This window comes from Rhizobium sp. CC1099 (genome assembly GCF_029714385.1).
Classification (GTDB): Bacteria; Pseudomonadota; Alphaproteobacteria; order Rhizobiales; family Rhizobiaceae; genus Rhizobium.
On the sequence record NZ_CP121642.1, the window covers coordinates 2,403,222 to 2,458,930 of the forward strand.

54 protein-coding genes and 6 pseudogenes (2 of these 60 cut by a window edge) are annotated in these 55,709 nt (G+C 59.2%); 26 read left to right on the forward strand and 34 right to left on the reverse strand.

Annotation, left to right across the window (positions count from 1 at the left end; genetic code table 11):
- Together QA644_RS32815 and QA644_RS32820 are read right to left on the reverse strand one after the other, a co-directional pair.
- Positions 1–531: the 5' portion of a GNAT family N-acetyltransferase gene (locus tag QA644_RS32815; RefSeq protein ID WP_283073165.1), read on the reverse strand. It extends 27 nt beyond the left edge of the window; the window shows 531 of its 558 coding nt (coding positions 1–531); it begins with the start codon at positions 529–531; its stop codon lies off the left edge, out of view.
- 71 nt (positions 532–602) lie between these two features.
- Positions 603–899, reverse strand: coding sequence for a DUF982 domain-containing protein (locus QA644_RS32820; protein WP_283073166.1), 297 nt, complete (start codon positions 897–899; stop codon positions 603–605).
- Between the two features lie 300 nt (positions 900–1,199).
- Between QA644_RS32820 and QA644_RS32825 the strand changes: the two genes are divergently transcribed.
- Positions 1,200–1,880, forward strand: a complete 681-nt coding sequence (locus QA644_RS32825) for a class I SAM-dependent methyltransferase (protein WP_283073167.1) — start codon at positions 1,200–1,202, stop codon at positions 1,878–1,880.
- A 60-nt stretch (positions 1,881–1,940) separates the two neighbouring features.
- Here the strand turns inward: QA644_RS32825 and QA644_RS32830 are convergent, their stop codons facing one another.
- Positions 1,941–2,720 carry a DUF1194 domain-containing protein gene (locus QA644_RS32830; protein WP_283074077.1) on the reverse strand — a complete coding sequence of 260 codons (780 nt, stop codon included), beginning with the start codon at positions 2,718–2,720 and terminating at the stop codon, positions 1,941–1,943.
- Between the two features lie 294 nt (positions 2,721–3,014).
- Between QA644_RS32830 and QA644_RS32835 the strand changes: the two are divergent.
- The 3 pseudogenes from QA644_RS32835 to QA644_RS32845 form a co-directional block, all read left to right on the forward strand.
- Positions 3,015–3,371, forward strand: a pseudogene (locus tag QA644_RS32835) (GGDEF domain-containing protein); the annotation flags it as partial.
- A 23-nt stretch (positions 3,372–3,394) separates the two neighbouring features.
- Positions 3,395–3,454: pseudogene (locus QA644_RS35300) on the forward strand (hypothetical protein); the annotation flags it as partial.
- Positions 3,455–3,695: 241 nt separating this feature from the next.
- Positions 3,696–3,842, forward strand: a pseudogene (locus QA644_RS32845) (alpha/beta hydrolase); the annotation flags it as partial.
- A gap of 225 nt (positions 3,843–4,067) precedes the next feature.
- Here the strand turns inward: QA644_RS32845 and QA644_RS32850 are convergent.
- The 5 genes and pseudogenes from QA644_RS32850 to QA644_RS32870 form a co-directional block, all read right to left on the reverse strand.
- A pseudogene (locus QA644_RS32850) lies at positions 4,068–4,397 on the reverse strand (alpha/beta hydrolase); the annotation flags it as partial.
- A 150-nt stretch (positions 4,398–4,547) separates the two neighbouring features.
- Positions 4,548–5,342, reverse strand: a complete 795-nt coding sequence (locus QA644_RS32855) for an SDR family oxidoreductase (protein WP_283073168.1) — start codon at positions 5,340–5,342, stop codon at positions 4,548–4,550.
- A gap of 32 nt (positions 5,343–5,374) precedes the next feature.
- Positions 5,375–5,878, reverse strand: coding sequence for an SRPBCC domain-containing protein (locus QA644_RS32860; RefSeq protein WP_283073169.1), 504 nt, complete (start codon positions 5,876–5,878; stop codon positions 5,375–5,377).
- 3 nt (positions 5,879–5,881) lie between these two features.
- On the reverse strand, positions 5,882–6,484 hold the full coding sequence (locus tag QA644_RS32865; protein WP_283073170.1) for an NADPH-dependent F420 reductase: 603 nt from the start codon (positions 6,482–6,484) through the stop codon (positions 5,882–5,884).
- A gap of 48 nt (positions 6,485–6,532) precedes the next feature.
- Positions 6,533–7,030 (reverse strand): SRPBCC domain-containing protein, encoded by a 498-nt coding sequence (locus tag QA644_RS32870; RefSeq protein WP_283073171.1) that lies wholly within the window; start codon positions 7,028–7,030, stop codon positions 6,533–6,535.
- 837 nt (positions 7,031–7,867) lie between these two features.
- Here QA644_RS32870 and QA644_RS32875 point away from each other — a divergent pair.
- The 3 genes from QA644_RS32875 (at position 7,868) to QA644_RS32885 (ending at position 12,851) form a co-directional block, all read left to right on the forward strand.
- Positions 7,868–10,135: an ATP-dependent endonuclease gene (locus QA644_RS32875; RefSeq protein WP_283073172.1), complete on the forward strand. Its 2,268-nt coding sequence runs from the start codon at positions 7,868–7,870 to the stop codon at positions 10,133–10,135.
- Positions 10,136–10,221: 86 nt separating this feature from the next.
- On the forward strand, positions 10,222–12,078 hold the full coding sequence (locus QA644_RS32880; RefSeq protein ID WP_283073173.1) for a UvrD-helicase domain-containing protein: 1,857 nt from the start codon (positions 10,222–10,224) through the stop codon (positions 12,076–12,078).
- A gap of 227 nt (positions 12,079–12,305) precedes the next feature.
- Positions 12,306–12,851, forward strand: coding sequence for a hypothetical protein (locus tag QA644_RS32885; protein WP_283073174.1), 546 nt, complete (start codon positions 12,306–12,308; stop codon positions 12,849–12,851).
- A 220-nt stretch (positions 12,852–13,071) separates the two neighbouring features.
- On the opposite strand, the gene QA644_RS32890 is transcribed toward QA644_RS32885, so the two are convergent.
- Complete coding sequence (locus QA644_RS32890; protein ID WP_283073175.1) at positions 13,072–13,446, reverse strand: tautomerase family protein; 375 nt, start codon at positions 13,444–13,446, stop codon at positions 13,072–13,074.
- 214 nt (positions 13,447–13,660) lie between these two features.
- On the opposite strand from QA644_RS32890, the gene QA644_RS32895 reads away from it, so the two are divergent.
- Positions 13,661–14,224 (forward strand): TetR/AcrR family transcriptional regulator, encoded by a 564-nt coding sequence (locus QA644_RS32895; RefSeq protein WP_203280679.1) that lies wholly within the window; start codon positions 13,661–13,663, stop codon positions 14,222–14,224.
- Positions 14,225–14,326: 102 nt separating this feature from the next.
- Here QA644_RS32895 and QA644_RS32900 read toward each other — a convergent pair whose 3' ends face one another.
- Positions 14,327–14,506 (reverse strand): hypothetical protein, encoded by a 180-nt coding sequence (locus QA644_RS32900; protein ID WP_283073176.1) that lies wholly within the window; start codon positions 14,504–14,506, stop codon positions 14,327–14,329.
- Positions 14,507–14,681: 175 nt separating this feature from the next.
- Entirely contained in the window at positions 14,682–15,869 is a 1,188-nt protein-coding gene (locus tag QA644_RS32905; protein ID WP_283073177.1) for a magnesium transporter, read from the reverse strand.
- A gap of 673 nt (positions 15,870–16,542) precedes the next feature.
- Here QA644_RS32905 and QA644_RS32910 point away from each other — a divergent pair.
- Both QA644_RS32910 and QA644_RS32915 read left to right on the forward strand, forming a co-directional pair.
- Complete coding sequence (locus QA644_RS32910; protein WP_283073178.1) at positions 16,543–17,424, forward strand: hypothetical protein; 882 nt, start codon at positions 16,543–16,545, stop codon at positions 17,422–17,424.
- Positions 17,376–17,702, forward strand: a complete 327-nt coding sequence (locus QA644_RS32915; RefSeq protein WP_283073179.1) for a hypothetical protein — start codon at positions 17,376–17,378, stop codon at positions 17,700–17,702. The genes QA644_RS32910 and QA644_RS32915 overlap by 49 nt, the downstream gene beginning before the upstream one ends.
- Before the next feature lie 287 nt (positions 17,703–17,989).
- On the opposite strand, the gene QA644_RS32920 is transcribed toward QA644_RS32915, so the two are convergent.
- The gene (locus QA644_RS32920; protein WP_283073180.1) at positions 17,990–18,913 is read right to left on the reverse strand and encodes a LysR family transcriptional regulator; all 924 of its coding nucleotides are present in this window, start codon (positions 18,911–18,913) and stop codon (positions 17,990–17,992) included.
- A gap of 178 nt (positions 18,914–19,091) precedes the next feature.
- Between QA644_RS32920 and QA644_RS32925 the strand changes: the two genes are divergently transcribed.
- Positions 19,092–19,910, forward strand: coding sequence for an alpha/beta hydrolase (locus QA644_RS32925; RefSeq protein WP_283073181.1), 819 nt, complete (start codon positions 19,092–19,094; stop codon positions 19,908–19,910).
- A 252-nt stretch (positions 19,911–20,162) separates the two neighbouring features.
- Entirely contained in the window at positions 20,163–20,354 is a 192-nt protein-coding gene (locus tag QA644_RS32930) for a hypothetical protein (protein WP_283073182.1), read from the forward strand.
- Between the two features lie 149 nt (positions 20,355–20,503).
- Here QA644_RS32930 and QA644_RS32935 read toward each other — a convergent pair whose 3' ends face one another.
- The 9 genes from QA644_RS32935 to QA644_RS32975 all read right to left on the reverse strand — a co-directional run bounded on the left by QA644_RS32935 (position 20,504) and on the right by QA644_RS32975 (position 28,250).
- Complete coding sequence (locus QA644_RS32935; protein ID WP_283073183.1) at positions 20,504–21,421, reverse strand: NADP-dependent oxidoreductase; 918 nt, start codon at positions 21,419–21,421, stop codon at positions 20,504–20,506.
- 161 nt (positions 21,422–21,582) lie between these two features.
- A complete protein-coding gene (locus tag QA644_RS32940) occupies positions 21,583–22,050 on the reverse strand; it encodes a DUF3788 domain-containing protein (RefSeq protein ID WP_283073184.1) in 468 nt (155 codons plus the stop codon).
- A gap of 74 nt (positions 22,051–22,124) precedes the next feature.
- Positions 22,125–22,832, reverse strand: coding sequence for an NAD(P)H-dependent oxidoreductase (locus tag QA644_RS32945; RefSeq protein WP_283073185.1), 708 nt, complete (start codon positions 22,830–22,832; stop codon positions 22,125–22,127).
- Positions 22,833–22,876: 44 nt separating this feature from the next.
- The gene (locus tag QA644_RS32950) at positions 22,877–23,422 is read right to left on the reverse strand and encodes a peroxidase-related enzyme (protein WP_283073186.1); all 546 of its coding nucleotides are present in this window, start codon (positions 23,420–23,422) and stop codon (positions 22,877–22,879) included.
- A gap of 34 nt (positions 23,423–23,456) precedes the next feature.
- Positions 23,457–24,110 (reverse strand): nitroreductase family protein, encoded by a 654-nt coding sequence (locus QA644_RS32955; RefSeq protein ID WP_283073187.1) that lies wholly within the window; start codon positions 24,108–24,110, stop codon positions 23,457–23,459.
- Positions 24,111–24,224: 114 nt separating this feature from the next.
- Positions 24,225–25,190 carry an AraC family transcriptional regulator gene (locus tag QA644_RS32960; protein ID WP_283073188.1) on the reverse strand — a complete coding sequence of 322 codons (966 nt, stop codon included), beginning with the start codon at positions 25,188–25,190 and terminating at the stop codon, positions 24,225–24,227.
- 376 nt (positions 25,191–25,566) lie between these two features.
- Complete coding sequence (locus tag QA644_RS32965) at positions 25,567–26,199, reverse strand: tyrosine-type recombinase/integrase (protein ID WP_283073189.1); 633 nt, start codon at positions 26,197–26,199, stop codon at positions 25,567–25,569.
- 264 nt (positions 26,200–26,463) lie between these two features.
- Positions 26,464–27,375, reverse strand: a complete 912-nt coding sequence (locus QA644_RS32970) for an alpha/beta hydrolase (RefSeq protein ID WP_283073190.1) — start codon at positions 27,373–27,375, stop codon at positions 26,464–26,466.
- 110 nt (positions 27,376–27,485) lie between these two features.
- On the reverse strand, positions 27,486–28,250 hold the full coding sequence (locus QA644_RS32975) for an SDR family oxidoreductase (protein ID WP_283074078.1): 765 nt from the start codon (positions 28,248–28,250) through the stop codon (positions 27,486–27,488).
- A 122-nt stretch (positions 28,251–28,372) separates the two neighbouring features.
- On the opposite strand from QA644_RS32975, the gene QA644_RS32980 reads away from it, so the two are divergent.
- Positions 28,373–29,290, forward strand: a complete 918-nt coding sequence (locus tag QA644_RS32980) for a LysR family transcriptional regulator (protein ID WP_283073191.1) — start codon at positions 28,373–28,375, stop codon at positions 29,288–29,290.
- Between the two features lie 86 nt (positions 29,291–29,376).
- Here the strand turns inward: QA644_RS32980 and QA644_RS32985 are convergent, their stop codons facing one another.
- The 3 genes from QA644_RS32985 to QA644_RS32995 all read right to left on the reverse strand — a co-directional run bounded on the left by QA644_RS32985 (position 29,377) and on the right by QA644_RS32995 (position 31,600).
- Positions 29,377–29,997, reverse strand: a complete 621-nt coding sequence (locus QA644_RS32985) for a tyrosine-type recombinase/integrase (protein ID WP_283073192.1) — start codon at positions 29,995–29,997, stop codon at positions 29,377–29,379.
- Between the two features lie 223 nt (positions 29,998–30,220).
- Positions 30,221–30,694 (reverse strand): AtaL-like protein, encoded by a 474-nt coding sequence (locus tag QA644_RS32990; protein WP_283073193.1) that lies wholly within the window; start codon positions 30,692–30,694, stop codon positions 30,221–30,223.
- 36 nt (positions 30,695–30,730) lie between these two features.
- Entirely contained in the window at positions 30,731–31,600 is an 870-nt protein-coding gene (locus QA644_RS32995; RefSeq protein WP_283073194.1) for an NmrA/HSCARG family protein, read from the reverse strand.
- 104 nt (positions 31,601–31,704) lie between these two features.
- On the opposite strand from QA644_RS32995, the gene QA644_RS33000 reads away from it, so the two are divergent.
- The gene (locus QA644_RS33000; protein ID WP_283073195.1) at positions 31,705–32,598 is read left to right on the forward strand and encodes a LysR substrate-binding domain-containing protein; all 894 of its coding nucleotides are present in this window, start codon (positions 31,705–31,707) and stop codon (positions 32,596–32,598) included.
- Positions 32,599–32,677: 79 nt separating this feature from the next.
- Here QA644_RS33000 and QA644_RS33005 read toward each other — a convergent pair whose 3' ends face one another.
- Complete coding sequence (locus QA644_RS33005; protein WP_283073196.1) at positions 32,678–33,577, reverse strand: AraC family transcriptional regulator; 900 nt, start codon at positions 33,575–33,577, stop codon at positions 32,678–32,680.
- Between the two features lie 100 nt (positions 33,578–33,677).
- On the opposite strand from QA644_RS33005, the gene QA644_RS33010 reads away from it, so the two are divergent.
- Positions 33,678–34,436 carry an SDR family oxidoreductase gene (locus QA644_RS33010; RefSeq protein WP_283074079.1) on the forward strand — a complete coding sequence of 253 codons (759 nt, stop codon included), beginning with the start codon at positions 33,678–33,680 and terminating at the stop codon, positions 34,434–34,436.
- Between the two features lie 36 nt (positions 34,437–34,472).
- The gene (locus QA644_RS33015; protein ID WP_283073197.1) at positions 34,473–35,441 is read left to right on the forward strand and encodes a dienelactone hydrolase; all 969 of its coding nucleotides are present in this window, start codon (positions 34,473–34,475) and stop codon (positions 35,439–35,441) included.
- 620 nt (positions 35,442–36,061) lie between these two features.
- Here the strand turns inward: QA644_RS33015 and QA644_RS33020 are convergent.
- A complete protein-coding gene (locus QA644_RS33020) occupies positions 36,062–37,291 on the reverse strand; it encodes an MFS transporter (protein ID WP_283073198.1) in 1,230 nt (409 codons plus the stop codon).
- 221 nt (positions 37,292–37,512) lie between these two features.
- Between QA644_RS33020 and QA644_RS33025 the strand changes: the two genes are divergently transcribed.
- Entirely contained in the window at positions 37,513–38,448 is a 936-nt protein-coding gene (locus tag QA644_RS33025) for a LysR family transcriptional regulator (RefSeq protein WP_283073199.1), read from the forward strand.
- Positions 38,449–38,477: 29 nt separating this feature from the next.
- Here QA644_RS33025 and QA644_RS33030 read toward each other — a convergent pair whose 3' ends face one another.
- Complete coding sequence (locus tag QA644_RS33030) at positions 38,478–39,491, reverse strand: aldo/keto reductase (protein ID WP_283073200.1); 1,014 nt, start codon at positions 39,489–39,491, stop codon at positions 38,478–38,480.
- Between the two features lie 180 nt (positions 39,492–39,671).
- Positions 39,672–40,415 carry an alpha/beta hydrolase gene (locus tag QA644_RS33035; protein WP_283073201.1) on the reverse strand — a complete coding sequence of 248 codons (744 nt, stop codon included), beginning with the start codon at positions 40,413–40,415 and terminating at the stop codon, positions 39,672–39,674.
- 153 nt (positions 40,416–40,568) lie between these two features.
- Between QA644_RS33035 and QA644_RS33040 the strand changes: the two genes are divergently transcribed.
- A complete protein-coding gene (locus tag QA644_RS33040) occupies positions 40,569–41,555 on the forward strand; it encodes an AraC family transcriptional regulator (protein WP_283073202.1) in 987 nt (328 codons plus the stop codon).
- 303 nt (positions 41,556–41,858) lie between these two features.
- Positions 41,859–42,968, forward strand: coding sequence for a sulfite oxidase (locus QA644_RS33045; protein WP_283073203.1), 1,110 nt, complete (start codon positions 41,859–41,861; stop codon positions 42,966–42,968).
- A 183-nt stretch (positions 42,969–43,151) separates the two neighbouring features.
- Here QA644_RS33045 and QA644_RS33050 read toward each other — a convergent pair whose 3' ends face one another.
- On the reverse strand, positions 43,152–43,424 hold the full coding sequence (locus QA644_RS33050; RefSeq protein WP_127856949.1) for a hypothetical protein: 273 nt from the start codon (positions 43,422–43,424) through the stop codon (positions 43,152–43,154).
- Between the two features lie 623 nt (positions 43,425–44,047).
- Here QA644_RS33050 and QA644_RS33055 point away from each other — a divergent pair.
- From QA644_RS33055 to QA644_RS33070, 4 genes are all read left to right on the forward strand, one after another.
- Positions 44,048–44,698, forward strand: coding sequence for an MSMEG_1061 family FMN-dependent PPOX-type flavoprotein (locus QA644_RS33055; protein ID WP_283073204.1), 651 nt, complete (start codon positions 44,048–44,050; stop codon positions 44,696–44,698).
- Positions 44,699–44,764: 66 nt separating this feature from the next.
- On the forward strand, positions 44,765–45,154 hold the full coding sequence (locus tag QA644_RS33060; RefSeq protein ID WP_283073205.1) for a cupin domain-containing protein: 390 nt from the start codon (positions 44,765–44,767) through the stop codon (positions 45,152–45,154).
- A gap of 118 nt (positions 45,155–45,272) precedes the next feature.
- Complete coding sequence (locus tag QA644_RS33065; RefSeq protein ID WP_283073206.1) at positions 45,273–46,262, forward strand: DUF2332 domain-containing protein; 990 nt, start codon at positions 45,273–45,275, stop codon at positions 46,260–46,262.
- A gap of 457 nt (positions 46,263–46,719) precedes the next feature.
- Entirely contained in the window at positions 46,720–47,526 is an 807-nt protein-coding gene (locus QA644_RS33070; RefSeq protein ID WP_283073207.1) for a class I SAM-dependent methyltransferase, read from the forward strand.
- 97 nt (positions 47,527–47,623) lie between these two features.
- Here the strand turns inward: QA644_RS33070 and QA644_RS33075 are convergent.
- Positions 47,624–48,266: pseudogene (locus tag QA644_RS33075) on the reverse strand (tyrosine-type recombinase/integrase).
- 233 nt (positions 48,267–48,499) lie between these two features.
- Positions 48,500–49,000, reverse strand: a complete 501-nt coding sequence (locus tag QA644_RS33080) for a GFA family protein (RefSeq protein WP_283073208.1) — start codon at positions 48,998–49,000, stop codon at positions 48,500–48,502.
- Between the two features lie 335 nt (positions 49,001–49,335).
- Here QA644_RS33080 and istA point away from each other — a divergent pair.
- The 3 genes and pseudogenes from istA to QA644_RS33095 all read left to right on the forward strand — a co-directional run bounded on the left by istA (position 49,336) and on the right by QA644_RS33095 (position 52,557).
- A pseudogene (gene istA, locus QA644_RS33085) lies at positions 49,336–50,888 on the forward strand (IS21 family transposase).
- A gap of 18 nt (positions 50,889–50,906) precedes the next feature.
- Positions 50,907–51,683 carry an IS21-like element helper ATPase IstB gene (istB, locus tag QA644_RS33090; protein WP_283073209.1) on the forward strand — a complete coding sequence of 259 codons (777 nt, stop codon included), beginning with the start codon at positions 50,907–50,909 and terminating at the stop codon, positions 51,681–51,683.
- Positions 51,684–52,047: 364 nt separating this feature from the next.
- Positions 52,048–52,557, forward strand: a complete 510-nt coding sequence (locus QA644_RS33095) for a nucleoside kinase (RefSeq protein ID WP_283073210.1) — start codon at positions 52,048–52,050, stop codon at positions 52,555–52,557.
- 399 nt (positions 52,558–52,956) lie between these two features.
- Here QA644_RS33095 and QA644_RS33100 read toward each other — a convergent pair whose 3' ends face one another.
- The 3 genes in view from QA644_RS33100 to QA644_RS33110 are tightly spaced (at most 12 nt apart) and all read right to left on the reverse strand, a layout consistent with a single transcriptional unit that may run on beyond the window.
- Complete coding sequence (locus QA644_RS33100; RefSeq protein ID WP_194730436.1) at positions 52,957–54,027, reverse strand: adenylate/guanylate cyclase domain-containing protein; 1,071 nt, start codon at positions 54,025–54,027, stop codon at positions 52,957–52,959.
- 3 nt (positions 54,028–54,030) lie between these two features.
- On the reverse strand, positions 54,031–54,525 hold the full coding sequence (locus QA644_RS33105; RefSeq protein ID WP_194731870.1) for a Rab family GTPase: 495 nt from the start codon (positions 54,523–54,525) through the stop codon (positions 54,031–54,033).
- A 12-nt stretch (positions 54,526–54,537) separates the two neighbouring features.
- Positions 54,538–55,709: the 3' portion of an OmpA family protein gene (locus QA644_RS33110; protein ID WP_283073211.1), read on the reverse strand. Its footprint extends 958 nt past the window's final position; only the last 1,172 of its 2,130 coding nucleotides appear in the window; its start codon lies beyond the right edge, outside the window; it ends in the stop codon at positions 54,538–54,540.

Sequence of the window (55,709 nt, forward strand, 5' to 3'; positions counted from 1 at the left end):
AACGCGATCCGTTTCGGCAAAACCCCAGTTCTCATGGGCTTGATGCGATCGTGTATTTCTGATTCCGGCATCTGAGCAGAGCTCGTGAAATCCCTGAGCGATCAAATCGCTGGCAATTCTTTCAACCAGCGCGCGGCCGATTCCTTGCCGGCGGTGCTTTGGATCGACCCAGACGCCTTCCAAAAAAGGAACCGGCTGTGCCGTGCAGCCGTTCGCGTATTCGCGAATGGATATCTCTGCAAATCCAACGGGCTCCCGATCGGGAAGCAATGCGATGTAGCCGGTTCGTTTTTTACCTTTGAGCATGCTGTCGATATCGCCCAGGTGTTCATCCACTGAGAGGTGATCCCAGAGCTTGAAGCGCATTCCAGCCCAGCGCAAATTGTCAGCGGCGTCCATCTTTTTAATTAGCGTCGGCTTGCAGCGGTCCCTTTTCAGGCGAAAGTCACGGAGGTCTTGCTCGTGCGATCCGCGGGTCGATGCGGCCTTCGGCGATAAGCGCGAGACCGCTTGAAGTGAGTCGGCGAACAACCCTCTTCGCGCTTGATACCAGCAGGCCGGCAGACAGAGATCACCGGGCAGTATGGTTTGATTTCAGCTGGTTAGACGTTCCCGATATTGCGATCTTTCAGCGCCCCGGCGAAATAGGGTATATCGCCAATTTCAATCAGCATCCTTGCTTCCTTGACGAAGCGTTGGAAATTCTGACGCACAGCACTCAGCGGGAACCTCCCGCAAGCAGCTTCCCGGCAAGCCCTTACTAACGTCTCGTAGGCCAGGTCACGCCTCTCCTCTGGCCATTCTTCAAGAAAGTCAAACGCTTCATCGAGCTCCATAATTTCTTCGATAAAATGCTTGCGGCGAACGTAAACAGGATGGTCAAACCGAAAGCTTGCCATTTTTTCCTCCTTCTCTCCGGCATGTTTGACGCCTGAAATTTAGCTAGGTCTACCGGCGCCTTGTCGCAACCGGCCGGGCGCAGAGTCCAAATGCGCACCAAACGCCTCGCTGACAGTCCGACCCTCGACCGCCTCGTCTCTTACCCATTTTGAAGGGGCCTATACACCGTAAGACTCGGTTGCCGGTGAAAAATAGTAAAGCGAGTATCGCGACAGAATATGACAGGGGCGGAGTTGGTTCGTAATGGCTCTGCCGAGCACCATGGTACCGATTGAGGGGATATTTTGTGGAGGGACGGCATGACTGCCAAGGACCCGACCAGCCACTACGATGCCACTTACTTCAGATGGCAAGGAAAGAACGGCCGGCTGGCTGGAGAGGCAAATCGTTTCAAGTTCGCACCTTTCATTCAGCCAGGCAGCCGAATTGTCGACTTCGGCTGTGGAGATGGCTCTCTGCTGCTCGCTTTGGGCGGAGGTACCGGTATCGAAATCAATGAACATGCAATTTCGGTCGCCCGTGCCAGCGGCCTGACTGTCGAACATAGTTTGCGTGACCTCCCTGACGTCTCCGCTGACGTTATTGTCAGCAATCACGCACTGGAGCACGTCGAAGATCCTCTGAAGGAGATGCGGGAGATGCACCGCGTGCTAGCGCCTGGCGGGAAGATTGTTATCGTCGTGCCCTGCGATAAGCCATCGTATCGGTTCCGATTAGACGATCCTGATTTCCATTTATTTTCGTATAGCGCCAGCAATTTGGGAAATCTCGCCCGTGCCGCTGGATTCCGCGTCATTGAGGCCCGAGTGGTAGCCCATGCTTGGCCTCCCAAATGGCCTAAGATTCAGGCATGGCTAGGATGGCAAGCCTTTCACTTCGCATGCCGCGTTTGGGCGCGCATTGGACCATTCATTGATCTCCGTGTTCGTCGCATTCGGGCCCAAGTGAGAGTAGTAGCAGAAAAGCAAACTGCTCAATGAGTCGCTGGCGAGGGGAGGTTGCTGCGGATCCAGGTCGCTGAGAAGAAACTGGATGGAGACTCAGCGGTTAAACAGATCTTGCCACTGCTTCTCGCCGATCAGGCAATCGGTAGCCGGCACGTCGCCAGCAATTTTCCGTACCGCCGCCGGCGGGGTAAGGCCACTGATCTCCATGACCAGCTTACGGCGCACAGCAACGGCGAAATCTTCGATCTTGCGAACCGGGAGTACGAAGGAGCCGGGACCACCGATTACACAATCCGCATAATATCTGTCGGGCCCGCTCGGCGCCTCGGCAGGCCTTAGCATAATCGCGAGACCATTGATGACGATGCCGGCCTTCGTCGCCTTGTCCCGGGTGGACATTACCGGGTCGCCGGAATTGTTTGGGCCGTCCCCGGAAACATCGATCACCTCCTTTATGCCGTCATAGGGACTGGATGCGATCATTGTGGCGCCTTGGGCGATTGCGGCGGAGATCGATGTTCGGCGCTGCGTGCTGATCGGCCGGGCCTCGAGCTTTCCGGCGAAATCGATCGCATCCTGCTGCGTCTCGATCAGCTGCCAGTCGATCACGGAATCGGGCACCACATAGCCTGCCCATTCGAAATAGCTGATGGCGATGCGGCCGGTTAGACCGTTCTTCACCGCATCGATGAATTCCTCATGCTTGAGGGCTACAACATAACCCTCACGCTGGATGCGTACTTCCTCATAGTCCATCGACCGTGAGGTATCGACGGCAAGGACAAGCTCGACATCGACCTCGCCTCCTCCCGCTTGTGCCACCGTCGAGGCGACGCCGGAGAGGCTCATGAGCACCGCGAGCGTCGTAAGCATCGCCAACCCAATCACTGCATTATTCACGTACCGGACTGTAACACAGCTTGGTCCGAGAGCGACCCTCTGCCGCCTGCATCCCTTCAACTTTCAGTGAGAGGGAAATCGGTTCTTTCGTCCTGTGTGCGCGCTCGACGACGCAATCAACCGAACGCGATTGCCGGGTAGTGCAAAGCGTCACTGCTTGCAAGAATTTACAGGTGAGCACGCAAATGGCTGCGATAGTGGAAATCAAATTTTCGGGATATCCTTGCCATGCTTGCCTGCGACAGATGTTCCACTAGTTGGGTTCACATGGATGTCCAGGAGAATGCAGTTTCGGCCAGTTCGTCCACTCGGGCGCTGCTCCACGTGCAGGACCCAGCTGTCATCGCGGAAGTTGAACGGCTTCTGGCGCGGCGCACACGTGACATCCGCCTCAAAGGCGAGCTTCGCCGCCTGTTTCGGGAGCGCTCCTGGTTGCGGACGGCCAAGATCGTTCGCGCCTGGATGATATGGGTAGCCTTGTTGGATGTGCTGACGCTCGCGCTCAACATGTTGCTGCTTCCAAGAGCAGTCACCCTCTCCATGCTCCCGCCAAGCAGCATCCTCCCGGCCGTCGCCATGGCCATCGCCGTTGTCTGGCAAAGGCCGCGCGCACCGTGGCTGCAAGGGAGCGCGCCGACCACTTCGCCATGCGCGAGTTCCAGGCAGCGCAGGTGACGAGCGTGTTCTTCAGCCTGAAGATCGACGGCCGCTTTCGCTGGTTTCACGGCTATTGCGATCTGGCCGACGCCGGCTCGATCGATGACATGCGCGGAGCGATCATCGAGCGGGAATCGCGTCCAGTGCGAGCCATGAGCCGGGCCGAAAAGCTCGAGCACATCTGGAGCATCACCGGGCCGGATTTCCGTGCTTTTGCCGATCAGCGCTTTGCGGCGGGCTTTGCCGGCCGGCGCATGGTCATGGTCTTTACCGCAGCTCAGGCGAAAATTCACCGGAAACCGCCAAGGCGACCCGATGCGCGCGGCCTGCGCGGACCTTACCGTGACAAGTATGCCCTCCGGACACTGGCTGCCGCTGGAACGCAAGGCAGAACTCACTCAGGCCATCCGCACCTGGCTCATGACCAGAAATCTTTGATGACGGCAGTAGGAAAGTGACATCCAACGCGGAGTGGCTCCCCTTAGCTGGTTCAGTCGTTCCGCCATATTCACCGACGCTTCGCATCGGGTCACGTTACACACGCTCGGTAGATCAGCATAAGGACGGACACCGCCAATTTTCCCGATTCTTCCAGTTGTTGGGATGCGTGCTGAGACCCACATCGACTTGGATCTCGTCAAACCTGGAAGGACGGCGTTGACGGTGGACGCCCGCCTCGGAAACGAGCATGCCGCCGAAGGAATGCCCCACCAGAACCGTCGGACCGTCCTGCCGGTCGAGCACGCGCTTTGCGGATTCCACCGACTCTTCGAGCGTCGTCAGCGGATTTTGCACTGATGTCGCATTGAGGCCATGGCCTTGCAGACGGGCGAGAACGTCGAGCCAGCAGGAGCCGTCGGCAAAAAGCCCGTGAACGAGAACGACGTTGCGCGCCTGATCCGGCTTGGCGGTTGCCGCAAAGCCGCCTGTGGCCGCAAGAGAGACGGCGGCGCCGGCCACGAGAGCTTTGGAGAATGTGCGTCTATTGATCATTGTGGTTCTAGCCCGTTTTGGTCGGTTGGTTGAGGCAGCGGCCGGTCATGATTGATCGCGACGCTACCCGGTTCTGCAGCAAATGCCTCATCGGTGTATTTCGTGATCAGGGCACGGTTGTTTCACGCTCACGCAGGTGTGAACGCAGAATCAGGCGACGAAGCGGACCACGCCGCCATCGACCCGCAGAGCCGCCCCGGTGGTCGCCGAAGCCTGCTTCGAGCACACATAGACGATCATGTTGGCGACCTCGTCGGTCGTCGCAAAACGCTGGATAAGGCTCGTCGGGCGGGCCGCTTTCAAGAACGCTTGCTCGGCTTCTTCCTGCGTGATTCCCTGGTCTTTGGCTTGTCCTGCCATCCAGTTCGACAGGATCTCGGATCTGGTCGGACCTGGCACGACGGCGTTGACGGTGACGCCGGTGCCCGCGACCGACTCGGCCAGACCGCGGGAAACCGCGAGTTGCGCCGTCTTCGTCACCCCGTAGTCGATCATCTCTTTGGGAATGTTGAGCGCGGACTCGCTGCTGACGAACACGACGCGACCCCAGCCCTGCCGCACCATATTCGGCAGGTAGTGGCGCGTCATGCGCACGCCGCTCATGACGTTGATCTGGAAAATGCTGAGCCAGTCCTCGTCGGTCGTGTCTGCAAAGTCTCTCAGAACCGCCGTTCCAAGATTATTGACGAGGATGTCGGTCTCCGGCGCTTGCGCGAAGAAGGTCTCGGCGCCCTCTGCTGTCGAGAGGTCGGCGGCGATGCCCGAGATGTCGCTTCCGGGAAAGGCCTGTCGCATCTGCCACACCGCCTCGTCGACCCGGGCTTCTCCACGGCCGTTGATCACGAGCGACGCGCCGGCACGGGCCAGTCCCTCCGCGGTAGCACGGCCGATGCCAGCCGTTGACCCCGTAACGATCGCTGTGCGGCCCTTGAGTTCGATATTCATGTTATTTCATCTCCAATTTTAGGACAGGGGCGTCAGCTCGCTCTCTTTGCTGCTTCAGCCTCCGCTGCGCGGGCGAGGCTTTCGACCCACTCCTGGTGATAGCGGTAGAGCGCGCCGGGATGCTTGTGCCCGAGCAAGTCCAGAAACCAGGCTCCCTGTTGCGTCTCCTCGGTCAGCACATGGCAGCCATCGTTGGTCGGCGTGATAACCCAGCCGTGATATGCGCTCGAGCCGATCTCATCGCCGTCGACAGTCGTCGCCCAAGCGAGCCGGCGCAAGGGCTCGAACTCGGTCACGATAAGGCTCATCGGGAATCCGACGGTGACTCGCCTGTACTTGGTTCCGAGCGCCAGTTCTGCCTCACCTGTCAGAATCTTGACCTGATCTTCGGCAGGAAAGTAGCTCAGCCAATTCTCGGCATCGACGAGCAGCTTCCAGACCACTTCAGGCGGCGCCTTAATGTCGATGTCGTTCAGCGCATAGATGGCCGACGTTCTGGGGTCATACCGCTCCGGCCAGATTACATGGTCGTACATGGTTCATTTGTCCTTTTTGAACAGATCCTGGAAGATCAATGGTGCCCAGCTGTTGTCCCGCGCCTGCACGAGCTGACCGCCTTCCGCGATCTTGCCGAGGCTAACCGGCGCGTAGCCGAGCCGCTCGACCAACGCGGCGACCGTCGCAATTGCGCTTACGTCATCGCTCGACAGGAAGACGACGCGGCGCCCACCGTTGATGACCGGGTCTTCGGCGAGGACGCCTGCGGGCAAGTGGTTAAAGCCCTTTACGAACTGAGCGCCGGGGAAGGCCTTGGCGATGACGGCGGAGGATGGAAGACCGCCTAGGTCTTCAACGGGAACGCCAAACGCGTTCGTGACGTCGATGATTGTCTTGCCTCGCCAGCTAACTTGGACCTTGGCAACCTCTCGGTGCTCCCAGAACGGGACCGCCAGGACGATGGTGTCGGCCTTGATTGCATCCTGCAACGCCTTGGGAACGACCGTGGGCCCAATCGCGCGAGCCTGCGGCGCCAGCGCCTCGGGCGCTCGCCGACTGGTGACCGCGACTTCGATATTATTGCGAGCGAAGGCGCGGGCAAGCGCCTGGCCCACTGCACCGAAACCGACAATTGTGTAACTCATGTTGCTATTCCAATCTATGTTGATGCCCGGACGTCGTCGGCTCGGGCCTTATCTCGCGGCAGGCTTACCGCGCTGCGTAGCGACCTTCGCGAGATCCTGCAGAAGCTTCTCGTGCGTGCGCCAGAAGATGTCTGGAGCTTCCTTGGCCAGTTCGATCCACAGCGGCCCCTGCATTGTTTCTTCGGTCCAGAGGTGGGTTCCGTTCGGCGTGGGGGTAATGATCCAGGCGTGATAGGCCTTGGATTCGAGGGACGATTTGGGGCCGCCGCCCCAGGCGATGCGCGTCATCGGCTCGAATTCCTGCACAGACGCGTAGACGTCCTGGCCGGCCAGATTGGTCTCGAACCGCGTGCCAAGGCGCAACGACTCGTGTCCGCCGAGTAGTTCGACATACTTGACCCCGGGGTAGAAGCTGGGCCAGGCGGTATGGTCCACGAGCAGCGACCAGATGGTTTCAGGGGATGCTGCGACTTCCAATTCGTTTGTGAAATGGATCGGGGACCGGCTGGGCGTCATATCCTCGGGCCACTTGATTACTTCATACATGTCGACTTCTTTCTTCTCGATTGACCTTGAACGGACGCGTGCGATTTCGCGTACGGCGGCTGGGACGAACAGTTGGCCGCGCTTTTACGCACCGCTCGTTCACTTCCCGCCCACAGGCTTTGCGCGGGCCGGTTCCTCTGCAGAACTATCTAGGAAGTGCGCGACGGGGGAAGGACCCCCGAATCCTCGACATCCGTTATGCATATTCGCACCACGGGGCCAATTTGGCCGCGAGGACAGCCGTGCCGGCTGTATAGTTGTCTATCGGCCGCCCGTGGGTTGCGGACGTTTCGTCGGCGATCGAGTTGCGATCGCTTGAAGCGGCGGTATGCCGCCCGGCGACGCCACATTCTTGAGCGTCCGCGATAGGAACGGTAGGTATCGATCTAGGGATATTCTGGTACGGACGACCGGATAGGGGCCGTAACCTGTTAGTCGGCTTTTGGTGACGCGCCGGCTAAAGCAGGCATTCGTCGCGTGGCCAGATCTTCGCACAAGCGGTCGCGCGTGTGTTTTTTGCTAGAAGCCGAAACTTGGTCGAACAACGTGGCCGGCGGCTTCGTGACCGACGGTTGGTGGCGCATTGGAGGTGTCGGCTCAACAAATATGCCCTCGGCAATTCTTTCGCCGGCGCTAATGCGGTTGGCGTTTTTCCGAGCCTCTAATTGGCGCGGAAGAGCAAGATACTGCGCTGGATGCATGTCGTCGAGCGTTGCGCACCGCCAACGTCATTCCAGTTGGAAAGGGTCATTCTTCTTTGCAATTCAAGAACGCTTGGACGAATCTGGTTGCATTAAGCTAGATGGTGCTACCACGTGTATTAGCTGAGCCGCACCAATGCATCTCCATTCCTATCGCCTGAAAAATTACCGTCGCCTGCGAGACGTACATATCGAACTGGCATCCGATATCTCTATCTTCGTCGGGTCGAACAACAGCGGGAAAACGTCTGCTACGCAGGCGATCATCATGTTCCTGTCAGGCGCGAAGGACAGATTCACGCTGTTCGATTTCAGCTCTCATACCTGGCAGCAGCTCAATGAGATCGAGGCGGCCGATCCTTCTGGGGACTCGTCGGCGGAACTGCCGAAGATCAGCCTGGATCTCTGGTTCGAGGTGAACGCGGCGGACCTGTATCTGGTTATGCCGATCCTTCCAAGCTCAGCTTGGGAAGGCAACATGGTAGGGATGCGCATAGAGTTGGCGGCACGGTCGCCCTCGGAGCTCCTGCAGCGGTTCCGCCAAAGGAAGGCCGCGGCCGTCGAAAGGGCGGACGCGCTGCCCGGCGGTCCGGGCGACTACAAGCCATGGCCGAAGTCGCTTGCCGATTATCTCGAGAAGGAACTGCACAACGAGTACGAGTTTCGCTACTTCGTCCTGGACAGGGCCAGGTTCAATCCCGCCTTGGTGGAGGAAGCAGGATACGAGCCCGCTGCGCTAGCTGCGGAGTCGAGCGGGGCCGCAGTTTTGCGATCGCTCATACGTGTAGACTGCCTGAACGCCCAGCGCCATCTGGCGGATCCTGCCTCACGTTCGGAAGGCGGGGCGGGACGTTCAGAGGATCTCTCTCGGAGACTGAGTCGGTTTTACGAGCGCAACCTGGTTCAGAGGGAAGAGGACCACACCGCACTCAGGGCTCTTTTCAATTCTGAGGCCGGCCTTAACGACCACCTCAAGGATGTATTCAAAGAAACTTTGGACCGGATCGCTACCCTCGGCTACCCCGGCCTCAACAATCCGCGTCTTGAGATAAAGTCGGCGCTCAACCCTGCTTCCGTAATGAGCCAAGACGCCAGGATACACTACCTACTCGGCGACGGCGACGACGCTACCCGATTGCCAGACAGCTACAACGGTCTCGGATTCAAGAACTTGATCTACATGGTAGTCGAAATCCTCGACCTCCACGAGAAGTGGAAAGCCGACGAGGAAAAGCGGGCGCCCCTGCATCTGGTCTTCATAGAGGAACCGGAAGCTCACCTGCACACGCAGTTGCAACAGGTGTTCATCCGGAATGTCCTCAGTCTTGTCGAGGAGAAGGACGAGACAGCGTTCGCCAGCCAGGTCGTCGTCACGACCCACTCCCCCCACATCCTATATGAGCGGGGTTTTGCTCCGATCCGTTACTTTCGTCGGCACGCAGAGGGCGAGCAGACCACGCAGGTGCTGAATCTTTCGTCGTTCCAAGTAGGTGACGCGCCAAAGGACCGGGACTTTCTACAGAGATATCTCAAGCTCACGCATTGCGATCTGTTCTTCGCAGACGCTGCGATCCTGGTCGAAGGCAACGTCGAACGCCTTCTGCTTCCTCTCATGATCGAGCGTGAGGCGCACACTCTACGGTCCGCCTCCCTTTGTATTCTCGAGGTCAGTGGCGCCTTCGGCCATCGTTTCAAAGAGCTGATCGAATTTCTCGGTATCACGACCTTGATCGTGACGGACATTGACAGCGTCACGGCAAAACCGGCCCCGGAGCCAGTAGATGAACATTCGGACGAAGAGGAAGAAGAGCTGGAATTCGAGGTTCCTGGCGATGCTGCAGGTGAACCTGCCAAGAAACGTTACGGCAAGGCATGCCTGCCTGCGGTTGATGGCGCAGAAACGTCCAACCAGACCTTAATCAAGTGGCTGCCCAAGAAGCGGCTTATCACCGAGTTGTTGGTTGCAGAGGATTCAGAAAAGACCGCGGAGATCGCGGGCTCAGAACCGGCGAAGGTATTTGTAGCATACCAGGTCGCCACCGACGTCAGTTGGCGGGGAGCGACGACCTCCGTCTGCGGGCGAACGCTGGAAGAGGCCTTCGGCCTAGAAAATGCCGAATGGTGTCAGTCGGAGGACCACAAGGGTGTCGGTCTGAAGCTCAAGAAGGCCCCGTCCGATGTCGCGGCTCTGGCAGGCGGCCTGCACAAGCGAGTAGGCGGAAAGCACTTCGACAAGACCAAGTTCGCGCTGGAGGTCATGGCCTCCGGCGGCGGGGGGTGGGTCACTCCCAAATACATCAAGGACGGACTGGTCTGGCTTGCCGGACAAGTCGCACTGGAAGTCGCGCAGGAAGCGGAGGCGATAGTTGGGGCGGTCGATGTTTTCGAGGAGGCCGCAGAATGAGTGGCGGCCGTATCGACAAACCCGACACGGAGGCGGACAAGCTTCTTAAGGCGTGTCTCACCGGCGAGGCAAAGCGTAGCTTCATCATGGTGGCCGGCGCCGGATCGGGTAAGACCACCTCGTTGGTGAAAGCACTAGCAACCGCCATCCAGGTGCATGGGCAGGAGCTTAAACGCCGCCGGAGGCGAATCGCTTGTATCACCTATACCGAAATCGCGGCCGGCGAGATCTGGGCTGACGTCGGCAACAACCCTCTTCTGCATGTCTCCACCATCCACAGTTTCTTGTGGTCCATCACGAGGTCGTTCCAGGCGGACATCAAAGCTTGGGTGCTGCAGCGTATCGCGGAACGGATCCTAGAACTGGAGGAGACGGCGGCCAATTTCGGCTCCCGTGTTCAACAGCGGACGCGAGTAAAAAACCAGAGCGACATCGACAGGTATAGGGCCAATATTCCTGCCGTCGAAAAGGTCACAACCTTCCGCTATGGTACCGGAAGCGACTACCCGAGGGGCGTACTCGGCCATGACGATATCATCCGTATGGCCACCTACTTTATGTCGAACCGCCCGCTCTTCCGGACGCTCGTAGCTCAGCAGTTCCCGATTGTCTTCGTGGACGAGAGCCAAGACACACAACCTGTCGTCGTGGAGGCCCTCAAGGCTGTTGCCCACCAAGCCGGATCGGACTTCTGTCTGGGTTTCTTCGGCGATCCCATGCAGCGCATCTACGCCACAGGCATCGGCGACATCGTAGCGGAAGAGGACTGGGAGGAGATCGCCAAGGAAGAGAACTTCAGGTGCCCGACCAAGGTACTCTCCGTCGCCAACGCCATCAGGCGCGACGGCGACGACCTCATACAGACGGGAGGGCGCATCGCGCCGGACCCGGCTGGCGGCGCGCCCAGATCAGTCGAGGGATCGGCATGGATATTCATTCTGCCCGGCGATGACAGGCGCGATGAGAAAATGGCGGCGGTCCGGCGCTTGGTATCCGAACAGGTCGGCGATCCCATATGGGCTGGCGGTGCGGATGCCGATATCAAGCTATTGGTGATCGTCCATCGTATGGCCGCGAACAGGTTGGGTTTCGGAGAGCTGTATGCCGCGATGAACGATAAGGCGCCGAGCGCTTTCAGAGATGGCTTCATGGAGGCGACTTCTTGGCCGCTCAAGCCCTTCGTCTCCTTTATCCTGCCTATCGTCGAAGCGATGAAGACAGGCAACGAATTCGAGGCGATGTCGTTGCTGCGCAAGTCGTGTCCCAAGTTGCAACCGGATGTGGCCGCGAAGTCGAACGTCGCCGACCTTCTCGCCTCGGTGAGGACCGCCGTACTGACCTTGGTGCAACTGATGTCGGACGAAAAAACCACCGTGCGGGATGTTCTGCTACATATCGCCGAGAACCGGTTGATGTTGCTTGACCCGAAGATCGCCGCATTCATCGGACAGCCGCTTCTTGAACAGAAAGTGGCGGCGGCCGACGAGGATGGGGAGGAAACAGAGGATGCCGATAAGGAGGAGGTGTCCTTGGAAGTGGACGCCATGGATCGTTTCCTTGCGTGTCCGGCGAACCAGTTCATCGGATACCGGGACTATATCCGGCAGTCGTCACCTTTTTCGACACAGCAGGGTATCAAGGGTGCCGAGTTCGAACGCGTGCTGGTCGTTCTCGACGACGACGAGGGAACCCATGTGCAGTTCTCATATGATAAGTACTTTGGCGTGAAACCGCTGTCCAAGCGCGATAATGAGAACATTGCCGAGGGCAAGGAAACGGCGGTGGATCGGACTAGGCGCCTGTTCTACGTCTGCTGCACGAGAGCGCTGAAGGATTTGGTGGTAGTCTATTTTACCGACGATCCCGAAACGGCGGAGCGTCGGGTCCGCGATGCAGGCATCTTCCCTAATGAAGCCATCTTCACGGAGGAAGCGCTCGGTTAAGGCAGGTTTCGAACAGATCAGACGCAGGCTTGGGCCGAAGCAGGTGGTAGCTTCTACGATTGTTTGCTGATGGACTGAACGGCAGAAATGCGGGCGCAAAGCTGTCGTTCGCGTCGTGGAAATCGTACGTCGGCTTCCGGTCGGACTTTCCGTTCCCCACCGGTTTTTGCAGCGCCGAGCAAGGTCCATCACGGCTTACACCGTAGAAAATATCGCTGAGATTCCGAATGTGGGGAAAGGCGGCAGCGCTCGAGCACTACCATCATCAACCACTTTCATCTCATGAGCCGATGCATCCTATCGCCCCGAAATGGGCGGCCTTCGGTCACTGCATCAACGTCGAGCAGGCTTCGATGGCATTTTTTCCACAAGAGGATTTGCGGCGAAATTGGTACGATCTCTTGTGCTTCCGTAGTGCTTCCGCGCAAAAAGAGCGTGGCCGCTTGCCAAAATCATCTTCGACTAAACGCATGACTATTGGGCGGCATGGACCGCTCACCGTGGAGCAGGCGCGCAAGCTGGCCATGGCAGAACTCGGCGGTGTCGTGACAGGCAGGGATCCTGCCGACGATCGGGCGACACGCCGTCGATCGGTTACCGTCCGCGAACTGTGTGAAGATTATCTGGCCATGGCCGAGAAAGGCCTTGTGCTCGGCAAGGGAAATCGCCCCAAGAAGACGAGCACCCTTTACACCGATCGTGGGCGGATCAATCGGCACATAGTTCCACTGCTCGGCTCCACGCGCGTCGTTTCTGGGTCTCGCCACCCTTGACGGGGAGCCTCGCGAAGGTCCGGTTCGCGGAAGGGCTGCGCCCTTCGCTAACGACCCGAACCGGCCATGAGAACCCTGCCCAAAACCTGCGGCTGGGAAGTCTCTGGGTAGGCTTTGCCCACCCGGCGGCCCCATGCACCAAGGCGTGTGAACGCGAGCCGCCTGTTGGAATGACGGAGGCTTTGCCTCCGCCTCACCGTTACAGTTCAGATTCAGCCATTCACCAGGGCTGGCCGTCGCCAAACGACCAGTCCTCTTTGTCCACGAAGACCATGTTGATCATGATGTCGTCTGCACGGATGGCCAGCTTGGTTTTCAGCTCGTCGGCGATGAACCGGTAGAAGGCGAACTTAGTGTCTCTCTCGTTTCCGACGGTGCTGGTTACCTGGATCAGCATGAAGTCGGGGGACCGACTGAAGCCGAGGAATTTGGGATCATAAATTAGGTTTTCGGCGGTGTGTTCGCCGACAACCACGAAGCGGTCACCGTCGGGCGCCTTGAGGATATCGATGATGCCCCTGTAAACGATGTCGGCCACTGCGGCGCGGTACTCGGGGGTTTTGCCTTGGATCAGATCGATGCGTGCGAACGGCATTGTAGCCTCCTTCAGGTTGGGTTTCGGATTAAGCGTCGGTCGAGGAGTGAGTGTTCAGACCCAAGAGTTTCAACTTGTCGGTCATCGGATGTCTCGCTTTTATCTAGCTCGCCACCTGCCTGTCAGATGACAGGTATCCAACTAACACCCGAAGCTTGCAACGTCAACCCCTGTCTGCCATATGACAGATGAGGTGTGAAAAATGGCGGCGACGATGAAAGAGAATGCGAGGGAAGCGATCCTTCTGGCCGCGCGGGAAGCGGCGATGGCGTACGGCTACGGTGGGATAAACTTCCGCGATCTTGCGGAAACCGTCGGCATCAAGGCCGCCAGCATCAATTACTATTTCCCAAACAAAGCCTCCCTCGGCGAGGCAGTCGCGAAGCGCTATTGGGAAGACATTGCCGCTGACCTGGACGCCATCTCAGCGGAAGCTCGAGATCCGATCGACGCCTTGCGCCGCTATCCGAGCGTCTTCCGAGCGTCGCTCGAGCGCGATAATCGCATTTGCCTGGCCAGCTTTATGGCAACCGAACACGCCGAACTGCCCGAAGCGGTCTTGAAAGAAGTGCAGACCTTTGCCGACGTCAATGTCGCTTGGTTGAGTCGGCATCTCACCGCTGCGGGAATTGTCGGGCCCGACGAAAGCGAACCAAGGGCTCGCGCGATCTATGCCGCCGTAGCTGGCGCTCAAATAATCGCTCGGAGTCGGTCGGACATCTCAGTCTTCGACGGATTGATCGAGAGCTACCGCGCAGCGGGGCCGCTCCCGAGATAGATACTGCGCAGAACTTGCGACGTCCGTTTTCAGGGGCTGCAGTTAGCAGACCGAAAGACTTAAAGTGGTCGGGAGCTGCCGCAGATAATTCCGTCGTAGAGATTAGTTTTCGCACAGCCTGTCCTGCAATGCCCCAATCGTCGGTACCACGAATCTGGTGGCGAAAGCGGTTGGCGCACCGATGCGCAGAAGGCCGCGAGGCCACGCGCGCCGCTCGCTGGCTTCAAGCCGCGCTTCGGCGATCTCGGCCACTGCTGGCCTCACCCGGTCATAGAATGCCATTACCGCTTCCGTGACGGCGGAGCGCCGCGTCGTGCGCCTTGGCCAGTCTGATCCCTTGCTCAGGAGTGAAACGAGACATCGATGCAGCTTTCGTCGTCAAACGAACTCGGTGGCGCTGAGCATTTCCGATCAATCTGTAGAGGAGGGCCGGACGTCAGATTTCCGACTGACCTTGCTACAGCACCAGCATGGTGGCCAGCCCCAGCATCAGGCCCATGCCTACAATATCGGTCAAGGTGGTGAGGAAGATCGCCGAAGCGACCGCCGGGTCGGCGCCGACCCGGCGCAGGCCCAACGGGATCAGCACGCCGGAGATTCCGGAGATGAGGCACGATCCGGACATGGCAAGCAGGATCACAAGTGCCAACATGGGCGCTTGGGCCGCCGACTCCGGTTGCCTCGAGGCGTAGAACCACATCGCCGCAGCAGCAAGAAGGCCGACGAGCAAGCCGTTGGCGATCCCTAGCGCGCCCTCTCTCATCACCAAGTGCAGCTTCGGTCGTTTGTCCACATCCCCCAGGGCAAGGCCACGCAGCGTCATAGCCAGTGCTTGGCAGCCGGTGTTTCCGCTCTGCCCGGCCAAGACCGGGAGGAACGCCGCCAGGGCGACGATCTTCTCGATCGTTCCTGTGAACGAACTGACCACGAATGCGGCCATGAAGGCCGTCAGGAGGTTCAACTGCAGCCACGGATGACGCTTCAAGAAGGCTGAAAATATCGGCGTAAAAGAGCGCTCCTCCTTCTGGACACCTACCATCTGGCCAGACTGGGCGGAAACCTCGATGATTTGCTGCTCAAACAAGCGCCAACCGCGAACCTGCCCGAGCAGCCGGTTCTCCGCGTCCACCACCGGGTAGACAGGGTAGTGACGCCGTACCGCTGCGTTGCATGCGTTGCTCAAAGAGAGACCGACATTAAGAGCGAACGGCCTGGGCAGCATGATCTGATCGACAATCGCGTCCGGTTCGCTCAGCATCAGATCGCGCAGGACCACCAGGCCGACCAGTTTATTGTCCTCGTCCGTGACGTACAGATAAGTGAGCTCGGTCGGCACCTGGGCGCGTCTGACAGCTTCCACCGCGGCAGTGACTGTCGTCCCGACAGGAACGCTGGCGGAAATCGGGTCCATCAGCTCAATGAGCGACTCGGGCATCGCGAAACCCTTGCCATCGCCATGAGACCCGATGGGCCGCATATGCAGTGGCAAATGCTCGGCCACCTTACGGGCGTGCCCGTCCGGCAACAGCTTTAGTGTGTCGCGGATGAACTCGGGAGACTCTCTGGCGAGCAATTCAGCTGCGTCATCAGGTGCTCGGGCACGCAGCGTGCGCACCAAGTTCTGAACGCCGGTCTCATCTTTCATTTGCTATAGCCCCCAATTGAAGGTCACATAATATGTAAAGTATCGGATCGCACCAGTGTGGAAGTACCCCAGCTTCTTCCGACCCCAGCAGTCCGCCTTGTTCTCCGAAGTTATTGCGGCCTACTATGAGTTGACGTACGCCGACTGACATCAGCGTCGACCCAGCAGACGCCATCTCACCTGGGGTGATCCGGACCGGCCCGGAATTCTTGCCTGAGCGATCAATGGCCGTCCTGGAGATGCATGTGGGCAACATCTTGCAGCCGGCTTCAATTCAATCTCTGCCAATGGCGGGTTGGAGAGTCTGATATCGTTGCGCATGGAGAGCTACGGCGCGGTCACTGTGATGTCTGCTTTTTGGAAGCGGCTGCTAATATCTCAATGACCGAGATGAGGTGCGAAGCAGACCGATTTCCCTTCTGCGGTCGTGTTTTCCCGTGGTTTATGCAGCACCGACCGCGGGCTAGGAGCCGGTAGGCTTGATCGATATGGAGAAGTACGCCTTGACCGCTCCAAGCGTACTTGGCATATAGGGCTCGGCCCTACACGCGGGCCGGTGTGCCCGCCACGCAAAGCTATGTCAGCGTTCCAACTCTGAAACCGTCACTCCGTGCCTTGAGGCATGGTCTGACCATTAGCGGGCACATGGTCGGATCATTCCAGGATATGGACAATGACCGAAACAAACGATCTTCACAGACTTAAAACTCTGGCCAAGCGATACGCCCGTGCCAATAGGATCCCGCAACATCAGGCTCTCGACCTGATTGCGGGGAAACTAGGGTTCCCCAACTGGGTCAAGCTGATCTCCGCCAGCAAGAATGGCTGGGAAATCGATACCGAGAAAATGATGGGCGTCGAAGCCTTCTCTAGGGGCTCCCTTCCTGCGTCAACTTTCCTGAAGGGTGATCCTGAAGCGATGAAGCGTCGCTTCGCATATCTTGAGCAGGCCGAACACGGCACGATTGGGGATCATGCATATCGGCTTCAAGAAGTTTTGGGGGACGTCATCATAGCAGGCGAAGGATGGAGCATCAGGGTTCCGGAGAACCCAAGCGCGATCCCGGTGGTCGAGACATATACTGACCCGGCGGCGGACTGCCCGGTTCTTGAACCAGAGTTCCTGCAGAGAGCTCTCAGGCTAGCCGGAGATCGAGCTGGTCAGGTACGTGCAGAAATCTCTAACGATTGGCCCCGCCGATCCACAAAACCTGACCTTCGTGGTGTAGTACGGCACCCGCTGGGCCGCGGGGAGTCCGACGTGTGGTTCTGCCTGCATTGCGATGGGAGGATCACAGGCACGCAGATCGCCGAAAACCTTTGGCATTGTCCTGGGTGTGGGGCGTCGCCTCTCGATATCTTTGAAACGGCGTTCTGGTCTGAAGATGAAGGCAAGTCTTTCCTGCCGGTGAAAAAAACGGTACAGTCAGCCAAGACAAGCCCGATGTCCAGATCGCCGATGGCAGACCCAAACTCGACCTCGATGAAGAGAAGATCGCCCTTCTTATGCGCGGCGCTTTGCTTGATGACGCGACCAACGTCAGCGAGAAGCTAGGCGCTCTCCTGGCTAAGATTAGCGTCGATGACGAGAACGACGTCTTGATCGCTCTTGAGGTGGATTTGTGGCCGGAGGATAAGGAGCCGGTTCAAGCTTTAGCGGTTTCAAAGTTACTGGGCCTCGAAACTGAGTTCGTATCGAGCTGGTCCACGATACCTTTCGCTTGGCCAGGCCTGGGCGAGTTGACCTCGAACACGAGCGAATATACGCAAATGATGCTGGACGCCTATGCTCAGTATGGCGGTTTACCAGACAGGAATGCGAAGAAGGAGTAATCCGTCGGCGACCAACGCGTTTGCCCCGGAAGCGATGCGAATGGGGCAGGCGTGTTGGTCGCTACCGCGCGCACTGTTTGCAAACAATTACCTCCTGCCCACAAAACTGCTGTCACAGACAGCCCTTGAATTGTGTCGACCTCTGATAGTGGTGAAGCCTGCCGTCCACTTTTGCCTCGCGCTCCTTGATCGGAAAAGTCGAGATGGGTCGATACCCGAAATTCGAGAATGCTGAACAAAATTCGGGAGCACGCCAACAAGCAGAAATCGCATGAGCTTGATCTCTACTATGGAACTTCAGCATAGCGGATGATGCTCTGATTTTGTACGTTGGCGACTAATTCATCAGAACGAGACAAAAATCGGCGGAGCAAAGGTGAGGAATTTGAATCGTTGTATCCTAAGGTGAGATCAATTGTCGGAGGCACACCCTCAAGTGCTCTAGCAACGACATTTGGCGTCAGCATATTTTGCGCATAAAGCGGAATAAGCGTTATTCCACCTGTAGACACGACGAGCGACATTGCTGATGGTAGGCCGTCACCTTCGTACTCTGCCTTGAGTGTGATCCCAACTTTCGACGCGTAATCTTGGATCACGGATTGCAATACGGGAGAAATTCTAGCCGAACTGACGTAAGTTTCGCGGGCAAGGTCCTGCGGCCGGATCTTTTTGCGCGACGTCAAGCGATGGTCCGCCGGCAGTACGGCGATCAGTGGCTCCTTGGCTAAAAACTTGAAGGACACACCAACACTCTGCGTCTCGGGGCGAAGGAAAGCGACGTCCAGCTTGCCTCGCATCAGTGCCAGAGCAAGGTCCGGGGAAGACTGACTGGACAGTATGATTTCAACCTCCGGCGCTTCCTCACGAATAATGCGCAATGCATGGGGTAGCCACACGACCTCTTGCCCTGCGAGAAAACCGATAACGAACGACTGCTTTTCCGGCCGTTCTGCCCGCCGGGCCCCCTCCGCAGCCGCCTCGACTTGCAATAACGCCAGCCGCGCGTGATCAAGAAACACTTTACCGGCGGCGGTGAGCGTCACGCCGCGCGGCTGCCGTTCCAGCAGTTTTACACCGATTTCGGTTTCCAGATCGCGAATTTGCCTGCTGAGTGAGGGTTGGGAAGTGTGTAGCCGCCGCTCGGCTGCGGTCAGTAAGCTTCCCTCCTCCGCAACAGCAACAAAATAGCGCAAATGCCTCAGTTCCATCGGGTCCTCGCTATACATTTAAGGCATAGCTCGAACGTACAAGGTATTTGTCTTTGATAAAATGGGGATTTAATTAACGTCGCAATTTTGGGATATAATCGAACACGCCTCACCGGAGGTATTTCGCAATCAACTGTGTCCAAAAAGGAATGTTTAACAGGGCAGATGGAGCGACTCGATGCCTACAATCACTACCACGGACGGCGTAAACATCTTCTACAAGGACTGGGGCTCAGGCCAGCCGATCGTTTTCAGCCACGGCTGGCCGCTGTCGGCGGACGACTGGGACGCCCAGATGACCTTCTTCCTTCGCCACGGCTACCGGGTGATCGCCCACGACCGGCGCGGCCACGGCCGGTCCGACCAGCCCGGCACCGGCAACGACATGGACCACTGGGTTGCCGACCTCGCGGCCCTGACCGAGCACCTCAACTTGCGCGACGCGATCCACATCGGCCACTCCACAGGTGGCGGTGAGGTGGCTCGCTATGTCGCCCGCCACCCGGAGCGCGTCGCGAAGGCGGTACTGGTCGCTTCCCTGACGCCGAACATGTACCGGAGCGAGGAAAACCCGTCCGGTCAGCCGCCGGAGTGGTTCGAAGCGATCCGCGCGGGCGTGCTGGGCAACCGGTCGCAGTTCTTCCGGTTCGTCCCTGAGAACCCGTTCTACGGTTACAACCTCGACGGGGCCGAGCCTTCGGAGGCGATCATTGCGAACTGGTGGCGCCAGGGCATGGCCGGCGGTGCCCTGGCTCACTACGCGACTGTCGACTCTTGGCTGGAAGATTATACCGAAGACCTCAAGAAGATCACCGTGCCGGTGCTGGTGATGCATGGCGAGGCCGATCAAGTCGTCCCCTTTGCAAGTTCCGTGCCGCGTGCGGTCGACCTGCTCAAGAACGGGTCGCTGAAGACCTATCCGGGCTACCCCCATGGCATGCTGACCACACATGCAGATGTCCTCAACCCCGACCTGCTCTCGTTCATCAGGTCTTGACGACATCGACCGGACCGCGGCCTTCATCCAACGTCGGCCGGACGATCTGTCACCCGGCAGTGCCGGGTGACACCTGTTGGTGCTGGTACGTGGAGCGTTCCCGGAGGGTGCTTCCGACAGTGGCAATTTGCTTGGTGCGTAGTGAAAGATGCAACTTGTCGCGCTTAAATTTTTCGTTGCGGTGGCCGATTACTCCACCGGCCGAAATGGCTCGGCGTCTCGGCTTCGACATCTAGGAATTAAGAGCGGGGGATGGCCGTCGATTTAATGTCGGAAGTACCACCAGCTTCCGAAGTGCTCATTATAGGCTCGTTTTTCGGCTTCCGGCCTTTAGGTAACTTCAGGCTGGCGTTGCTGTCGTCTTTGAGTTTTATGGCGCTCAGCTCGATGGCAGCTTTTGGGACACTGACCATAGTGTCTGAACGGCTGAAATGCGGGCGCTAAGCGAATCTGAGGCGCTAGGAATGCGCAGCTTGTGTGCAATGCGCACTCCCTAGAGGAACCCCCTCCAAGGAGTGCGCGTGGAGGCCAATCCGTCAGGAAGATACGGCGGGTTCAAGTGTCCCACTAATATCCTAATTCTCGCCGCGTCCTCACGGGAGAACGCGGATGACCGTCTTTCCCGCGCGCCGCTCCGTCGAATTGAAGGTGGCGACCGCATCGTCCAGGCTTGAAACCTTGCCGATGTTCGTCCGCAGTCTTCCGTCCCGGACCCGCTGAACGATCTCGGATAGCTGGGCACGATCAGCCTCGACGACGAAGTCAACCGCCGGGCCATCCACAGGTCGAATATCCGTCGGTCCGACGGCTGTCACAAGCGTTCCCCCGGCCCGGATCAGCGTTGCGGACCGCCTCTGAACATCGCCGCCGATAACGTCGAATACCAGATCGACGCCGCCGACGTCTTCCAAGGTGTCGTTTCCAAGATCGACGAATTCATTTGCACCGAAGTCCAGAGCCCTCTGGCGGTCAGCGGCGCGTCCGGTACCGATGACATAGGCGCCGGCTTCCCGCGCAAGCTGCGTCACGATCGAGCCGACGGCGCCAGCCGCGCCGTGTGCGAGCACGCTCTGCCCCGCTTGAAGGCGGCCATGCTGAAATAGTCCCTGCCATGCGGTCAGGCCAGATATCGGCAGGCTTGCGCCCACCGTGAAGTCGACGTTGCCGGGCAATGGCGCGAGGTTGCGGGACTCCACAGCGACGTACTCAGCGAGTGTGCCGTCGCGATACCAGTCAGACAGGCCGAACACCCGCTGACCGATCGACAGTCCCGTGGTGCCATAGCCCAGCGCGGTGATCACACCGGCCAGCTCATGGCCGAGGATCGATGGCGTCCGATCACGAAAGGTCCGATCGGTCCAGGTCGAAGGCCAATCCAGTTCGGTGTTGACGAACCCCGCTGCATAGACCTGTACGACGACGTCGTTTATCGCGGCCTGCGGCTCGAGCCACTCCACCAGCTTCATTCCGGCTGTTCCCGCAGCCCGGTCGGTCACTACGATCGCTTTCATGGGAATTGTCTCCTCAGATATTTGTTTGTTTGGGTAAATTGCAGGCGTGGAAGGTCTTTTCGATCTCTCGCGCAACTCGTTATCGGCTTGACGCCTTTCGCGAAGACCTTGTTGTCGAATTGCTGTGTGATGCCGCGCGGCGAGCCCGGCTTATTTCGGCTTCAACTGCGCGGCAGTGGCGGGCGCTTCATCGTCAAAAGTTCCGTCACATCATGCAGATCGTCTGCCGATGAGATGGCAAGTGTCAGCCATTTTCCGTCGATATATGTTTTGGCTTCATCGTAAAGCTTGACCAGTTGCGGGCGCCAGACATAACGCCGCTCCTCGAATTTCTCACGTTCTGCTCCACCCATAACCACAACAGCCGAAAACCGCCGGTATTTCGGCACCAAGGTGGTGAACGCCTTCGTTTTCTTATAGCGCAAGGACCAACCACGGTTCTTGCCGCCGTAGAGCCAGTCCGGCGCGAAAACTCCCGGATAGAATTCGTCAATCCAGGTCCGCAGCTCGGTCCAATGGCCGAATGCCTCTGGTCCGAGCCAATCCCGAACGGCGCTGTCATCAGGCGGTGCTGATCTGTCGGTAATCCTGTCGCCGATTTGGGAAGGGGTACTATTTGATAAAATCATCTGAAGCCTCATATTCAATGGTCCGGCGGAGGCCGGAGGGTTAGGATGCGGGCGCCAAAAGCTTGCGCGCGCCCTCAGAATGCTCCTGGTGACGCTTGCCGGAGCGAGGGGACATCGCGATACGGTCTGCCAGTGCTCGAGAGCACCGCAGGACGATCGTGGAATTCTCGAAAATGCTCCGCGGCGGTCAGGTCGAGAGCGGCGAGCGCTTTGTCCCTCGCCAACGGCCCCTGACTCCGATCCAGGAAGGCAGTGCGTTGAAGCGGGAGAAATTGTTGAGTCCTCAGCCCAATGGAGCTGAGTGCCAGCGACAGATAGGGCGTGAGAAAATCCGGCTGGTTGGCTCGCTCACCGGTGAAGAAGCCACCAGAAGCCACGCCGATAAAGACCGGACGGTCCCGGAGCATTCCCACCTTGCCGGCCGGCGTTGACTTCATTGTGCGGCCGACGCGCAGGATCTGGTCGATCCACGCCTTGAGGACCGAGGGAATCGTCAAATTGTGCATCGGCGTTCCGATGACAATCACATCGGCCGCTTCGACTTCCCGAATAAGCGCTTCGGAAAGATCTAGAGAACCCATCGGCGGGGCGGCCAACGTTGCCGGCGACGCCAACGCGGCGGCGTAGAGGGCCTCGGTTTGGGGCAGGGGTTCAGCCCCCAAGTCACGCCGAGTGATGCTCGCGCCGGGCGCAACCTCAAGAAGCTTTTCGACGATCGCCGCCGAAAGCTGACGGCTGTGCGATTCCTGACGCGGACTGATATCGATATGGAGAATATTCATGTGATTGATCCCAACAGCTTCAAAAGGTTGCGGCAGGCGAAAGCTCAGATCGAGCCGGCTGGTGTCACGGCGGGAAAGTCCTTCTCGTGATCGAACACGTTGTTGAAGAAGTTCGTCAGGGAATACATGGCCACAAGCGCGACGATCTCGATGATGTTCGCATCGGTATAGCCAGCATCGCGGACGGCTTTGAGATCGGCGTCGCTGACGTGCCCGCGGGTCTCGATGACTTTTCGCGCAAACTGAACAGCGGCATCCCGCTTCGGGTCGCTGGCGTGGCCCTTTCGGGCGAGGATGATGTCATCGGCCGGCAGCCTGGCCATATGTTCGGCGGTGAAGCTGTGAACCGTCAGGCAATAGTTGCAACCGTTCACCTCGGAGACGGCAAGGCCGATGCTGTCGCGTGTCTTTACGTCGAGTGCCTTGCTCAGGGAGCCGAGCAGGGTGGCCCACGCGTTGAACGCGATAGGACTCTGCGCGAAGGCCACCATCATGTTTGGGGTGAACCCGATGTTCTTCGTGAACGTATCGAGAGTCTGTTTCGATTCAGCCGGCACCTCTTCCGGCGTCAGAGCAGCAATTCTTGCCATTATAGTCTCCATAAGTGATTGAGTTGATTTGGAATTATGCGAAGTCCAGGACATCGGCCACCGGCATGCGCGGCTTCTGCGGCCAGTTGCCGGCCCGCTCCGGCCCGACCGTCAGCAGCATCACCGGGATTTCGTCTTCGGCCAGGCCGAACTCGCGATGCACGGCCTCTGCGTCGAAACCGATCATCGGCGTCGAACCCAGGCCGAGCGAGCGGGCGGCATAGATGATTGCGGCGGTGCCGAAGGTAGCGGAGCGCACCGCCTCGTCGCGCTGGCGCTGCGGCTGATCGTCATACAGACCGCGAGCGGGCGTTTCCCATTCCGGCACCAGATGTGCCGGCATGATGCCGGCTTCCACGACCGGCGCCAGGCGCGCGGGGACGGTACTAGCATTGGCCAACTGGCCGACGATGATGAAGGTAACGGCGGCGTCGGTGATCGCGGGCTGGTTCCAGGCGATCGGACGCAACCGAGCCTTGGCCTCAGGCGTACGGACGGCGATAAACCGCCAGTTCTGCAGGTGGAAGGATGTCGGCGCGGACGTGCCGATCCGCACCAGGTCGCGAATCTGATCGTCGCTCAGTGTGGCGGCGGTGTCGTAGTACTTGGCAGCACTACGGCTCAGGATGGTTTCGATGACGGCGTTCGTCGGCGTCAGTTCGTTGGCTGCGTTGCTGATATAGTTCATTGGGTGGCTCCCTCATCAAGTGATTACGGAGCCCAATTTACGGCCGGCAGCGAGAATATCGAGACTGAATTGCCTCAATATAATGCGCGAAAGGATCAATCCTATGGGTCGATCCTAGTCCGCGCGCGTGCCGGTATGCGCTTGTCTGCGCCATTCCCCGGGCGTCATCCCCATTCTCTCAGTAAACACACGGCGGAATGCCGAAACAGATTGATAGCCGACCGTTTCGGCCACAGCCTCGGTGCTGATCGTCGGCTTTTTCAACTCGTTGGCTGCCAGGCTCATGCGGAGATCAGTCAACAGATCGAGGGCCGAACAACCCAGCCTGTCCTGAAAGCGGCGCATGAATGTGGCGCGCGACATGCCGCACAAGTCCGCCAGATCAGGCAGTTTCCAAGGCTTGCCCGGATCGGCGAGCATAGCCGTAATTGCCGGCGCCAGTCGTGGGTGGCCGGCGAGGGCCAACAAGCCTTCAGGGGCTTTCTCGGATTCACTTGCAGCTCGCAGCACTAATGTGAAGAGGGCCGAAGAAAGCGCGTTGAGAACGGCGCGTCCTCCCGCGCGATCGCCGGCGGACTCCATTCGCATCAGCCCCACCAAACTGGCCAGTTGATCGGTAGCAGATCCGATACCGTCTTTTCCGAGGCCGTCGATCGTCCGTGCCACCAGATTTGTGGGCAGATAATTACGGATCAGTCGATCATGGGGCGGGGCGATGAAAAATCGGCCACACAACAAATCGAGTTGCTCGCCCTGACCGTCGTTCTCGCTCAACATCCATCCGGCAGACCCTTGGCGCTGCTGGGTGGGGATCGGCGTTTGCCCGCTACCGTCGTGAAGCACATGCGCCGCACCGTGAGGCAGCAACACGATATCTCCGCTCACCAGCTCCCTCGCTGTTCTCGTCTCCGGATCCTCGAAAATGGCCCGGCCCTTGACGATGACGTGGTAGGGAATTTCGTTCGCCGCCGCCCGGCCCCAGGCCACGCGCCACGGCGCACCATAGGCACAGCGGACCTCGAGCTGACCGGTTACGGTGACGATTTGCAGGAGATGGCTTAACCAATCGACTTCAGACATTGGACCTCAAGAACCGGAAATGATGAAACATCTTATCGCAATTGTGCGTTGGTTCTACTTATCGGCCACGTTTCCAAACCTCGTTCCGTACCGGGCCTAGATCATGAGCCAGCCACCGAGCGCCTCCAGATCGGGACAGGGTACTGTATCAGACGCCGCCATAGCGTCCGACTATCGACTCTATCGATGTGCCGTCACGTTTGGAAACGATCGAGAAGTTGGCAAGGGCCGGCGCTCAGCCGATCGACAGCTTTCAGGCCATGGCGAAGGTCATGTTACGGCCGAAATGAGGGCGCGTAGCCGCTGATCGACCTGCTAAAACCGGAAACATTTTTCTCAATAGCTGCGGCCCCGCTGGGTGCGGAACCGCGCTCGCTCAAATCTCTGTATGCTCCGCTAGTTCCAGCGCATCCTCGATGTCCACACCAAGGTACCTGACTGTGTTCTCGATCTTGGTGTGCCCGAGCAGGATCTGGATTGCACGAAGATTGCCCGTCGCTTTGTAGATCATCGCGGCCTTCGTGCGTCGAAGCGAGTGTGTGCCGTAGTCTTCGCGCCTCAGCCCAATTGCGGTCACCCACTCATCGACCAATCGGGCATACTGGCGAGTGCTGAGATGATCGGCATGATCGACTCGACTGGGAAAGGCGTGGTCGTCAATTGTTCCACCTCTCCGTTCAAGCCATGCAAGCAGACTTGCCCTGACGTCGGCCGTGATCTCAAACTGTACCGGACGACCGGTCTTTTGCTGGACGACCATGGCGCGGGTTCGAATTTCTTGACCTGTGACGAGGGTTCCGATTTTGACCTTAACAAGATCGCAGCCTCGGAGCTTACTGTCGATTGCGAGATCAAACAGCGCGCGATCTCTCATGCGCCCCTCCCGGTCGAGGAAGAAGCGGATCGCCCAAATCTGGCGCTGCTTCAGGGGTTTCTTGACGCCGACCTTCCGTCCGGCGTTCCATGCCGGTCGGCCCAATGCGGCAGGATCATATTGTGCAATACCCATTTGAGTTCTCCTTCGGCCACCCTTGGCCTTCAGGAAAACGCGTGAGCTCAAGCATACACTGGGGGGCCGACTGCCGACCGTCCGCTGCTAGGAGGTGCAACACGAAAACCAGACACATGGCCGCCCGATGCCAAGGTCTGAAATCGGCCCAAAGCGGTCCTACAAAGTTAACCACATCGAGGAGGAGACCTGACGATCAACGCCCCGAGACGAAGCGCCGGTTCCAGCACGCCAGCGTACGTTCGAACCGGCTGAACATTCGGGCTACTTTTTGTCGATGAACTTTCGAACTGTGCTGACTGTCGCGGCTGGTTGCTCTTCCATCAGCCAGTGCCCAGCGTCAGGTATCACTACACCAGTTACATCCACGGCAGCATTTCGCATGACGATCGCTTCGTTCTCGCCGAACGACTTCTCACCGCCAATTGCTAGCACCGGCATCCTCAGTTTGGTTGCCATAGATTTTCGGTTGTCTTCAGTGTCCTGTCTGATGGAGCGAAACTGTGCAAACGCGGCACGCATCGCGCCAGGCCGTGCATAAAGTGCAGCGTAGTGGTTTCGCATAGCCTTGTCCAACTTGGAAGGATTGCCAGCGAACTCGTTCCAGAAGCGATCAAGGTAGATTCGCTCTCGACCTTCAACCAAGCGCTCGGCATCAGGACCGCCGAAATCGAAATGCCAAAGAAGTGGATTGCGAACGATATCATCCCAGGGCGTGATGCCGGGGACAGGCGCATCCATCACCACTAGCTTTTCGGTTGCCTCTGGATAACGGGCAGCGAACGCGTAGGCGACCATCGTGCCGATGTCGTGACCTACAATGACGGCGCTATCGATACCGAAAGAGGTCATCACCTCGCGTATATCCGCCGCCTGGGTTCGCTTGTCGTACCCGCTGCTTGGAATGGAGGAAAGCCCCATCCCTCTCAAATCCGGGACGATGACTCGATGATCCCGGGCAAGGTCTGTTGCAAGTGGAACCCACATATCGCCGGTGTCGCCAAATCCGTGTATAAGGACAACAGTCGACCCGTGTCCGCCACTTCTTACATGAAGCGTCACGCCGTTTACGTCCACATCCTGCACTTTGAAAGTCGCTGGAAATGAGTGGACCTGCGCCGCGGCTGGCCCGGCAAAGATGAGCACTGCCAGCACTGCTTGAATAAACTTCAACATCTTGATTCCCCCATAAAAAGGCAGACACCGGAACATCCGGTTCTACGGTTGGAGTTGGTAAGGTAACATCTGGCAGCCCTTTAAGGCTGGAGGACGAAGCCCTGCGATTGTTAGGTACGAGTTATCGAGGCCCCGCCGTCGATCAACATCGCAGTACCGGTCGCGAAGCTGGAATCGTCCGACGCCAGGTAGAGGACCGAACGTGCCAGTTCATCAGGGGTGGCAACGCGCTTCAGCGCATGTAAATTGGTGACGAACCCCTGCTTGTCCGGCGTGTTGTTCATCTCACGATACATGTCTGTGTCGACTGCACCCGGAAGAACCGCGTTCACGCGAATGCTCTTTGGTCCGTACTCCGCAGCCAAAGCTTGTGTCAGTCCGATGAGACCAGACTTGCTGGCCGCATAAGCGGCTACACCGGGAAACGCGAAGCTGTAGCCGACGAATGTCGACGTAAAGATGATCGAGCCGCTGTTGCCCTTCTCCATCTGGGCGATCTGATGCTTGGCCGCCAGAAAGGAGGCAGTCAAGTTGATCGTCAGGGCCTCGGTGAAACCCGCCTCGGACACGCCAGTGCTCGGGCCAGCTTCACCAAGAATGCCGGCATTGTTGAAAGCGACGTCGAGTTTCCCGTAGTGCTCCGTCGCAGCGGCAACGAGTGCCTTGTGGTATTCTTCAGATCGGACGTCGCCTGCGAGGGCGATGGCATCTCCGCCGATCTCTTTCACTTCCGCCACCAGGCTGTCCAATTCGGCCTGGCGCCGAGCACCAACGACGATTTTTGCACCTTCGGCGGCAAACAGTTGTGCTGTTGCTCGTCCGATACCGGCGCTTGCGCCAGTTATAATAGCGACTTTGTTATTCAATCGAGACATTCTTCCATCTCCTTCATCATTCCATGGCGACACATGTCACTCTTGGTTAAAGCGAAGATGGCATTTCCTGACCGTTCGGATTAGCCTCCAGATAGCGAAACTCGAATTCGGAAAGACCGAACGTGATCAGGATAGAAGGAATTACGGCGTTCGTGACCGTCGCGGAGGCTGGTTCCGTCAGTGAAGCGGCGCGAAGGCTACGCCTTTCCAAATCTGTCGTCAGCGAAAGGCTGGCTGAGCTTGAGCGATCCCTGGGCGGCGCTCTGCTGCACCGAAGTACCCGCAAGCTAACGCTCACTGAGGACGGGACCGCTTTCCTTCAGCGCTCATTACGGATCCTTGAGGAGATCAGTATCGGTGTGTCTGAGATGGCCGAACGCCGAGGTACGCTTTCCGGACCACTGCGAATGTCTGCCCCGGTAACGTTCGGACGCATGCATCTCGGGCCAGCGCTTTACCCGTTCCTTGCTCTAAACCCGCTGATAGAACTCGTGCTCGATCTCGATGATCGGCGCGTTGACGTTTCTTCCGACGGATATGACGCCATCATACGACACGGCCCCATCAACGACTCTCGCCTTGTTGTTTGGAAATTGTGTAGCAGCCGTCGACTGCTGGTCGCCTCGCCTGACTACCTGAGGCGATACGGAACGCCGAAAGTCTTGACCGATCTCGATGATCACAAGGCAATCTTCTACACTAACCGCGGCGTCGCCGACTGGCGTTTTCAGACCCCTGGTGGCGCGGTTGTGGTCCGCGCCCAGCAGGCGATTGGTATGAATAACGGTGACATGATGCGTGATGCGGCCTTGGCTGGATTGGGTATTGCCCTACTACCCGCTTTCATCGTCGGTCCATCCGTACGGGAGGGGCTCCTTCAGATAATTGATATCGACCACCAGCCGGAGGAGGAGTTCGTCTATATGGCCCATCCAGAAGGCCGCAACGCCTCCGCAAAACTGCGGGCGGTCATCGATCATTTACGCATTACATTCGGTGATCCACCATATTGGGATGTGACAAATAAAGACAAAGCTTAACGTCCGCTTTTGGCGCTTCAGAGACCTGAGCTCATGGCTCCTGTTGGCCCGATGGCGACCACCGGCCTCGGCCGATGGTCGTCGCTTTAAAGCTCGATCTGTTCGGCAATCCGCAACGCATCGTCGATTTCGATGCCGAGGTACCGAACGGTGCTCTCGAGTTTGGTGTGCCCGAGAAGGATTTGGACGGCACGGAGGTTGCCTGTCTTCTTGTATATCAAGGCTGCCTTCGTCCTGCGCATCGAAGGGGTGCCATAGTCGCTCGCCTCAAGACCAATGCTTTGTACCCATCCATGGACGATGCGCGCGTACTGTCGCGTCGAGAGGTGGGCCGACGGGCGACGTCTGCCAGGGAAGAGGTAGCTTCCTCCGGTTCTCTTAACCGACGGAAGCCAAGCAGCCAGCGCGATTTTCGTCTGCTCTGTCACTTCGAATTGGACGGGACGCTTTGTTTTCTTTTGGATGATGGTTGCGCGATCTCTGATCGAGCTCCCTGACCAAAGGTCTTCGACTCTTAGCCTGACCAGGTCACATGCGCGCAGCTTGCTATCGATGGCTAGGTTGAAGAGGGCCAGCTCTCGTGTTGCGCCACCCATCTCCAGGCGTACCCGGATTGACCAGACGTTCTTTGGCTGAAGAGGGCGCTTCTGACCTACGAGTATGCCTTTGTTCCAAGGACGGCGGGTACGCGATATATTGGACTCCATGACACCTGCTCCGCCGCGCCTCCCACCTCGTCGCTCACCGTGAGCAACGGGATGGTATCACAGGTAGTCGGTTGGTGGCCCAAGGTGGACATGCCGAATTGGCAGGCCACAATACCGGGCGCGCTGAAGCGCGGGGTGTGACGATGAGATGCGGCTCAACCTATCCCCTTATGAAGGACGCCGATATGCAGGGGCGTCCTCCTATTGATGTTCAATACCGTGGTCAGAGCCTGCCCTCCGCGAGCAGTTCGCGTGTTCGCTTGAGGGTCGACAGCAGCGCGGCCTTGTAGCCGTTGTCGCCATCGAATTGCGCCTGTTCAGCTTGTTCTTCCGAGCCACCAGGCTGTTTGCCGCGAAGGCCGACATAGCAATAAAAGCGAAGTTGCAGTAAGCCGTTTGCGTCCTCAAAGAGCTCGTTGACGATCGCACCTTCCCGTGGACCGGTGGCCTGGAAGAAGGTCACCTTTTGCTCTGGCTCGAGTGCGATGATCTCGCGGAGCTCAGCGCCGCCGATTGTAGCTTCGCGGACAAAGTGGGTAGCGCTTTCCTCCACGACGTCGCAGCGCGTGCAGAGACCCGGCGGCAGGAAGAGGTGGGCGTCTCGCGCCTTGAGCTCCAGCCCGGCCCAGGCCTGTGCCCGGGTCAGTCTGGTTTCGCCTTCGGGGTTCACTGGGATAGTGGCGGTTGAGTAGATCATTGGATCATTCCTTCTCCTGAATCAGGGTGCAGGCGGTCAGGTCGCGGCAGCCAGTTGGGATGCAAAGTCGCGATAGTTGTGCAGAGGGCGGCCGAGTATCCGCGTTAGACGTTCGACGTCGCCAGCCCCGGGGACCATGCCGTCGCTGACATAGCGCTCGGCCATCAAACGCATCTCGTAGGCCATCCATTTCGGCATGATGTTGGCGAGGTTCTGTTCGAAGCCCGAAGGATCATCACCGCCGTAGACGACCGGGTGACCCAAGGTCTCTGACCAGATCGTTGCCAGGTCGGAGCCAGTCAACGTATCCGGTCCAACCAAGTTGATGGTCTCGCTCGGCAGTTTGCCTTCGGCTTGGTCGCGGCGAACCAGTTCGATCGCGGCAACCTCTGCAATGTCGCGGGCATCCACCATGGCAACACCCTTGCCGCCGATCGGCATCGGGTAGACGCTGTAGTTGAAGATGACGTCCTTGATCATCAGTTCATTGTCGATGAAATAGGCCGGGCGCAAGATCGTAGCGCTGAACCCCATCGCCTCCAGCATGCGCTCGGCACCCGATTTGACCGCGAAGTGCGGGACGTTCACGGCTCGGTCAGCATCGAACACCGACAGATAGACAACCCGTTCGACACCGGATTCGCGGGCGATGTTCAAGGTAATGATTGCCTGGGTGAATTCGTCGCCGGCGACGGCATTGAGCAGGAACAGGGTCCTGACTCCAGCAAGGGCAAGGCGCAGCGCGTCGATGTCGAGCATGTCTCCCTGTACCACCTCGACGTTGGAGGGAAAGCCTGCTTTCGAGGGGTCGCGAACGAGGACCCGGACATCGGCGTTGCGTGTAAGAAGCTGATCGACGACATGGCGGCCAACCCGACCGGTTGCGCCTGTAACGAGGATGGTCATGTGATTTCTCCGTGGTTCGGTGTTGAAGACAATCCGAATATGGATGGTTCACATGCGATCCAATAGACGCTAAAGATAGACTTGGTGTCTCACAGGTGGAACAGATGGACTTGCTCGCTCTCTCCGATTTCGTCATCGTGGCCCGCCATGGCGGGTTCGGACGCGCCGCCCGCGCTACGGGCCGCCCCAAGGCCACGCTCTCGCGCCGGGTGGCGGAACTCGAAGGAAGCCTTAGCCTGCGGCTTTTCGAGCGCGGGGCTAGGATGCTCAGGCTGACGGAGGAAGGACGCGCGCTGCACGAGCGCGCGGGAGCGCTGTTGACTGAACTCGACGAGACGGCGGCGGCGATCGCGTCTGGGGGCCGCAGGCCGCGTGGCAGGCTGCGGATCAGTGCACCGCTACTATTCTCGCAGACGGCAATGGGCAAACTCGCTGCTAGCTTTGCGCTCAGGTATCCCGAAGTGCGCCTTGAGATTACGACGGAGGATGGTGCCGTCGACATGGTGGAAGAAGGCTATGACCTGGTGATCCGGGTCAACCCTGATCCGGATGCCAGCCTGGTCGGGCGGGTGTTTCTGCGCGATGGATTGGTGGTCGTGGCCAATCCAGACGTTGAGCGTCCGACGGCTGGGACTATGACACCTGTTGTTGTCCGCGGTTCACCGGACCAAGCCAGGTTATGGAGCATGACGACACCAGCTGGAACCTCCAAGATTGATGTCGATCCCGTGCTCTGCCTGTCTTCGCTCATTATGGTTCGCGACGCCGTACGCATGGGTGTCGGCGCTGCTCGCCTTCCATTATCGCTGGTGAGTCACGACCTTGCAGCGGGTCAACTTGTGCGCTGGGGTACTGTGGAAGGGCCTGAAACTCTGCTATGGGCTCTCTATCCGTCGCGCCGTCTCCTTAGCGCCCGTGTCTCCGCCTTCCTCGATTACCTCAAAGAGGCGTTTCCCAACGGCACCGCCGAGGAACTCGCGGCATATGTTGCGGACTAGGTCATTGCCTGAACCAGGCGCGTGTTGGCCCGATGCCCTCATCTGACAACCCAGACCAGGCATAAGGAAACCTTGTCGCTCAATGTGGTTCTGCTGACCGCGAATAGGCTCCCGGCGACATTCCCACATGCCGACTGAACGCCACGCTGAATGCGCTTGCCGAGCCATAGCCAACGCGTTGTGCGATCTCTGCCGTTGCAACATCACTGCGAAGGAGTTCTTTCGCCAGTGCCATCCGCCAACCGGTCGCGTATTCCATTGGAGCCATGCCGACCTCTCTTCGGAAGCGATCGAAGAAAGTCGAACGGGACATCGCGGCATCTTGTGCCAGTCCCTCCACCGTCATACTCCGACCCGGGTCTTCGTGAATGCGGCGCAATGTGGGTGCCAACTGAGGGTCAGCCATGCCTCGCAGGAGACCAGGCGATGCTGATGCGCCACCAGTCGAGCGCAGCGCTTCGATCAGGAGCACTTCCAGCAATCGACGGAGCACCATTTCTCGTGCGGTTCGATCGGCTCTTGTTTCGTCGTTTATCATCCCGACAAGCAAGGTAAGGCGCTCCTCACCGCGGACAAGGACGACCTCTGGCAAGAGCGAGACAAGAAGAGCCTTATCGTCTGAGCCAAATGCACAGTGCCCGACCATCGCCTTGATTTCTGTTGGTGCATCAGGGTCTCCAAGCTGGAACACACCCGGACTGGTCTCAAGGCGCTGCGCGAGCGCTCCGCGAGGCAGTGGCACCAGACTGCTCATCGTGAACGAGAAAATCTCCGGAACCAGCACGAAGTCGCCGGCCGTTAACAGCATGGGCTCTCGGCCTGTGATGGTCATCAAACACTGTCCTTCAACCACTGCGCAATAGAACGGGCTTCCGAGGTCGGTACGCTCGACGAGCCACTGACCTCCACCTGTCACCAACTTTGAGATGGACGGGCTTGGCTTGAGGAGTGAAACGACATCCGCAACAGGATCAGTCATGATTTCGGACTTTTGCTAAAGCAATTCGGACGAACAAAGATAGCAAGTCCGAATCCCCCAGTCCATCTTATTGCGAGATCATCGCTTCAGGAGACGGCACTTGCCAAAGATTCTTATCACCGGTTGTTCATCCGGTTTCGGCCTCGAAATTGCGCAGACTTTCCTCTCAGAAGGCTGGGACGTGGTTGCGACAATGCGCAACCCGCGCAATGACCTGCTTTCCGACAATGAAAGACTCCAAGTGATGGCGCTGGATGTCACCAGCGAGGAGAGTATCGCCAAAGCCGTGGAAGCGGCAGGGCCTCTTGATGCACTGGTCAACAATGCCGGTGTCGGCATGTTAAACGTGCTGGAAGGCTCCGAGATGTCGAAGGTCCGCGAGCTGTTCGAGACGAATATTTTTGGCGCGATCGCCATGACCAAGGCTGTCCTTCCGCAGATGCGGGTTCGGGCGGCTGGGGTCATCGTCAATGTCAGCTCGAGCGTCACCATCAAGCCGCTGCCCGCACTGTCCATCTACAGCGCCAGCAAGGCGGCGCTGAATGCTTTTACGGAAAGCCTAGCCCTTGAGGCATCTCTTTTCGGTGTCGGTGTCCGGCTCGTCCTGCCCGGATCGGCCCCGACCACTGGATTCGGAAAAAATGCCGTCGCCCGCATGGGAATGGATATTCCCGAGCCGTACAACGCATTCGTCTCCGCCTATCTGAACACGCTACGATCCGGCACCGAATTTACATCGGCCGAAGACGTGGCTCAGGCGGTGTTGCGCGCCGTGACAGAAACGAACGCGCCGATGAAAATCCCTGCTGGAGCAGATGCTCGGACCTGGTTCCTCGAGGCAGGTCAATCTGCCGACTAAAGCTTCCCTTCAGAAATCTACGTCAGGACACTGATCATGAACAACCTCATCAAATTGGCCCGTCACATTCCCGCGCCTGATGCCGCTCTCACAGTCGCCTATACTCCGATCCGTCTGCCGATGGGCGACCGCCAGCCGCTTGAGTTGCGCCTGACTGCACCAGCAAATGGCGACAGCCTGCCGATCGTACTGTTGTCGCACGGGTTCGGGCCGTCGAACTACATCCCGTCCAAAGACGGCTACGCTCCGCTTGCGCAGTTTTGGGCAGAACGCGGTTTCGCGGTAATCCAACCGACACACGCCAGCTCGCGTGTCGGCGGCCTGGCGGAAGACGCACCGGGTGCTCCCTTCTTCTGGCAGGAGCGTGTTCAGGAGATGAAGGCGATCCTCGACCAGTTGCCCGAAGTAGAGCGTCAGGCACCCTCCGTAACGGGTCGGCTAGATCATTCCCGGATCGCAGCGGCGGGTCATTCGTTCGGCGGCCATACAGTTGGACTGCTATTAGGTGCGCGCGTGTCGGGGAAGGATTTCTCCGATCCACGTATCACGGCGGGTATCTTGTTGGCCGCTCCGGGGCGAGGTGGGAGTGAACTGACGGAGGAGAGCGCTGCCCGGTTCCCCTTTTTCGACGTAGACTTTTCCCGCCTGACGACGCGTACCCTTGTCGTCTGTGGCGATACCGATGATCCGCACTTTACGGGTCGAGGCCCTGAATGGCACGCGGACGCCTTCCACGACGCGCCCGGCGCTGACGCACTGTTGATGATGCGCGGCGTTGGGCACGGGCTCGGCGGAATCGCGGGCCTTGACGCAAAGGAGACTGAGATGGAGGCACCAGATGCGCTTGAAGCAACGAAACGGCTGACGCTTGCCTGGCTCCGGACGGCCCTGACAGTCGATGAACATGCTTGGAATGCTGCGTGCGACGCGCTTGAGGATATTGCGGCTCCAATTGCGACAGCTGTTGGAAAACGAGCAAAGGCAAGTATGGAAGCTGAAGGCTGACGCTTGATAGCAGGCGACGTGTCCAATGACTGTTATTGGCGCAACCCTGCAGCTCGGCGGCATCTATGCATGTCCGCTTCTGGGATACCACCGTGCTCTGCTCAGTGTCCGACTTGACGGCGCATAACTGCCGCCGGCTTAATGGCGGCGTCATCGCCACGGTGAGGTCCGAAGGTGGAAATTATTTCCGCCAACTCCACCGATTGACTGATGCCCAAAGCCAGGGCACAAAGGTGGCATCCATGGTCGCTCGCGATGGGAAAACAGAGGGGATTTCAAGTCGCACTCACTAAGCTCTTGAAATCATGTGAGAATCCAGGCTCCCCAGCCAATCTCTCTTTTTCAGATAAATCAACGATTTGATTGGGCGGCACCCGCCGCTACCGGAACAGTTTTCCGCCCCCAATATTACGGTTCAGTCCGGGTTACCCATTCGGATCTTGCTGTGACTACGAGACTGGGAGCCCATAGTCCGCCAGAAGCCTAATGATGTCTGATATGGGGCCGCTTGCGGACCGTCTGCTTCCAGAGCACCGCTGCGAACACCAGACATCTCTGACCCAGAAAAACGCCGACCAGCGATGCCGATGTAACACTGAGCAAGACCTGGCCCTGACCGCTCAATGCTGAATGGTTTCGGCCACGACAGTTCGCTTCTCCAGTAGGGTCACGCCAAAGATCACCAGTCCGACCAAGGTGAGGGTGAAGCCGGCCCAGACTGCCGAGAGAAGACCGTATCCAGCGGCGATCGCGGCACCACCAGCCGCGGCACCGACCGCATTGGCGACATTGAGCGAGGCGAGGTTCATTGCGCCCATCAGGCTCGGGGCTTCGGGAGCGAACTTGGTCAGGCGAACCTGGATGGTGGGGATGGCGGCCATCATGGCGGCGCCGACACCGAACATGGCTGGGAAGAAGATAAAGGGGTTGGAACCGCCGACAGCCAGGATGGCCATGATGACGAGGGCACTGCCGAAACCGATGACAATGCCGCGAGCCGGATAGAGGTCTGCGAGCTTGCCGCCATAGACATTGCCGGCGGTCATGCCGATGCCGAACAGTGTGAGCGCTACCGGGATCATTTCAGGGGCAAGGCGGACGGTGTCAGTGACCATGGGGGCGATGAAGGTATAGACCGCGAAGATACTGGCTACACCAAGGGCCGCGACGAGCATGACACCCCAGACCGAACCCTTGCGTAGCGACGACAGTTCTTGGATGACCGGGACACCGTCAAGCGCCTTGGTGCGCGGCACCCACTGCCATATTGCGCCGAAAGCGACCAGCGAGAAGGTAGCCACCGCGAGATAGGTTTCGCGCCAGCCAATGGTCTGGCCGAGGAATGTGGCAAGCGGCGAGCCGACAATCGTTGCGACAGTCAGGCCAGTCATGACGATGGCGAAGGCTTTGCCTGCATGGCCGGGGCCGACGATATAGGAAGCGACCACGGCGCCAGCGCCGAAATAAGCGCCCTGTGGCACGCCGCTGATGAAGCGGGCCAACATCAGGAAGCCGAGGTTGGAAGCAATTGCAGAGAGAACGTTGCCGGCGATGAACAGACCCATCAGCAAAAGCAGCAGCGTTCGGCGATTGAGCCGGGCAGCGGCTAGGGTGACGAAGGGAGCGCCGAGGACGACGCCGAAAGCATAGGCCTCGATGGCGTGGGTAGCATCGGGAACGCTGATGCCGAGGCTGTCGGAAAAGAGCTGGATGATGCCCATGCTGGCAAATTCTGACGTGCCGATCGAGAAACTGCCGAGCGCAAGAGCCAGCAGCGTCAGCTTCTGCGAACGGGCGGCAGTGTCTGCTACGGAGGGGGCGATGATCTGGGTTTCCGAGGTGATGGACATTGGGGTGATCCTTCAGGGAGCGATTGGTGAAAGTCGTTTGGCGGAACTCAAAACCGCGTGTTGTGTGAGGACATGGATCTCACGTCCGGCCGGACCGCTGTAGCCAGGTCGTGTTCTCACGATTTGAGAAGAAAATTCACAGATGGCTCTGCCTAGCCAGAGACAGCGCCCGTATCAGCGGCTATTGTCGGCCCACTTTTAGGCTGGAGCGGGGTGGCGGCATGGACAACAGGGCCGGTGAGGCAATGGTTTTCGTTCAGGTCGTCGAGGCCGGCAGCTTTTCCGAGGCTGCCCGGCTGCTGATGATGACGCCATCGACGGTCTCTAAGCTTGTAGCGCGGCTGGAGACCCGGTTGGGCGTCCGGCTTGTGGAGCGCTCGACGCGGCGGCTGGTTCTCACCAAGGAAGGTGAGTTTTACTACGAACGCAGTCAGCAACTGCTCGCCGATCTCAACGAAACGGAGCAGCAGCTCGCGCAGGGCGGCGCCGAGCCGGAGGGTTTGATCCGGGTAAGCTCGTCGGTCACCTTCGGCGTAGCGGCACTGGAGCCTATCCTGCCGGAATTCTGGCAGTCCTATCCGGGCATTGTCGTGGACCTGTCGCTGTCCGACGAAACGGTCGACCTCTATCTCGACCGGACCGACGTGGCGATCCGGGTGGGCAAGCTCGCGGACTCCAATCTCATTGCCCGCAAGATCGGCACGACCCGTCGCCGCATCGTCGCCTCGCCCGCCTATCTCGAAAAATGGGGCGTCCCCGAAGCGCCGGAGGACCTCCTCCGTCACAACTGCCTGGGCTTCAACTTCCGTCGGGCGAACCCGGTATGGCCGATGCGCGAAGGAGGTCGGATCGTCGAACGAATGCTGAGCGGCTCGCTTCTGGTGAACAATGGCGAAACGATCCGCCGCATGGCGATCGCGGGCGTCGGCATTGGCCGCATCGCGGACTACCATGTCCGCGGCCCGATCGCGCGCGGCGAGCTGGTAGAGCTTCTCGCCGACAGCACGGTCAGTGATTTCGACGATATCAACGCGCTCTACCGGGGCACGCAGCTCCTGCCGGCGCGCGTACGCGCCTTCCTCGATTTCACGGTACCGCGGATGCAGAAATTCCTTGGCGCCGATCCCCTTGGGGACACCGTAGTAACCAACGCCTAAGCTCTTCTTGAACTTGCAGGCCATGACCTTCACTCCAGTGTGGGAAGCGGGGCTTCCAGGTTGACGAGACCGGCCGCGCGAATTTCGCCCCAGAAGTCGGCGGGGATCTGTTCCGCCAGTGCAGCGCTGTCTTCGGCGATGCGACCGGGCTTGCTGGCGCCGGGGATGACGGCGGCGACGGCGGGATGGGCGAGCGCGAATTGCAGGCCTGCAGCCTTCATGCTAATGCCGTGGCGGTCGGCGATGGCCTTGATCCGGGCGACCTTGTCGAGAATCTCTGGCGTTGCGGGGGCGTATTCGAAGTTCGGGCCGCCGACCAGCGCGCCGGAGCTGTAGGGACCACCGACGACGATGCCGAGACCGCGCCTGACAACTTCGGACATCACACGCTGAAGCGCGCGGTCATGGTCGAGCAGCGTATAGCGGCCGGCGAGCAGGAAGCCATCCGGGCGCGGACCATCCAGCGCCAGCAGCAATTCGATCGGCTCGACGCGGTTGACGCCAAGGCCCCAGGCCTTGATCACGCCTTCGTCGCGCAGCCGGTCGAGTGCCTTGAAGGCACCCTTGCGGGCGGTTTCGAACACGCTCAGCCATTCGTCGCCATAAAAATCCTGGGCGACGTCATGGACGAAGGCGATGTCGATCTGGTCGGTCTTCAGCCGCTTCAGGCTGTCTTCGATCGACCGGTACGTGCCGTCTTCTGTGTAGTCGTTGACGATCTTGTTGGGGCGGCCATACTTGAAGACATCGCCCTTCTCGCCGAGGTCGCGGGCGCTGATATCCTCGATCTCGTCGAGAATGACGCGGCCGACCTTGGTGCTGATGACATAGTTCTCGCGCGGCTTGCCGGCCAAGGCTTCGCCCATGCGGATCTCGGCCAGACCGGCGCCATAAAAGGGCGCGTTATCGTAGTAGCGGATGCCGTCGCTCCAGGCGGCTTCGACCGTGGCCTGCGCTTCGGCTTCCGGAATGTCACGGAACATGTTGCCGAGGGGAGCAGCACCGAAACCGAGCCTGCTGGGGAGAATTTGCTTGAGAGTCATTGTCTTAACCTTTCGTTCTTGGCTGTGTGGACTAGGGCCCTGTTGGCAGAAGAGATAGAAGAAGCCCGGTTCAGGCGGTAGCTGGGTGAGGTTCGCAGGAGATGCGAAGGGAATTCACAGATGGGGTAGGGTCTGCCCCTCTTCTCCCCGCTGGGGAGAGGAGGAGCCTGGGGCACGGCCTCACTGTGCCGCCTTTGCGATCACGTCAGCGACATCCGCGGCCTTTGAAATCAACCCGGCATGGCTTGCCGCAATCTCGGTGACCCCGGCCTTCATGCGGCCGGCGAAGAAGAGCTGGGCATCGGCCGGGACCGTCTTGTCCTCGGTCGTGACGACGTAAAAGTTCGGCTTGTCATGCCAGGCAGCGACCTCGGTCACGGCTTCGAAATTGGCCGGGTTCAACGGCAGTTGCTTCTTGGCCAGCACCTCGGCTTCGGCCTTGGGCAGGTCGCCGGCGAAGACGGTGGGGAAGGCTGCAGGGTCGACGATCAAGCCACCCTTCTCGTTCGGACGGATGGCCTTGGTGCCTTCGCTCGGCTGGCCGCCGGCCAGCAGCTTGGCAAGCGATTCACCCCTGTCCGGGCCGAAGGCCGAGACATAGACCAGCGACTTGACCTTGGGGTCGTCGCCGGCTTCGCCGATCACCATGCCTCCCCAGCTATGGGCGACCAGTACAGTTGGGCCGTCCTGGGCGGCGAGCGCGGCCTTAGTGGCGGCGACATCGTCGGACAGCGAGGTCAGCGGATTGGCGACCTGCGTGACATGATAGCCCTTGGCGCCGAGGATCGCAGCGACCTTGTCCCAACTGGTCTCGTCGGCGAAAGCGCCGTGGACGAGAACAATGTTCTTGGCCGGCTGAGCGAGTACGGGAGCGGCACCGAAAGCAGCGGCGCTGAGCATGAGCGTTGACAGGATAGTTTTCATTTCCATCTCCATAGGTCGTGTTAAGCTCTGGACGATCGGCAATGTTCCTCCCATCGGTGCCGATCACGGCGCCGTCGACTGGATTTCTCCGTATCGTCAGGTTTTGATTGTGTTTTCGCTTCAGGCGATGAGTGGAAGATAAGGAACTTCGGCATGACAAGCCATGATCGCGTCTCCCAACCTCATGCCCCGGCGTCCGAAACAGGCTTTCCCGCACTGGCGTCCCGGACAGACTTCCTGTCGCAGATCCTCACGCTGATCCGGCTGCGTGGCGAAGTCGTCTTTTCCGCCGAACTGCATGCGCCTTGGGCGCTCCGATTCGAACCCGGGTCGGGCTACTTTCACGTGGTCTCCGAGGGTGAGCTCCTGCTGGCGGCTCAAGACGGGAAGGTCGTCCATGCCCTTGCCGGCGACCTGCTCGTCATGCCGCAAGGCACCGGTCATGCGATCGGCACGCCGGGCGCTAGCCCGGCGGAGGCCCGGGACGTGCTGGCTGCGCAGTTGCGCGACGACAGTCTGGCGATCCATATCGGAGACAGCGGGCCATGCACCCGCATGATCACAGGTGCTTTCCGGTTCGAAGGCGACAACATACCCTCGATGCTGGCGGTCCTACCCTCGGTTATCCACATTCCGGGCTCGCTCGAGACTGAGGATAAGGGCTGGCTGGAGGTGCAGGCTCGGTCTCTGCTGTCTGAGGCGCGGACGCCACATCCCGGCGCCGCGATCATGATCTCGCGGCTGATCGACGTGATGGTGATCCGGGCGATGCGCATCTGGGTCCGCACCGCGCCGCCGGAGGAAAAGGGGTGGCTGGCGGCGCTGGCCGATGCCAGGATCAGCCGGGCGCTGAAGGTTATTCACGACGAGCCTTTCCTGCGCCGGACAGTGGCCGAGCTCGCAGGTATGGCCGGGATGTCACGCTCGAATTTCGCAGAACGTTTTTCGACGCTAGTCGGCGCCGGACCTCTGCATTACCAGACGCGCTGGCGCCTACTTTTGGCGAGCGACATGCTCAGGCGATCCGATATCCTGGTCAGCGAAGTGGCCCGCCGAGTCGGCTACGAATCCGATGCGGCCTTCAGCCGCGCCTTCAAGGCACAATTCGGCATGCCGCCGACAACAGTGCGCGGAAATTAGATCTGCCTTGCAGGGCTGCAATTGATGACTGCACATGACGCATGGCGGAAGCCACAAAGCGGAACGGCCGCCTTGAGCTGGCCGAACGAATTGCAGCGACGTCCGACATGAGGCGCAAAGCGGTCAAGACCGCCGTCGGCCCCTTTGCTGCCGTTCGAGGTCGATCCGAGGAACGTGCGGTATGTGCTAGAATGCGGCCCGAAGGCGGAATGCGACAGACGCACTGCGAGGGGCGGTGTGATCGTACCGGAATTCGCGCGACCGAGAGCCGACGTTGTGCTCTTGAAAGGGGAGACGAGGACGATGCCGACACCACAGCAACCCAGTCTAATAGTTCGACAGAAATCCCCACAGAACATCGAGTTTCCGTTTGCGTCGCTCTCCGATTGGCTGATCCCAACCGAGCTGTTCTTCGTGCGAAACCATTTCCCGTCGCCGGACCTCGATGCGCGAGACTGGAGATTGCGCGTTGGCGGGGCGGTGGAGCGGCCGATCGAACTTGACCTCGACAGCATCAAGGCGATGCGGAGCACGACTTTCACCGCCGTCGTCGAGTGTGCAGGGAACGGGCGCGTCTACTATGTGCCGCCGAAGGAGGGGTTGCAGTGGCAGAACGGAGCCGTCGGCAATGCCGCGTGGACAGGTGTTCTTCTGCGCGAGATTTTGGAAATGGCGGGCGTTAAGCGAACCGCACGTGAGGTTCTGCTCGCAGGCGCCGACAGCGGCGTCGTCGACACGAACAAGAAAACGGCTTCTCCCGGCCCCATCGCTTTTGCGCGCAGTTTACCGCTTGAGAAGGCCATCGTTGACAGCACGATCCTTGCCTATTCGATGAACGAGGAGCCGTTGACGCGCGATCACGGCTACCCGCTACGCGCGGTCGTGGGTGGCTGGTTCGGCATGGCTTGGGTCAAGTGGATCACGCATATCACGGTTGTGGAGCAACCGTTCCTTGGCTACTGGCAGGCGCGCGACTATTTCCGTTGGGAGCGCAGCCTCGGGGAACCCAGGCTGGTCCCCCTTGCGGAGATGGAGGTCAAAGCGCAGATCGCGCGTCCCGTACAGGGGGCGCATCTCATCGCCGGCCAACCGTACCGGATTTTCGGAGCCGCCTGGAGCGGAGAGGCTGTTATCCGGCAGGTGCAGGTCTGCACCGGAGATGGCAGGGGCTGGCGCGAGGGAAGGCTCCTCGAAACAGAACGTCCCTTTGCATGGCGCTTGTGGGAGTACATGTGGACCCCTGAAGAAGTGGGGCGATATATACTGCGATGTCGCGCGATCGATGGGGCGGGGTGCGTGCAGCCCGACCTCCAGCGTTCCGACTGCGAGAGCTACGCGGCCAATTGGATCGTTCCGGTGGAGGTTACGGTCGTTCCCGAGCCACAGACGTACGAGGAGGAATTCGTGATCTAATCACCCGCATGGGGCGGAATGGCGGCTTTTGGCGCAACTGCGACCCGCGTTGTCACTGCGTCATGTCCGCTTTGCAGCAACACCGACGGGTGGCTCGATGACCATTATGGGGCGCTTTCCAGAATGACCGGAACCGCACCGCAATCGCTGACCAAACCCTTCTAACCTTGGCCAGCGGAGCAATCACCTTTGCGATTCGACCAGGATCACCAAAGACTCTGGCACCACTCCATCGAAGGCCATCGCATCCGCGGCTTCCTTGCTCTGCATAGCTTTCATCATGGCGTCCATGTCCGGAACGTCCATAAGAACGGCCACCCGAGTCGGATTTTGTGGATCTACAAATGTTCGTATGTTGGTCACGCCGAGCGGACCAAAAAGCTCTTTGCGCTTCGGCGAGTCGAGCCAGTGCTTCGCTCCCTTTGTGATGTTATGGTGGCCAATGACTGTCGGCATTGCATCCTCCCTATCGTGACGGCGAAGGCCGGCATCAACCAGGAGTGCCAAGATCCATCCCCGTCGAGCCACGGAGCGCCGTTTTGGTTGGACTGTCAATTATTTCGTTAAGGGCGCGCGGAAGAACGATTCGGAGAGGGCGTTTCTTCCGGACGGTTCGACCTCAATGAACCAGGATCGCGGTCACGCGGCTGTGGCTATTGACATGTGATAAGCGCAAACAGCCGGACAACAACTGCAAGGACTCGCGTGGCAGATATCGGGATCCGGCGCTGGGGTCGGAAAGGGCAGTTGCGGGCGTAGGGCTGCCAGTCATGACCCGGCGGGCCAAGGTCGTCTTCGGGTCGACTGCGGTCGCACAGCGAAGGTCCGTTTCGGAGAAGCGGCTGGAATGTCAAGAAATGGCGCGTCCCGCTGGTTCAAATACCTGACTCGCAGAACGCCAGAATCGAGCACCGAAAGACTGGCTGGGGTGGTGAGCCGACTTTCAGTCGCACAGCTGAACGGCTCAAATGCGCGCCAGAACGCGACGCCGGCAGGGAATGGCTCGTCAACGGAGTTGCGGTCGCGCGATCCTTTGCGTCATACTACGTAACGTAGGTACGCGGAGAGGGACCGGCATCATGCAAGACCACGAGAGCAGTCTTCGGCGCCGTTTCCGCGATGTCATCACGAGCGAAGAGCAATTGCGAGCGGTTTTGGGGGCGCCCACAGACCGAGCGGTTGCCAAGGTCGTTCGATTAATTGACGAACATGCTCGCCGCTTCATTGCTCACGCGCCTTTTGTGTTCGTAGCGTCCGCCGGCGCCGATGGCATGCTCGACGTCTCGCCAAAGGGCGATCCCGCCGGCTTCGTCAAGGTGCTGGACAAAAGAACTCTCGCCATTCCAGACCGCCCCGGCAATCGTCGACTCGATACTTTCCGTAACGTCCTGAGCAACCCGAATGTCGGCCTGATTTTCGTAATCCCCGGTGTGACCTACACCCTTCGCGTGGCCGGCAAGGCGCTCATCGTCCGTGATGCTGAGCTGCGTGAGGCCTTGGCTGTCAACCGCAAGCTCCCTGAGCACATACTCGTCATCGAGATCTCGCACGTACTTTCTCATTGCCCGAAATGCATGGTCCGCTCGGGCTTGTGGCAGCCGGAAGCGTGGCCTGATACCAGCAACGTTCCCTCGTTTGCGGAGATGTTGGTCGCCCACGGCAAACTCGCGGAGACGGTTGAGGAGATGCAAACGATCATCGACACGGGTAATCGCGACCGGCTCTACTAACTTGATGAACCACCGGTTGCCGGCTTCATGCGGACGCGGCGTGCTACTCTGCCAACAGAGGGGATCATGCAGATTATCGATCATAACCTTCAGCCGACAGAAGAGTGGCGTCCCGGCGTGTTGACCAGAATGCGCGTTTCTGCGGTCACCGAGGCAGCCACGCTCTGCATATTCGAACAGTGGGTCGCACCAGGAAGTGGCACACGTACTCACACCCATCCCGTCGAGGAAGTCTTGACCGTTCTGGAAGGCCAAGCCGAGCTGTGGTTGGATGATGAACGAGAAACAGTATCGACGGGACAATCAGTCATCGTGCCGGCCGGCAGCTGGCATGGCTTTCGTAATACCGGAAGCACGACATTGCACATGCAGGCCATACTGGCCGCGCCAACCTTCGAGGCCTCTTTCGAGGGGCAGCCGGAAGTGACGAGGCATTGGGCTACCGCAAAAGCGTAACACCCGCCGTCTTGACGACCGGAATGGGTCGAACTTGTGTAAAAACGCCGCGCCCGGCTTCAATCTGATCCGTGGATCGTGTACTGTGACGAGACGTCGGGATCGGAGATCAGCGGATATGGGCGAGGAGGGCTTGGCCGAAATCTCAGCCCGATATATTCGCTTCGCCGATACGGAGGCTCACGGTCGGTCGCCGCTATACGAGAAGTTGGCTCGTGCGGTCGCTGGGGACCGGGAAACACTCGGCTTCCTGTCGACCCTCCCGGACGTGAAGCGGCAACCGAACCTTCTGCTCGCCGCGGTGCGTCACCTGTTCGGCACGCCGACAGGATGGAACGAGTTTCGCCAGGCGCTTCAGGCTAATCCCGACGCTATCCGCTCACTAATGCTCGAGCGCTCGACGCAAACCAACGAGCCGGGAAGGTGCGCCACATTACTCCCCGTACTGGCGCGCTTGCCGCAGCCGCTGGCCCTCCTGGAGGTCGGGACTTCCGCAGGCCTCTGCCTCATGCCCGACCTCTACAGCTACGATTACGGGCGCAAGGCGATCCGCGCACCCGCGATGGCCGCGGAGCCGCCTGTCTTCCGATGTTCCGCCAGTGAGACAACGCCGATGCCTGCGGCCGCACCGCAGGTCGTCTGGCGGGCAGGACTGGACCTGAGCCCGATCGATGCTTCGGACCCCTCGCAAGTCGCATGGCTTGAGACGCTGGTCTGGCCAGAGCAGACGGCGCGGCTCGCCAATCTGCGGGCGGCCGTAAAGATCGCTGCCACGGTCAAGCCCCGAGTGCTGGAGGGCGACCTGCGCGGGAGCGACTTAGTGCGGCTCTGCAGCGAAGCTCCAAAGGATGCTACCCTCGTCGTCTTTCACACAGCCGTCCTCGACTATGTTTCCGACCCCGCAGACAGAGAGGCTTTCGCTGAGCAGGTGATGCGTCTCTCTCCGTATTGGGTATCGAACGAGTTCCCTCGCGTATTCCCGTGCATCGCCACGTGCGCCGGAAAAAGCCGGCCGCCAGGCCGCTTCCTCCTATCTGTGAACGGCTCCCCTGTCGCTTGGACCGACCCGCATGGCGCCTCGCTCGAATGGATCGCGGACGAGGCGTAGGCGGCTGGCAATGACAAAGTCTCCAAACCGCTCGCCAAAGGTCAGCTATAGGTCCGACTCGGGCCGTTGCGCGAAGGGCAGCTTTGAGGGAGCGCCATGAAGGTCGCCTTATGGCGCGTCCCGCTGGTTCAGGCACCTGAGCCGCAGAACGGCCGAAATGAGCGTCGAAGGACTGGGTGGGGTGGGAGGCGGCCGTTGCCGCGAGGGCGAAGGTTCGGCCGTATTGCGCGCATACCCGCCGTTCGACCTACGCGGATCGAACTGGTCAAACCGACCAAAGCGGGAACTTCGGAGCACCCCCGGCGGAAAGGCCAGTGTGGTTTCAGGGGTTGCCACTGCGTCATGTTTCTTGGGAAGCGCAAATAAGGTTCCGCTGGATTGCCCGGTGTGACGGCGATGCGCGCAGCCCGCATGACCGTGTTAAGGTCCATTCTTGATTGAGGGAGGATGGCAAGTCATGGAAACCGCACAACTACGATATAATTGGACTGATTCCGACGTCTACGAGGCTTTCATGGGACGCTGGAGCGAACATCTGGCAAGCCCATTTCTCGCCCGTGTCAATGTCGCTCCGGGCGGTCGCGTACTCGATGTAGCCTGTGGGACAGGTGTGTTGACGAAAGCACTGGCCGAGGCGGGCGCGCATGTGATCGGTGTTGATGCATCGGAGGGATACCTGGAAGGAGCCCGCCTTCGTCGATCCCACCCCAATATCGCGTATGAACACGGCGATGTCCGGCACCTGCGGTTCGACGATGACGTATTCGATGCGGCCGTTTCCTCGCTGGCCCTGGACGTTATCCCGGAAATTGAACAGGTAGTTGCCGAGATGAAGCGCGTGACCCGTCCGGGCGGCGTGGTCGCGTCCGCTGTTACTCAGTTCTTTGGTGGCATGCCCGCCTTCGACCTCGTCTATAATACCGGTGCTGTGCTTGATACCGACGTCGCCAGGATGAGATCCATGCGGGCGGGGCGAACGCACTTCTGGCCTAACGGTCAGGCGGCGTTGTGGCGGAAGATCGGCCTCGCCGAGGTGACGGAGGTTCCCGTTGTCGTAGATTGCGAGTATCAGTCCTTCGCGGACTATTGGGCTACGTTCACCGATGGCCCGGGCAGCGTCACAGGCATGTTGATGGCACTTTCGGATGACGCCCGCGGTTCGATCGAGCAGCATGTTCGTGCCGGGTATCTAGTTGGCTTGCCCGATGGACCCCGATCATTTCCCATGATGTTCCGTGTGGCGCGTGGCTTGGTCCCAGCCTGATCCTGGAGGCCATGCAATGGGGCCCGCGAGGGCCTGGTGGGGCAAACTGCGACGTCTATCGAAACTAGGTGAATGTCCGCTTCTGCATTCCGGTCGCTCAAGGCAGTCCGACTGCTCTCGTGCCAACGGCGGTCGCCGTCCCATCCTCGATGTCCACGCCCAGGTACCTAACCGTGTTCTCGATCTTGGTATGTCCAAGCAGGATCTGGATTGCACGAAGATTGCCTGTCGCTTTGTAGATCATCGCGGCCTTCGTGCGTCGAAGCGAGTGCGTGCCGTAGTCTTCGCATCGTAGCCCTTGCAGTGACCCACTCATCGACCAATCTGGCATATTGGCGAGTGCTGAGATGATCGGCATGATCGACCCGGCTGGGAAAGGCGTAGTCGTCAATTGTACCGCCTCTCCGTTCAAGCCACGCAAGCAAACTTGCCCTGACGTCGGCCGTGGTCTCGAACTGTACGGGACGTCCGGTTTTTTGCTGGACGACCATGGCACGAGTTCGGATTTCTTGACCTGTGACGAGGGTTCCGATCTTGATCTTAACCAGATCGCAGCCTCGCAGCTTACTGTCGATTGCGAGATCGAACAGTGCCCGGTCTCGCATGCGCCCCTCCCTATCGAGGAAGAAACGAATTGCCCAAATCTGGCGCTGCTTAAGGGGCTTCTTTACGCCGACCTTCCGGCCGGCGTTCCATGCCAGTCGACCCAGTGCAGCAGGATCGTATTGTGCGATACCCATTTGAGTTCTCCTTCGGCCACCATTGGCCGTCGGAAAAACGTGCGAACGCAAGGAGCGGCGGGGCCGGAAGCTGACAGGCTGCTTCGAGGCACGAATTAGCTAAAGAGCAGACCTTCAGGCACCCTGCGTGCATCATCTTGAAAGTAAGCTGTTGCTGTCGTTGGTTTCCGGCACGACGGCTTTTCGGAATAGAGCAACGGACAGCGCCGCACTGGCAACCGCCGGAGTAGGACTTAGCCATCACGCCCCCTCACCGCCCATGAGGTGGTATCGTGATCGGGGTGCTGGTTGTTGCTCTCCTTGATCGCCGCGGCCCAGTCGGCGCCGTTGTATTCGGTCGCACCGGTATTTTCTATGCCCGTGATCGTATCGAACCATGCCACCATGTTCTCGGTGCAGGTATTGGCACGCGGCGAGAAGGCGTGCGGATCGTCAAGCGAACCGATCATCAGGTTGGTGCGACCGTTTTCGAGGTGGTGGAAGAACAATGGCGTGCCGCAATTGGCGCAGAAGCCGCGCTCGACAAGCTCCGAGCTCTTCCAGACGCTCGGCTTGCCGCGTGTCCAGGTGAGCGCATCATCGGGCGCGGCGACGAGCGCGGCAAAGATGTTGCCCGAGGCTTTCTGGCACATGCGGCAATGGCAGAGATGCGAATTGTCAAGCATAGCGGTTGCGTGGTAGCGCACGGCACCGCACTGGCAGCCGCCGCTCACCTCCATCTCGATGCGTTTCATTTTTTCTCCTCCTTCAAGAGGCGGGTTTGGGCTTAATCTCTTTTAGGTTTTCGTCTTTTGATCGTCCAGCAGAAGAATGGACCCGATCACGCCTTCTCGACCGTCTGCCCATAACTTCCGCTTCAACCGTCGGTTAAGCTGCGGGTTTCGGTAATTCGCGGACAGGGATTCCATTAAATCCCGGACAGCGATTTCACTAAATCCGGGACAGCATTTCCGCTAATTCCCGGACAGCGATTCCGGTAAATCCCGGACAGTCTTTCGGCGATAAAGAGATCGACTTTCGCACGCGCCGTCTTGCCATTCTGGACCCCGATTTGAAAGGGGTGCGGTGAATGGCGAGACGGAAGCAGGCGAGGCTTACGAGTGTGAAGGACATTCGATCGATATTGAGACTGACGCACGAACAGGGCCTTTCCGTTCGTGCGATATCGGAACGGCTGAAGATCAGCAAAACGACCATTTCAACCTACCTACTGCGGGCGCGTGAGGCCGGGCTGACGGGCTGGCCGTTGCCGCCTGGGCTTGACGAGGACGCTGTTTTGCAGCGCCGCCTGTTCCATCGTCGCGGCCGCCCGCCCCAGGACATGCACGAGCCCGACTGGGGCAAGATCGCCAGCGAACTGAAGCGAAAGGGCGTGACGCTGACGCTGTTGTGGCAGGAATATCGCGGACGGCACCCCAACGGTTATGGATATACATGGTTCTGTGAGCGTTTCGCCGCTTTCGAACAGCGCGCCAGCGCCACCTTCCGCAATCGCCACATTGCCGGCGCGGCGATGCAGACCGACTACGCCGGCCACACCGTCCCGGTGATCGATCCGGCGACGGGCGAGATCCGGCTGGCGCAGATCTTCGTCGCCGTTCTGCCCGCCTCCTTGTACACCTTCGCCTATGCAAGCTTCACTCAACGGCTGCCGGACTGGATCGAGGGTCAGCAACGGGCACTGAGCTTCTTCGGTGGCGTGACGAAAGCGATCGTCTGCGACAACCTCAAGGCCGGCGTTGCCAAGCCCTTGTGGTTTGAGCCGACCATCAACGCCACTTTTGCAGCGTTCGCCGAGCATTACGACACGACGATCCTGCCGACCCGTCCAAAACGGCCAAAGGACAAGGCAAAGGTCGAAGGCAGCGTTCTCATCGTTGAGCGCTGGATCCTGGCGCGGCTGAGAAACGACCGCTTCTTCAGCCTCGTCGATCTCAACGTGCGGATCAGCCAGCTTCTCAACGATCTCAACAACCGGCCGATGCGACGGGTTGGCAAATCCCGACGTCAGCTCTTCGAGGAAATCGAGGAAGACGCGCTCGCACCCTTGCCGGCAACTCCATTCGAATATTCCGAATGGAAATCGGCAAAGGTTCATCCCGACTATCATGTCGAGGTCGACAAGTGCTTCTATTCCGTTCCCCATCGTCTGATCGGCCGCCAGGTCGATGTCCGGCTCACAAGCCGGATCGTCGAGATATTCCACGATCACCAACGTGTCGCCAGCCACCGCCGGACGTCGCAGCGAGCTGGTCATGTCACCGTCAACGAGCACATGCCCAAAACGCATCAGCATTATGCCAACACCACACCGGCAAGCCTTGTGAAGCAGGCCGCAAAGATTGGTCGCAGCACGGCGATCCTGATCGAGCGGCTGATGCGCGACAGGCCCCATCCCCAGCAGGGATACCGCGCCGCTCAAGGCGTTCTATCGCTCGCGCGCCGGTTCGGGCCTGAGCGTCTTGAGGCGGCGTGCGATCGGGCACTGACGATCAATGCGCTCAGCTATTCCTCCGTCAGCACCATCCTCAAATCCGGCCTCGATCAGGCTCCGCCCGTCGCCGAGCCGGTCAAGCCGCCCCAGCGCACGGCAACATCCGCGGCAGCTCCTATTACCAGTGAAGAAAGGAAGACACTCACATGCTCACACATCCAACCCTCGACCAGATGCACGCACTCGGTCTATCCGGCATGGCGGCAGCTTATCGCGAACTGGCCAATCAGCCCGAGGGCAGCGATCTCAACCGCGATGAATGGCTGGGCCTGATGCTCGACCGGGAGATGGCCGTGCGCGGCGACAAGCGCCTGACCAGCCGGCTTGCAATCGCCAAACTGCGCTTCCCCGACGCTTGCATCGAGAACATCGACTTCGCCGCCCATCGCGGCCTTGACCGCCGACAGCTTCTCACCCTGGCCCAAGGCGAATGGCTCAAAGCCCATGAGCACTTGATCCTGACCGGACAAACGGGAACGGGCAAAACCTGGCTTGCCTGCGCCATCGGACGGCAGGCGGCCCGCCTCGATTATTCCGTTCTCTATGTCCGGATGCCCCGTCTCTTCGAGGATTTGGCGCTGGCGCGCCTCGACGGTCGGTTCCCTCGATTGGTCGACAAGCTCGCGCGTGTTCAATTGCTCATCCTCGATGACTGGGGAACCCATGCGCTCAGCGATCAGCAGCGGCTCGATCTCCTGGAAATCTTCGAAGAGCGCTACCGCCGGAAATCCACTCTGATCACCGCCCAACTCCCCGTGGCGCAGTGGCACGAGATGATCGGGGAGCCGACGATCGCTGACGCCATCCTCGACCGCATCGTCCATAACGCCCATCGAATTGCACTCGAAGGAGACAGCATGAGGAAGCAAAAACCACGACCGCTCTTGACCGAAGCGCGAAACGCCGAAATCAATAACCCATGACATCAACCAGGCGAACGAAAGTCGATCCCCCGAGACTGTCCGCGATTTAGTGAAACGACTGTCCGGGATTTACCGGAATCGATGTCCCGTTAATCCGAAATCCGCAGTTAAGCGGTGGCCGAAGCTCGCAGAGACTGTTGGGTGGGTCCGCAGCCGCGAAGTTCCGGTGCGGGCGCTGGCGAAGTCCGCTTTTGGAAGTTGCTCAACGTGGCTTTGACGACCGATATGAGGCGCTTATCCGCTAGACATTCGCCACTAATCCGAAAAGTACCGAAAGCTGTCCTTGATCAGGTGAGTTCGTTGGTGGAGCGTCCGCACGTAAAGTCTCTTCTCACCGGATTGAAGGCCATGATAAACGGCGCCTATGGGAATTAAGAACTATCTGATCGAAGGCGGTTCCGGCACTGGAAAAACGTCTGTCGCTACCGAACTGGAGCGGCGGGGCTACCATGTCGTCCATGGTGACCGGGTCTTGGCCTATGTCGGCGACCCCGAGACAGGCCAGGCACTCGCAGGACCACCCACAGGCGCGGACCGCATCGTTTGGGGATACGCGCACTGGATCTGGCCTGTCGACAAGGTCCGCGCTTTTGCTGCCGACACCACCCATCCTATCACCTTCTTCTGTGGCGGCTCGCGCAATTTCGATAAATTCCTAGACCTATTCGACAAGGTTTTCGTGCTGGACATAGACGTTGAGACATTGAACCGACGATTAGATGGGCGGCCGAATGAGCCGGGCTTCGAGCCGGCCGAGCGGGCGTTGGTACTCCGCTACCATCATACTCGGGGATACCTCCCCGTCGGCATCAATATCGACACGGCAGATACCGTCCCAAGTGTCGTCGACGATATCCTCGCTCAACTCACCTGAAGCCCTGAAAGTATTGTGAATGGGATGGGAAGCACTCGATTATTGCGGGAAAGACGCTAGCCGCCTGAACGGCTCACTGGCGGCATTGTCGCTTTCGTAGCCGACCGGCAGCTTTCAGAACGACAAACCGGGTGTGTCAACGACCGTCTTGCGGGCGCGAAGCTGCCATGGCGTCTCGACAGCAAGGGGGCCGAGAGCAGTAGGTCCGCTTGTGGCGCAGGCAAGAACGATAGCGGACTTAAATCTCCAGGATCCGATGTTCTGAGTTGACCCAGGACAGACCTTTGGCGGTCGCTCGGTGGTCGACTGCTTCGCGCACCTCTGCGGACATTCGAAACCATGATGTTTGATTAGTTTGAGATGCAATGCGTTCCAGGGTCGGCACTGCCAAGCGGCAAATCAAGCCGGGAGCCGCCACATTCGCACACGACCTGTACCACGCAATTCCGTTTCCTCGAGTAGGTCGCAAGCAAATTTTGGTCCAAGCAGTTGGTGAGTTGCATCCGAAATACGGATCTCATCGGGCTCCGCGGACGTTTGAATGCGTGAGGCGAGATTAACGGTCTCGCCCCACAGGTCATAGGCGAACCGCCTTTTGCCTATGACGCCAGCGACGATTGGTCCCGAGTGAATTCCAATTCTGAGTCTCAGCGGTTCTCCTGCGAAGCGTTCGCGCTTAACCGCCTTCCGCAGTTCAAGTGCATAGTGCGCGAGGGCTTCTGCATGATCGGATCGCGCGGTGGGCAGGCCAGCGACCACCATCACACAATCGCCGATTGTCTTGATCTTTTCGCAGCCGTATCGTTCCGAGAGCCGATCCGCCGCCTTGAAGAAGTAATTTAAGATAGCGAGCGTCGTCACGGCTCCGACGCTCCGCGTTCTTTCCGTAAAACCGACGATGTCGGCAAAAAGCACACTCACCTCTGCGTGGTTGTCTGCAATTTTTTTGTGCGCTTTTAACCGCTCCGCGATCGACGCCGGAAGAATGTTGAGGAGTAGGGATTCGGCGCGCTGGTATTCACGCGACAATCCCTCCTGGCTCTTCCTCAACGCCTCGTTCGTCGATTGTAATTTCTCGTTGAGTTGACGCTCCCTCTCTTGCAGGAGCGTCATTTCATAGGCCTTCTGTTGAAGCCGCTGCTTGTTGTCGCGTTCGGCAGTGGCGTCAAGAAAGAGCAGCCACACGCAGGCATTGCCGGCAAAAAGATGAAGGTCCGCGACACGCCCGCTGGGCAGTTCGACCATGGCCATATGATATGGAAGCTCCGGGCAAGGCAGCAAACCTTCCATAAATTCAAGCTGATCGGCAACAGGCTTGCCAATGCGAAGCGATGAGAGCCCGTAATGTTTAACGTTACCGCCCTTCGCAGCTATGCAAAGCTGGGCGTCAATTTTCAGATATGCGACAGAGTGCTCATTGTAGAAGAAATCGTAAATCCAGCTTCCGACTTCTCTTGGCAATCTATGCATGGTCTATTTGGTGACCATCGAAGCAAGCTGACGAAACGCATCATCAACATGTTCACCCGAAAGCGCACTTGTTCGATAGATTTGCCATCCAAGTTGCCTGAGTTCGTTAATCTCACTATCCGATATTGCCCACCGATCGGCCAGGTCGGATTTGTTGAACAGCAATACAAACGGCATAGCGCCGAATTCGGCCTCGGCCCGCTCGCGCAGAGTGAGCGCCACGGCAAGAGTAGCGGCGCGGGTTCCATCGACGACAAGCACGAGCCCGGTCGCACCCCGCACATTGCTGACGCGGAATGAGCCGATATCGTCTTCGCCGGCCAAATCCCACAAAATTAGATCCACGGTTTTGTCCGGGAGTGCGACACTCTTCTTGTCGATTTTCACTCCCACCGTGGTCAAGTAGGTATCTGAAAAGATGCTTTGCACAAACCTGCGAACCAGACTCGTCTTTCCGACAGCGAACCCACCCAACATGCAGATCTTTTTTTGCAATATCCTAGCTCCGCACTACTCTAGGCTTACCGTAATCGAAACCCGGCGATTGGTGGAGCTCCCAGTTCGACTATTTTCAGGCACCACCGGCTCAAAGGTGCCAGCGCCCCGAACCAGCAGCAGTTCCGGAGCGACGCCGCGCTTGTTGAGAAGCGCACGAACTGTCTCGGCGCGGGCGGCGCTGATCGACACGTTGGCCGTCTCACGGCCCGTGGCGTCCGCATGGCCGGTCAACATGAACCGCGCTGTTACGCCTGACTTGCGGGCATTTTGGGCGAATTCCTTTATTTGATCCGCCAACCTGTCGAGGACCGGCATCTGCTCTGGTCCCGGCACAGCTTTGCCGGAATAGAAGAAAATATCGGTCGCCTGGATGGCCTCTCTCAAATAATTAAGTTCTGCAAGGTTCAGCTCACGCAGCTGCGAGACATCCAGAACCACTCCGTCCGCCGAAAGTTGTTCTGCGGCGGCCCGCGCCCGGTTGATCCAGTTGGCAGGAGCCTCACCCTCGGCAACGATGCGATCCTTGACGATCGAAAGTCGTACTGTATCCGGCGGAGCCAGCGACGCCGTCAGCCGCTTCAACACGAACTCCGGCTCAAGGCTCTGATAGAATTGCCATTGCGAATGAACGCGGGCGGGATCGACATGCGTTCCAGACAACAGCGACTGCGGGTCGGCGCCAAGCGGGTCTCTCAGGCCGGAAATGTAGAATTGGCCATCGCGCACCTTTTGTTCCGCAACGATGATGCCCGGTTGGGCCTCAAGTCGCGACACATAGGCCTGCCAGTGCTCCGCCGCGCGTGCTTCGGGGCTCACATCACGAACCTTGGAGATGTCGAATTCCGGTCCGCCTGCCGAAAGCTGTCGGGCCGCTGCGCGCGCCCGATCTATCCAGGTGTCGGCAGCCTCACCCTCGGCAACGATGCGACCCTGGACGATCGAAAGCAGAACAGATTTGGGCGGAGCCAGCGACGCCGTCAGCCGCTTCAACACGAACTCCGGCTCAAGGCTCTGATAGAATTGCCATTGCGAATGAACGCGGGCGGGATCGACATGCGTTCCAGACAACAGCGACTGCGGGTCGGCGCCAAGCGGGTCTCTCAGGCCGGAAATGTAGAATTGGCCATCGCGCACCTTTTGTTCCGCAACGATGATGCCCGGTTGGGCCTCAAGTCGCGACACAT

What these genes read in the sequence shown, in the direction of transcription:
- QA644_RS32820 (WP_283073166.1), bottom strand. Translation starts at nt 899, where the DNA reads ATGGCAAGCTTTCGGTTTGACCATCCTGTTTACGTTCGCCGCAAGCAT.
- QA644_RS32825 (WP_283073167.1), top strand. Translation starts at nt 1,200, where the DNA reads ATGACTGCCAAGGACCCGACCAGCCACTACGATGCCACTTACTTCAGA.
- QA644_RS32830 (WP_283074077.1), bottom strand. Translation starts at nt 2,720, where the DNA reads ATGCTTACGACGCTCGCGGTGCTCATGAGCCTCTCCGGCGTCGCCTCG.
- QA644_RS32855 (WP_283073168.1), bottom strand. Translation starts at nt 5,342, where the DNA reads ATGAATATCGAACTCAAGGGCCGCACAGCGATCGTTACGGGGTCAACG.
- QA644_RS32860 (WP_283073169.1), bottom strand. Translation starts at nt 5,878, where the DNA reads ATGTACGACCATGTAATCTGGCCGGAGCGGTATGACCCCAGAACGTCG.
- QA644_RS32865 (WP_283073170.1), bottom strand. Translation starts at nt 6,484, where the DNA reads ATGAGTTACACAATTGTCGGTTTCGGTGCAGTGGGCCAGGCGCTTGCC.
- QA644_RS32870 (WP_283073171.1), bottom strand. Translation starts at nt 7,030, where the DNA reads ATGTATGAAGTAATCAAGTGGCCCGAGGATATGACGCCCAGCCGGTCC.
- QA644_RS32875 (WP_283073172.1), top strand. Translation starts at nt 7,868, where the DNA reads ATGCATCTCCATTCCTATCGCCTGAAAAATTACCGTCGCCTGCGAGAC.
- QA644_RS32880 (WP_283073173.1), top strand. Translation starts at nt 10,222, where the DNA reads ATGGTGGCCGGCGCCGGATCGGGTAAGACCACCTCGTTGGTGAAAGCA.
- QA644_RS32885 (WP_283073174.1), top strand. Translation starts at nt 12,306, where the DNA reads ATGTGGGGAAAGGCGGCAGCGCTCGAGCACTACCATCATCAACCACTT.
- QA644_RS32890 (WP_283073175.1), bottom strand. Translation starts at nt 13,446, where the DNA reads ATGCCGTTCGCACGCATCGATCTGATCCAAGGCAAAACCCCCGAGTAC.
- QA644_RS32895 (WP_203280679.1), top strand. Translation starts at nt 13,661, where the DNA reads ATGAAAGAGAATGCGAGGGAAGCGATCCTTCTGGCCGCGCGGGAAGCG.
- QA644_RS32900 (WP_283073176.1), bottom strand. Translation starts at nt 14,506, where the DNA reads ATGGCATTCTATGACCGGGTGAGGCCAGCAGTGGCCGAGATCGCCGAA.
- QA644_RS32905 (WP_283073177.1), bottom strand. Translation starts at nt 15,869, where the DNA reads ATGAAAGATGAGACCGGCGTTCAGAACTTGGTGCGCACGCTGCGTGCC.
- QA644_RS32910 (WP_283073178.1), top strand. Translation starts at nt 16,543, where the DNA reads ATGACCGAAACAAACGATCTTCACAGACTTAAAACTCTGGCCAAGCGA.
- QA644_RS32915 (WP_283073179.1), top strand. Translation starts at nt 17,376, where the DNA reads ATGCGCGGCGCTTTGCTTGATGACGCGACCAACGTCAGCGAGAAGCTA.
- QA644_RS32920 (WP_283073180.1), bottom strand. Translation starts at nt 18,913, where the DNA reads ATGGAACTGAGGCATTTGCGCTATTTTGTTGCTGTTGCGGAGGAGGGA.
- QA644_RS32925 (WP_283073181.1), top strand. Translation starts at nt 19,092, where the DNA reads ATGCCTACAATCACTACCACGGACGGCGTAAACATCTTCTACAAGGAC.
- QA644_RS32930 (WP_283073182.1), top strand. Translation starts at nt 20,163, where the DNA reads ATGGCCGTCGATTTAATGTCGGAAGTACCACCAGCTTCCGAAGTGCTC.
- QA644_RS32935 (WP_283073183.1), bottom strand. Translation starts at nt 21,421, where the DNA reads ATGAAAGCGATCGTAGTGACCGACCGGGCTGCGGGAACAGCCGGAATG.
- QA644_RS32940 (WP_283073184.1), bottom strand. Translation starts at nt 22,050, where the DNA reads ATGATTTTATCAAATAGTACCCCTTCCCAAATCGGCGACAGGATTACC.
- QA644_RS32945 (WP_283073185.1), bottom strand. Translation starts at nt 22,832, where the DNA reads ATGAATATTCTCCATATCGATATCAGTCCGCGTCAGGAATCGCACAGC.
- QA644_RS32950 (WP_283073186.1), bottom strand. Translation starts at nt 23,422, where the DNA reads ATGGCAAGAATTGCTGCTCTGACGCCGGAAGAGGTGCCGGCTGAATCG.
- QA644_RS32955 (WP_283073187.1), bottom strand. Translation starts at nt 24,110, where the DNA reads ATGAACTATATCAGCAACGCAGCCAACGAACTGACGCCGACGAACGCC.
- QA644_RS32960 (WP_283073188.1), bottom strand. Translation starts at nt 25,190, where the DNA reads ATGTCTGAAGTCGATTGGTTAAGCCATCTCCTGCAAATCGTCACCGTA.
- QA644_RS32965 (WP_283073189.1), bottom strand. Translation starts at nt 26,199, where the DNA reads ATGGGTATTGCACAATATGATCCTGCCGCATTGGGCCGACCGGCATGG.
- QA644_RS32970 (WP_283073190.1), bottom strand. Translation starts at nt 27,375, where the DNA reads ATGTTGAAGTTTATTCAAGCAGTGCTGGCAGTGCTCATCTTTGCCGGG.
- QA644_RS32975 (WP_283074078.1), bottom strand. Translation starts at nt 28,250, where the DNA reads ATGTCTCGATTGAATAACAAAGTCGCTATTATAACTGGCGCAAGCGCC.
- QA644_RS32985 (WP_283073192.1), bottom strand. Translation starts at nt 29,997, where the DNA reads ATGGAGTCCAATATATCGCGTACCCGCCGTCCTTGGAACAAAGGCATA.
- QA644_RS32990 (WP_283073193.1), bottom strand. Translation starts at nt 30,694, where the DNA reads ATGATCTACTCAACCGCCACTATCCCAGTGAACCCCGAAGGCGAAACC.
- QA644_RS32995 (WP_283073194.1), bottom strand. Translation starts at nt 31,600, where the DNA reads ATGACCATCCTCGTTACAGGCGCAACCGGTCGGGTTGGCCGCCATGTC.
- QA644_RS33000 (WP_283073195.1), top strand. Translation starts at nt 31,705, where the DNA reads ATGGACTTGCTCGCTCTCTCCGATTTCGTCATCGTGGCCCGCCATGGC.
- QA644_RS33005 (WP_283073196.1), bottom strand. Translation starts at nt 33,577, where the DNA reads ATGACTGATCCTGTTGCGGATGTCGTTTCACTCCTCAAGCCAAGCCCG.
- QA644_RS33015 (WP_283073197.1), top strand. Translation starts at nt 34,473, where the DNA reads ATGAACAACCTCATCAAATTGGCCCGTCACATTCCCGCGCCTGATGCC.
- QA644_RS33020 (WP_283073198.1), bottom strand. Translation starts at nt 37,291, where the DNA reads ATGTCCATCACCTCGGAAACCCAGATCATCGCCCCCTCCGTAGCAGAC.
- QA644_RS33025 (WP_283073199.1), top strand. Translation starts at nt 37,513, where the DNA reads ATGGACAACAGGGCCGGTGAGGCAATGGTTTTCGTTCAGGTCGTCGAG.
- QA644_RS33030 (WP_283073200.1), bottom strand. Translation starts at nt 39,491, where the DNA reads ATGACTCTCAAGCAAATTCTCCCCAGCAGGCTCGGTTTCGGTGCTGCT.
- QA644_RS33035 (WP_283073201.1), bottom strand. Translation starts at nt 40,415, where the DNA reads ATGAAAACTATCCTGTCAACGCTCATGCTCAGCGCCGCTGCTTTCGGT.
- QA644_RS33040 (WP_283073202.1), top strand. Translation starts at nt 40,569, where the DNA reads ATGACAAGCCATGATCGCGTCTCCCAACCTCATGCCCCGGCGTCCGAA.
- QA644_RS33045 (WP_283073203.1), top strand. Translation starts at nt 41,859, where the DNA reads ATGCCGACACCACAGCAACCCAGTCTAATAGTTCGACAGAAATCCCCA.
- QA644_RS33050 (WP_127856949.1), bottom strand. Translation starts at nt 43,424, where the DNA reads ATGCCGACAGTCATTGGCCACCATAACATCACAAAGGGAGCGAAGCAC.
- QA644_RS33055 (WP_283073204.1), top strand. Translation starts at nt 44,048, where the DNA reads ATGCAAGACCACGAGAGCAGTCTTCGGCGCCGTTTCCGCGATGTCATC.
- QA644_RS33060 (WP_283073205.1), top strand. Translation starts at nt 44,765, where the DNA reads ATGCAGATTATCGATCATAACCTTCAGCCGACAGAAGAGTGGCGTCCC.
- QA644_RS33065 (WP_283073206.1), top strand. Translation starts at nt 45,273, where the DNA reads ATGGGCGAGGAGGGCTTGGCCGAAATCTCAGCCCGATATATTCGCTTC.
- QA644_RS33070 (WP_283073207.1), top strand. Translation starts at nt 46,720, where the DNA reads ATGGAAACCGCACAACTACGATATAATTGGACTGATTCCGACGTCTAC.
- QA644_RS33080 (WP_283073208.1), bottom strand. Translation starts at nt 49,000, where the DNA reads ATGAAACGCATCGAGATGGAGGTGAGCGGCGGCTGCCAGTGCGGTGCC.
- istB (WP_283073209.1), top strand. Translation starts at nt 50,907, where the DNA reads ATGCTCACACATCCAACCCTCGACCAGATGCACGCACTCGGTCTATCC.
- QA644_RS33095 (WP_283073210.1), top strand. Translation starts at nt 52,048, where the DNA reads ATGGGAATTAAGAACTATCTGATCGAAGGCGGTTCCGGCACTGGAAAA.
- QA644_RS33100 (WP_194730436.1), bottom strand. Translation starts at nt 54,027, where the DNA reads ATGCATAGATTGCCAAGAGAAGTCGGAAGCTGGATTTACGATTTCTTC.